At 72.8% G+C, this 55,876-nt stretch carries 55 protein-coding genes, 2 tRNA genes, 2 pseudogenes and 1 riboswitch (1 of these 60 cut by a window edge); of the genes and pseudogenes, 25 read left to right on the top strand and 34 right to left on the bottom strand.

All coding sequences use genetic code 11. The annotated features are described in order from the left end of the window. From JJV70_RS16885 to JJV70_RS16860, 6 genes are all read right to left on the bottom strand, one after another. Positions 1 to 154 carry the 5' portion of a hypothetical protein gene (locus tag JJV70_RS16885; RefSeq protein WP_219048824.1) on the bottom strand. It extends 647 nt beyond the left edge of the window, so only the first 154 of its 801 coding nucleotides appear in the window; it begins with the start codon at positions 152 to 154; its stop codon lies off the left edge, out of view. A gap of 266 nt (positions 155 to 420) precedes the next feature. After that, a complete protein-coding gene (locus JJV70_RS16880) occupies positions 421 to 1,470 on the bottom strand; it encodes a serine hydrolase domain-containing protein (protein WP_308294857.1) in 1,050 nt (349 codons plus the stop codon). Positions 1,471 to 1,487: 17 nt separating this feature from the next. Then, complete coding sequence (locus JJV70_RS16875) at positions 1,488 to 2,408, bottom strand: hypothetical protein (protein ID WP_219048822.1); 921 nt, start codon at positions 2,406 to 2,408, stop codon at positions 1,488 to 1,490. Next, positions 2,405 to 3,418, bottom strand: coding sequence for a hypothetical protein (locus JJV70_RS16870; protein ID WP_219048821.1), 1,014 nt, complete (start codon positions 3,416 to 3,418; stop codon positions 2,405 to 2,407). The genes JJV70_RS16875 and JJV70_RS16870 overlap by 4 nt, the downstream gene beginning before the upstream one ends. After that, on the bottom strand, positions 3,415 to 4,197 hold the full coding sequence (locus JJV70_RS16865; protein ID WP_219048820.1) for a hypothetical protein: 783 nt from the start codon (positions 4,195 to 4,197) through the stop codon (positions 3,415 to 3,417). The genes JJV70_RS16870 and JJV70_RS16865 overlap by 4 nt, the downstream gene beginning before the upstream one ends. A gap of 10 nt (positions 4,198 to 4,207) precedes the next feature. After that, the gene (locus JJV70_RS16860; protein ID WP_219048819.1) at positions 4,208 to 4,396 is read right to left on the bottom strand and encodes a hypothetical protein; all 189 of its coding nucleotides are present in this window, start codon (positions 4,394 to 4,396) and stop codon (positions 4,208 to 4,210) included. 161 nt (positions 4,397 to 4,557) lie between these two features. Between JJV70_RS16860 and JJV70_RS16855 the strand changes: the two genes are divergently transcribed. Genes JJV70_RS16855 through JJV70_RS16845 form a run of 3 tightly spaced genes read left to right on the top strand, consistent with a single transcriptional unit; the run spans position 4,558 to position 6,797 of the window. Continuing rightward, positions 4,558 to 6,201, top strand: coding sequence for a DNA repair helicase XPB (locus tag JJV70_RS16855; RefSeq protein WP_219048818.1), 1,644 nt, complete (start codon positions 4,558 to 4,560; stop codon positions 6,199 to 6,201). Positions 6,202 to 6,246: 45 nt separating this feature from the next. Further along, the gene (locus tag JJV70_RS16850; protein WP_219048817.1) at positions 6,247 to 6,525 is read left to right on the top strand and encodes a type II toxin-antitoxin system Phd/YefM family antitoxin; all 279 of its coding nucleotides are present in this window, start codon (positions 6,247 to 6,249) and stop codon (positions 6,523 to 6,525) included. Beyond that, positions 6,522 to 6,797, top strand: coding sequence for a type II toxin-antitoxin system RelE/ParE family toxin (locus tag JJV70_RS16845; protein ID WP_219048816.1), 276 nt, complete (start codon positions 6,522 to 6,524; stop codon positions 6,795 to 6,797). The genes JJV70_RS16850 and JJV70_RS16845 overlap by 4 nt, the downstream gene beginning before the upstream one ends. Positions 6,798 to 6,863: 66 nt before the next feature. On the opposite strand, the gene JJV70_RS16840 is transcribed toward JJV70_RS16845, so the two are convergent. Continuing rightward, positions 6,864 to 8,927, bottom strand: a complete 2,064-nt coding sequence (locus JJV70_RS16840) for an AAA family ATPase (RefSeq protein WP_308294856.1) — start codon at positions 8,925 to 8,927, stop codon at positions 6,864 to 6,866. Between the two features lie 339 nt (positions 8,928 to 9,266). Here JJV70_RS16840 and JJV70_RS16835 point away from each other — a divergent pair, with 339 nt between their 5' ends. Beyond that, complete coding sequence (locus JJV70_RS16835) at positions 9,267 to 9,497, top strand: hypothetical protein (protein WP_257574080.1); 231 nt, start codon at positions 9,267 to 9,269, stop codon at positions 9,495 to 9,497. A gap of 58 nt (positions 9,498 to 9,555) precedes the next feature. Here JJV70_RS16835 and JJV70_RS16830 read toward each other — a convergent pair whose 3' ends face one another. The 3 genes and pseudogenes from JJV70_RS16830 to JJV70_RS22870 all read right to left on the bottom strand — a co-directional run. Further along, on the bottom strand, positions 9,556 to 10,257 hold the full coding sequence (locus JJV70_RS16830) for a copper homeostasis protein CutC (protein WP_219048814.1): 702 nt from the start codon (positions 10,255 to 10,257) through the stop codon (positions 9,556 to 9,558). A 172-nt stretch (positions 10,258 to 10,429) separates the two neighbouring features. Beyond that, complete coding sequence (locus tag JJV70_RS16825; RefSeq protein ID WP_308294862.1) at positions 10,430 to 11,368, bottom strand: XRE family transcriptional regulator; 939 nt, start codon at positions 11,366 to 11,368, stop codon at positions 10,430 to 10,432. A gap of 237 nt (positions 11,369 to 11,605) precedes the next feature. Continuing rightward, positions 11,606 to 11,812 (bottom strand): annotated as a pseudogene (locus JJV70_RS22870) (helix-turn-helix domain-containing protein); the annotation flags it as partial. Positions 11,813 to 12,016: 204 nt separating this feature from the next. On the opposite strand from JJV70_RS22870, the gene JJV70_RS16820 reads away from it, so the two are divergent. The 5 genes from JJV70_RS16820 (at position 12,017) to JJV70_RS16800 (ending at position 17,997) form a co-directional block, all read left to right on the top strand. Beyond that, positions 12,017 to 14,167, top strand: coding sequence for an aminotransferase class I/II-fold pyridoxal phosphate-dependent enzyme (locus JJV70_RS16820; RefSeq protein ID WP_219048812.1), 2,151 nt, complete (start codon positions 12,017 to 12,019; stop codon positions 14,165 to 14,167). A gap of 97 nt (positions 14,168 to 14,264) precedes the next feature. Continuing rightward, the gene (locus JJV70_RS16815; protein WP_308294855.1) at positions 14,265 to 14,720 is read left to right on the top strand and encodes an NUDIX hydrolase; all 456 of its coding nucleotides are present in this window, start codon (positions 14,265 to 14,267) and stop codon (positions 14,718 to 14,720) included. 270 nt (positions 14,721 to 14,990) lie between these two features. Then, the gene (locus tag JJV70_RS16810) at positions 14,991 to 15,677 is read left to right on the top strand and encodes a hypothetical protein (protein WP_219048811.1); all 687 of its coding nucleotides are present in this window, start codon (positions 14,991 to 14,993) and stop codon (positions 15,675 to 15,677) included. A 139-nt stretch (positions 15,678 to 15,816) separates the two neighbouring features. Beyond that, on the top strand, positions 15,817 to 16,380 hold the full coding sequence (locus JJV70_RS16805; protein ID WP_219048810.1) for a TIGR03086 family metal-binding protein: 564 nt from the start codon (positions 15,817 to 15,819) through the stop codon (positions 16,378 to 16,380). Positions 16,381 to 16,566: 186 nt separating this feature from the next. Next, on the top strand, positions 16,567 to 17,997 hold the full coding sequence (locus JJV70_RS16800; RefSeq protein WP_219048809.1) for an amidase: 1,431 nt from the start codon (positions 16,567 to 16,569) through the stop codon (positions 17,995 to 17,997). Between the two features lie 56 nt (positions 17,998 to 18,053). Here the strand turns inward: JJV70_RS16800 and JJV70_RS16795 are convergent, their stop codons facing one another. Both JJV70_RS16795 and JJV70_RS16790 read right to left on the bottom strand, forming a co-directional pair. After that, on the bottom strand, positions 18,054 to 18,323 hold the full coding sequence (locus JJV70_RS16795) for a DUF4031 domain-containing protein (RefSeq protein ID WP_219048808.1): 270 nt from the start codon (positions 18,321 to 18,323) through the stop codon (positions 18,054 to 18,056). Next, complete coding sequence (locus tag JJV70_RS16790; protein WP_257574079.1) at positions 18,320 to 18,766, bottom strand: hypothetical protein; 447 nt, start codon at positions 18,764 to 18,766, stop codon at positions 18,320 to 18,322. The genes JJV70_RS16795 and JJV70_RS16790 overlap by 4 nt, the downstream gene beginning before the upstream one ends. A gap of 360 nt (positions 18,767 to 19,126) precedes the next feature. Here JJV70_RS16790 and murQ point away from each other — a divergent pair, with 360 nt between their 5' ends. Further along, positions 19,127 to 20,074 (top strand): N-acetylmuramic acid 6-phosphate etherase, encoded by a 948-nt coding sequence (gene murQ / locus JJV70_RS16785; RefSeq protein ID WP_219048807.1) that lies wholly within the window; start codon positions 19,127 to 19,129, stop codon positions 20,072 to 20,074. 59 nt (positions 20,075 to 20,133) lie between these two features. Here murQ and JJV70_RS16780 read toward each other — a convergent pair whose 3' ends face one another. Together JJV70_RS16780 and JJV70_RS16775 are read right to left on the bottom strand one after the other, a co-directional pair. After that, the gene (locus JJV70_RS16780) at positions 20,134 to 20,676 is read right to left on the bottom strand and encodes an NUDIX domain-containing protein (RefSeq protein ID WP_257574078.1); all 543 of its coding nucleotides are present in this window, start codon (positions 20,674 to 20,676) and stop codon (positions 20,134 to 20,136) included. A gap of 178 nt (positions 20,677 to 20,854) precedes the next feature. Beyond that, a complete protein-coding gene (locus tag JJV70_RS16775; protein WP_219048806.1) occupies positions 20,855 to 21,742 on the bottom strand; it encodes a SigB/SigF/SigG family RNA polymerase sigma factor in 888 nt (295 codons plus the stop codon). 163 nt (positions 21,743 to 21,905) lie between these two features. Here JJV70_RS16775 and JJV70_RS16770 point away from each other — a divergent pair, with 163 nt between their 5' ends. After that, positions 21,906 to 22,400, top strand: a complete 495-nt coding sequence (locus JJV70_RS16770) for a hemerythrin domain-containing protein (RefSeq protein WP_308294854.1) — start codon at positions 21,906 to 21,908, stop codon at positions 22,398 to 22,400. A gap of 253 nt (positions 22,401 to 22,653) precedes the next feature. After that, positions 22,654 to 23,163, top strand: a complete 510-nt coding sequence (locus JJV70_RS16765; protein ID WP_219048805.1) for a MarR family winged helix-turn-helix transcriptional regulator — start codon at positions 22,654 to 22,656, stop codon at positions 23,161 to 23,163. 214 nt (positions 23,164 to 23,377) lie between these two features. Here JJV70_RS16765 and JJV70_RS16760 read toward each other — a convergent pair whose 3' ends face one another. From JJV70_RS16760 to JJV70_RS16740, 5 genes are all read right to left on the bottom strand, one after another. Next, complete coding sequence (locus tag JJV70_RS16760) at positions 23,378 to 23,860, bottom strand: MarR family winged helix-turn-helix transcriptional regulator (RefSeq protein WP_219048804.1); 483 nt, start codon at positions 23,858 to 23,860, stop codon at positions 23,378 to 23,380. Positions 23,861 to 23,973: 113 nt separating this feature from the next. Next, positions 23,974 to 25,155 (bottom strand): PP2C family protein-serine/threonine phosphatase, encoded by a 1,182-nt coding sequence (locus tag JJV70_RS16755; protein WP_219048803.1) that lies wholly within the window; start codon positions 25,153 to 25,155, stop codon positions 23,974 to 23,976. 249 nt (positions 25,156 to 25,404) lie between these two features. Further along, positions 25,405 to 25,851, bottom strand: a complete 447-nt coding sequence (locus JJV70_RS16750) for a response regulator (RefSeq protein ID WP_219048802.1) — start codon at positions 25,849 to 25,851, stop codon at positions 25,405 to 25,407. Beyond that, positions 25,848 to 27,416: an ATP-binding protein gene (locus tag JJV70_RS16745; protein ID WP_308294853.1), complete on the bottom strand. Its 1,569-nt coding sequence runs from the start codon at positions 27,414 to 27,416 to the stop codon at positions 25,848 to 25,850. The genes JJV70_RS16750 and JJV70_RS16745 overlap by 4 nt, the downstream gene beginning before the upstream one ends. Beyond that, on the bottom strand, positions 27,413 to 28,654 hold the full coding sequence (locus JJV70_RS16740) for a PP2C family protein-serine/threonine phosphatase (protein WP_374227310.1): 1,242 nt from the start codon (positions 28,652 to 28,654) through the stop codon (positions 27,413 to 27,415). Before JJV70_RS16740 ends, JJV70_RS16745 begins: the two co-directional genes overlap by 4 nt. Before the next feature lie 356 nt (positions 28,655 to 29,010). Between JJV70_RS16740 and JJV70_RS16735 the strand changes: the two genes are divergently transcribed. Together JJV70_RS16735 and JJV70_RS16730 are read left to right on the top strand one after the other, a co-directional pair. Beyond that, entirely contained in the window at positions 29,011 to 29,442 is a 432-nt protein-coding gene (locus JJV70_RS16735) for an ATP-binding protein (RefSeq protein WP_219048800.1), read from the top strand. Between the two features lie 36 nt (positions 29,443 to 29,478). Continuing rightward, positions 29,479 to 29,895, top strand: coding sequence for an STAS domain-containing protein (locus tag JJV70_RS16730; protein WP_219048799.1), 417 nt, complete (start codon positions 29,479 to 29,481; stop codon positions 29,893 to 29,895). A 99-nt stretch (positions 29,896 to 29,994) separates the two neighbouring features. Here JJV70_RS16730 and JJV70_RS16725 read toward each other — a convergent pair whose 3' ends face one another. From JJV70_RS16725 to thrC, 8 genes are all read right to left on the bottom strand, one after another. Then, positions 29,995 to 31,521, bottom strand: a complete 1,527-nt coding sequence (locus JJV70_RS16725) for a hypothetical protein (RefSeq protein WP_257574077.1) — start codon at positions 31,519 to 31,521, stop codon at positions 29,995 to 29,997. Between the two features lie 168 nt (positions 31,522 to 31,689). Continuing rightward, positions 31,690 to 31,956: a type II toxin-antitoxin system RelE/ParE family toxin gene (locus JJV70_RS16720; RefSeq protein WP_219048798.1), complete on the bottom strand. Its 267-nt coding sequence runs from the start codon at positions 31,954 to 31,956 to the stop codon at positions 31,690 to 31,692. After that, on the bottom strand, positions 31,953 to 32,207 hold the full coding sequence (locus JJV70_RS16715) for a type II toxin-antitoxin system Phd/YefM family antitoxin (protein ID WP_219048797.1): 255 nt from the start codon (positions 32,205 to 32,207) through the stop codon (positions 31,953 to 31,955). The genes JJV70_RS16720 and JJV70_RS16715 overlap by 4 nt, the downstream gene beginning before the upstream one ends. 116 nt (positions 32,208 to 32,323) lie before the next feature. Beyond that, positions 32,324 to 33,778 (bottom strand): sodium:alanine symporter family protein, encoded by a 1,455-nt coding sequence (locus tag JJV70_RS16710; RefSeq protein WP_219048796.1) that lies wholly within the window; start codon positions 33,776 to 33,778, stop codon positions 32,324 to 32,326. 447 nt (positions 33,779 to 34,225) lie between these two features. Beyond that, positions 34,226 to 35,851 carry a chaperonin GroEL gene (groL, locus tag JJV70_RS16705; protein ID WP_219048795.1) on the bottom strand — a complete coding sequence of 542 codons (1,626 nt, stop codon included), beginning with the start codon at positions 35,849 to 35,851 and terminating at the stop codon, positions 34,226 to 34,228. Positions 35,852 to 36,250: 399 nt separating this feature from the next. Continuing rightward, complete coding sequence (locus JJV70_RS16700) at positions 36,251 to 36,454, bottom strand: cold-shock protein (RefSeq protein WP_121788175.1); 204 nt, start codon at positions 36,452 to 36,454, stop codon at positions 36,251 to 36,253. A 518-nt stretch (positions 36,455 to 36,972) separates the two neighbouring features. Continuing rightward, complete coding sequence (locus JJV70_RS16695) at positions 36,973 to 37,251, bottom strand: ubiquitin-like small modifier protein 1 (RefSeq protein ID WP_219048794.1); 279 nt, start codon at positions 37,249 to 37,251, stop codon at positions 36,973 to 36,975. A 75-nt stretch (positions 37,252 to 37,326) separates the two neighbouring features. Next, positions 37,327 to 38,676, bottom strand: a complete 1,350-nt coding sequence (gene thrC / locus JJV70_RS16690) for a threonine synthase (RefSeq protein ID WP_257574076.1) — start codon at positions 38,674 to 38,676, stop codon at positions 37,327 to 37,329. 17 nt (positions 38,677 to 38,693) lie between these two features. Further along, positions 38,694 to 38,851, bottom strand: a riboswitch (SAM riboswitch). A gap of 157 nt (positions 38,852 to 39,008) precedes the next feature. Here thrC and JJV70_RS16685 point away from each other — a divergent pair. Both JJV70_RS16685 and JJV70_RS16680 read left to right on the top strand, forming a co-directional pair. Continuing rightward, the gene (locus JJV70_RS16685) at positions 39,009 to 39,968 is read left to right on the top strand and encodes a glucosyl-3-phosphoglycerate synthase (protein ID WP_219048792.1); all 960 of its coding nucleotides are present in this window, start codon (positions 39,009 to 39,011) and stop codon (positions 39,966 to 39,968) included. Between the two features lie 102 nt (positions 39,969 to 40,070). Continuing rightward, entirely contained in the window at positions 40,071 to 41,537 is a 1,467-nt protein-coding gene (locus JJV70_RS16680; RefSeq protein WP_219048791.1) for a trehalose-6-phosphate synthase, read from the top strand. A gap of 127 nt (positions 41,538 to 41,664) precedes the next feature. Here JJV70_RS16680 and JJV70_RS16675 read toward each other — a convergent pair whose 3' ends face one another. After that, a complete protein-coding gene (locus JJV70_RS16675) occupies positions 41,665 to 42,183 on the bottom strand; it encodes a general stress protein (protein ID WP_219048790.1) in 519 nt (172 codons plus the stop codon). 256 nt (positions 42,184 to 42,439) lie between these two features. Here JJV70_RS16675 and JJV70_RS16670 point away from each other — a divergent pair, with 256 nt between their 5' ends. Continuing rightward, positions 42,440 to 42,748 carry a DUF397 domain-containing protein gene (locus tag JJV70_RS16670; protein WP_219048789.1) on the top strand — a complete coding sequence of 103 codons (309 nt, stop codon included), beginning with the start codon at positions 42,440 to 42,442 and terminating at the stop codon, positions 42,746 to 42,748. Here the strand turns inward: JJV70_RS16670 and JJV70_RS16665 are convergent. From JJV70_RS16665 to JJV70_RS16655, 3 genes are all read right to left on the bottom strand, one after another. After that, entirely contained in the window at positions 42,738 to 43,709 is a 972-nt protein-coding gene (locus tag JJV70_RS16665; RefSeq protein ID WP_308294850.1) for a sialidase family protein, read from the bottom strand. The two genes, JJV70_RS16670 and JJV70_RS16665, sit on opposite strands and share 11 nt — an antisense overlap. A gap of 397 nt (positions 43,710 to 44,106) precedes the next feature. Beyond that, positions 44,107 to 44,183, bottom strand: a tRNA-Met gene (locus JJV70_RS16660). Positions 44,184 to 44,372: 189 nt separating this feature from the next. Beyond that, entirely contained in the window at positions 44,373 to 45,266 is an 894-nt protein-coding gene (locus JJV70_RS16655) for a universal stress protein (protein ID WP_219048788.1), read from the bottom strand. A 285-nt stretch (positions 45,267 to 45,551) separates the two neighbouring features. On the opposite strand from JJV70_RS16655, the gene JJV70_RS16650 reads away from it, so the two are divergent. After that, entirely contained in the window at positions 45,552 to 45,923 is a 372-nt protein-coding gene (locus tag JJV70_RS16650) for a hypothetical protein (RefSeq protein WP_257574075.1), read from the top strand. Between the two features lie 673 nt (positions 45,924 to 46,596). Here the strand turns inward: JJV70_RS16650 and JJV70_RS16645 are convergent. Continuing rightward, positions 46,597 to 46,962, bottom strand: a complete 366-nt coding sequence (locus JJV70_RS16645) for an RNHCP domain-containing protein (protein ID WP_219048839.1) — start codon at positions 46,960 to 46,962, stop codon at positions 46,597 to 46,599. Positions 46,963 to 47,641: 679 nt separating this feature from the next. Next, a tRNA-Thr gene (locus JJV70_RS16640) sits at positions 47,642 to 47,719 on the bottom strand. A gap of 197 nt (positions 47,720 to 47,916) precedes the next feature. On the opposite strand from JJV70_RS16640, the gene JJV70_RS16635 reads away from it, so the two are divergent. The 7 genes from JJV70_RS16635 to JJV70_RS16605 all read left to right on the top strand — a co-directional run bounded on the left by JJV70_RS16635 (position 47,917) and on the right by JJV70_RS16605 (position 55,541). Continuing rightward, a complete protein-coding gene (locus tag JJV70_RS16635; RefSeq protein WP_219048786.1) occupies positions 47,917 to 49,038 on the top strand; it encodes an ABC transporter ATP-binding protein in 1,122 nt (373 codons plus the stop codon). Between the two features lie 237 nt (positions 49,039 to 49,275). After that, positions 49,276 to 49,698, top strand: a complete 423-nt coding sequence (locus JJV70_RS16630; protein ID WP_219048785.1) for a hypothetical protein — start codon at positions 49,276 to 49,278, stop codon at positions 49,696 to 49,698. Positions 49,699 to 49,827: 129 nt separating this feature from the next. Then, complete coding sequence (locus JJV70_RS16625) at positions 49,828 to 50,586, top strand: nucleotidyltransferase family protein (protein ID WP_219048784.1); 759 nt, start codon at positions 49,828 to 49,830, stop codon at positions 50,584 to 50,586. 349 nt (positions 50,587 to 50,935) lie between these two features. After that, entirely contained in the window at positions 50,936 to 51,823 is an 888-nt protein-coding gene (locus JJV70_RS16620) for a universal stress protein (protein ID WP_219048783.1), read from the top strand. 273 nt (positions 51,824 to 52,096) lie between these two features. Next, a complete protein-coding gene (locus tag JJV70_RS16615; protein WP_219048782.1) occupies positions 52,097 to 52,534 on the top strand; it encodes a helix-turn-helix domain-containing protein in 438 nt (145 codons plus the stop codon). A 10-nt stretch (positions 52,535 to 52,544) separates the two neighbouring features. Next, complete coding sequence (locus JJV70_RS16610; RefSeq protein WP_219048781.1) at positions 52,545 to 52,961, top strand: VOC family protein; 417 nt, start codon at positions 52,545 to 52,547, stop codon at positions 52,959 to 52,961. 180 nt (positions 52,962 to 53,141) lie between these two features. Next, on the top strand, positions 53,142 to 55,541 hold the full coding sequence (locus JJV70_RS16605; RefSeq protein WP_219048780.1) for an excinuclease ABC subunit UvrA: 2,400 nt from the start codon (positions 53,142 to 53,144) through the stop codon (positions 55,539 to 55,541). Between the two features lie 155 nt (positions 55,542 to 55,696). On the opposite strand, the pseudogene JJV70_RS16600 reads toward JJV70_RS16605, so the two are convergent. Beyond that, positions 55,697 to 55,876 (bottom strand): annotated as a pseudogene (locus tag JJV70_RS16600) (hypothetical protein); the annotation flags it as partial.

Below are 55,876 nucleotides of genomic sequence, written 5' to 3'. Positions count from 1 at the left end.
ACGGGTTCGGCTGCCCGTACGGCTGCGGTGCGGCGTACGGGTGGGGCTCGCCCTGCGGCTGCGCCGGGTATCCGTACTGCGGCCCACCGGGCGGCACCGGCGGCTGGTACGGGCCCTGCGGGGGCTGCGGCGGCTGGCCGGGTGGCTGGTTCATCGGGCGTCACCTCGGGAGCGGGCCCGGTGGCAGCGCGGCCTCTCCCGCTCGTCCCGGTGAACACGTCCCCCCGGAAAGGCCCCCGCTACCGCGGACCCGCCACGTCGTCTTCAGTCCACAGCAAGCGAGCGGGTGCCCCCACATCATCCCCCACCGGCGCCTCCCGCACTCCACCGGCCCACCCCGAGCAGCCGAGCCCCGCGCCCAGGCCCGTCGCACGGCCGCCGGGGCCGCGGCGGCGCGCGGGGCCCAGCGTGTGTCCGGCCCTACTCCAGCAGCCCCCGGGCGACGGAGCCCAGCGTGCTGGAGCGGGTCCAGGCGCGGGTGGTGAGGGCGGCGACGGCGGTACCGGTGGCGGGGCGGAAGCCGAGGAACGCCTCCTGGCCCGGCGTCGCCCCGGGGTGGAAGTACACGGGGTCCGCACCGTCACCGTCGTGGAACCAGGTCAGGGTGTGCGCCTGCCGGTGCCGCACCCCGCGTACGAGCACCGGGGTCCGCACGGTGTGCAGCGCACCGCCCAGTGGGGTGCGCGCGGGCGTGAGGTGGGCTTCCAGGTAGGTGAGGAGGTCGCCCGGGGTGGCGCGGACGGCTCCGGCGGGCGCGAACCCGGTCATGCGCAGCGGGGGCAGGGGCGTGCCGTCGCGGCGGTGGCCGGTGGCGTCGCGCCCGGGCACGCCGGGATGGAGCCCGGTGTCGCACAGGGCGAGCGGGGTGAGGACGCGGTCGGTGAGCAGGTCGGCGTAGGTGGTCCGGCACGTGTGGGCGAGGGTCTGGCCGAGCAGGGCGCCGCCGAAGTTGGAGTAGCGCCAGCGCGTGCCGGGCCGGTGCCGGGGCCGGTGCCGGGCGAACGCGGCGAGCAGGGCGCCGGTGTCGTAGTGGGCGTAGGGGTTGGTGTGCCAGGCGGGAAGGGCCTGCCTCCAGTAGGCGGGGTCGTGGGGCAGCCGGGGCAGGCCGGAGGTGTGGGTGGCGAGGTGGGCGAGGGTGGCGGCGCCGGGGTGGGACCGGTGGGGCAGCGTGTGGGGTGGCCGGCGCGCGCGCAGCGGGTCGCGCGGCCCTGCGCGCCCCGCGTCCGGCCGTACGCCGGGGGGCAGGTGGGCGCGCACCGGGTCGTGCGGGCTGACGCGGCCGGTGTGCGCCAGTGCGGCGAGCAGCAGCACGGTGAACGTCTTGGACGCGGAGCCGATCTCGTAGCGCTGGTGGGTGCGGCCCTCGGGGGGCTCGGGGGCGGTGCCGCCGGTCGCGATCAGCCGCTGGCCCTCCCGGCTGAAGGCGATGACGACGTCCGGTCCGGCCACCTCGCGCGCCGCTTCCCGCACGCGCCTCGCCCAGGCCGTCACCGAGTACCCGCCGCCAGCCCGGACAGGGCGCGGGAGGTGGCCATGGTGGAGGCGAACGCGGCCACCAGCGTGGGGTGGTGGACGAGGTCGAACAGCTCGGCGGGGTCGTCCAGTGCGGGCATCCGGCCCTCGACGGGCATGGCGCCGCTGGGGTGCTGGGCGGCGGCGTAGCGCTCCCACACGCCCGGGTCGAGTGCCGGTTCGGGCAGGCAGGCGTCCACGGCGAGGAGTTCACCGAGGAGGTCCCAGTGGGCGGCGTCGGCCCAGTCCTCCAGCCAGGCGGGCAGCCACTGGGCGAGGTAGGCGGCCAGGTCGGGGGGCAGCCCGTCGGGGCGGGCGCCCCAGCGGGTGAGGTGGAAGACGGTGTGGGTGACGTCGTAGCCGATGTGGAAGCCGAGCGTCCAGGGTTCGGGGGTGCGGCCGAGCCAGGTGCGCGCGGTGGCCTCGGCGAGGTCCGTGGACGGCGGCAGCCCGGCGCGTTCCTCGGTGACGGCGAGTCCGAGCCGCCGTACCGGCAGCATCTCCAGCGCCTGCCAGCTGGTGAGCTGGCGGGAGAGCGCGGCGGCCTGTTCGACGTCGGGATTGCGGTAGCCGAGTTCCCGGAACGGGGTGTGGAACTCCAGCGGCATCGGGCTCAGCGGCTCCTCGCGCTGCATGCGCGCGAGCGCGGTGCCGCCGTCCAGCACCTCGCGCCAGGCGAAGTCGAGCAGCTGCCGGACGAGCGCGGCCTGGCGGCTGCCCGCGACGCCTTCGCGCAGCAGCGCGGCGCCGATGGTGGCCAGCTCGCCGACGGGTTTGAGCCGGGCCCGGTCCTCGGCGTCCTGCGGCCGCTCGCGCAACCGGAACTGGTCGCGGTGCGCGGACAGCCACTCCAGGGCGCCGACGCCGACGTCGTGCAGCAGTTGGGTGCGGATCACCGGGCTCCTCCCACGGTCTGGGGTGGTGCGGGGACGCGGCCGAGGGCGAGCGCGGAGGCGAACGCGGCGACCAGCGTGGGGTGGTAGGCGCGCCGGAAGCCGGACGCGTCGGCGGCCGGTGCGGCGGGGGGCGGGCCGTGCTCCACGAACCGCCCGTCGGGCGCCTGCGCGGCGGCGTAGGCGCGCCACTCCGGCCCGGCGGGCAGCGGCTCGGGCAGGCAGGCGGAGACGGCCAGCAGCTCCCCGGCCAGATCCCACAGCCGCTCCTCCAGGCAGGTGCCGAGCCAGGCGGGCAGCCACGCGGTGAGGTAGTCGGCGGTGTCGGCGGGCAGCGCGCCGGGGTCGGTACCCCAGCCGGTGACGTGGAAGACGTGGTGCGTCGCCGCGTATCCGGCGGCGCGTTCGAACGCCCAGGGTTCGGGCAGCCCGCCGAGCCAGGTCTGGGCGGTGACGGACGCGGGCGGGCGGTGCGGGGGCAGGCCGAGCCGGTGTTCGGCGCCCAGCACCGCGAGCGTGCGGGTCGGCTCGCGCTCTCCGGCGCGCCAGCCCCGGGTGGCGGTGGCGACGCGCGCGAAGTCCTCGAACCCGGGGTGCCGGAACCCGGCGTCGGTGAACCCGGCGTACAGCTCCAGCGGGTAGGTGGCGTGCGGCTCGGCGTGGGCCAGGGCGTGGAAGAGGGCGCCGTCGCCGCTGGCTGACCAGGCGAAGTCCAGCAGGGCGCGGGCGGTGGCGTGGGCCGGGTCGGCGGGCTCGGTGCGGCGCGCGACGGCGGCCATGAGCTGGCCCAGCTCGCCGAGCGGCTTGACGGTGGTGTTCGGGTCGGCGCGCTCGGCGGCGTCCGGTGGTGGCCGGAACCGCTCGCGCTGGTCCGCCAGCCAGCCCAGTGCGCGGTGCAGCACGCCCTTCGCGGGGTGCTCACCTCTCGGGGGCTCGCCCGCGCCGTTCCTCCCCGGCTCGCTCGCGCCGGGGCTTAGCGCCGCGCCCACCCCGGGAAGCCCCGGCTCGCTCACCCCGCGCTCCCCAGCAGCGTCTGGGCGGCGCGTACGTTCAGCGCTACCCGGGCGTCCGCCATGCCGCCGAGGTGGTGCACGAAGGCGAGCCCGCTGGCCAGGCCCAGCGTCGGTGGTACGCCGGGGACGAGCGCGAGCCAGCGGCCGAGCCCGGCGGCCTGCGCCCAGTCGCGGCGGCGCACGGCGCGCACGAAACCACGGCCCAGATCGACGGGGCGCTTGGCGGCGGCGGTGGCCAGCGCGGAGTCCACGCCGGGCAGCGCGAGCGAGGCGAGCTGGGACATGCGGAACGCCAGCCGGGGCCACGGCTCCCCGGCGGTCCACTCGGCGTCGGGCGCGGTGGCGGGCACACCGTCGCCGGTGAGGGCGCGCAGGGCGGCATCCAGGCCCCAGTGGCTCCAGGCGGTGGCGGCGGTGGCGTCGGCGCCGGGCGGGTAGGCGTCGCGGGCGGCGGCGGCGAGGGCGACGTCGTCCGGGTCGGGCGGGGTGCCGTGCAGCAGGGCGGGCGCGAGGGCGTCGGCCCCGAGCACGCGGACGCAGGCGACGAGCACCGGATCGTCCGGCGCCCGCCCGGTGGCGGCGGCCAGCGAGCCGGGCACGGCGGCGGGGCCGACCGGAGCGGCACCCGCACCCGGCGTGGACGGCCCGCCGGCCGGAGCGGCTCCGGCGCCCGGCGTGGACGAGCGGTTGCCCCCACCCGCGAGGGCGGAGGCAACGGCTGAAGCGACGTTCTGGACCGCGTCCGGCAGGCCGGAGGCGGCCCCGGTGGCTTCGTTCACGAGCCTGGGGTCACCCCTTCTTCGGCCGCGGCGGCGGGGGTGCGAGCAGGACCGCGCCGGCGAGGAGCAGCAGGGCCGCGCACTCGCTGGAGTCGCGGTAGACGCCCTCGGCCTCGGCCGGGTTCAGCAGCGCGTCCACGTCCTGGGTCAGCGCCTCACGCGTCGCCGGGGTGGCGGTCGGTTCGTTGAGCGGGAGCATAGGATCAACCTCTTCCCTGTACTTCACTTATGTCCCATAAGAACCTTCTCTCCCATTAAAGGTGTATATGACACATTCGCAACCCGGGGGCGGGATGCGGGACCATGGAGCGCGGCGGGCGCGCGTCAGGCGTCCGCCGTACCGGATGCGTGGAGGCCCGTTTGTCCTGCCTGATCGTCCAGAGCGACAAGACGCTCCTGCTCGAAGTGGACCACGAGCGGGCTGAGGCGTGCCGTCGTGCCATCGCCCCGTTCGCGGAGCTGGAGCGGGCACCCGAGCACATCCACACCTACCGGGTCACTCCCCTCGGCCTGTGGAACGCGCGGGCCGCCGGGCACGACGCCGAGCAGGTCGTGGACGCGCTGGTCACCTACTCGCGCTACCCCGTGCCGCACTCGCTGCTGGTCGATGTCGCGGACACCATGGACCGCTACGGCCGCCTCACCCTCAGCAAGCACCCCGCGCACGGCCTGGTACTCCAGACCACCGACCGCCCGGTGCTGGAAGAGGTGCTGCGCTCCAAGCGGATCACGCCCCTGGTCGGTGCCCGGATCGACGCCGACACCGTCGCCGTCCACCCCTCCGAGCGCGGGCAGATCAAACAGGCGCTGCTCAAGCTGGGCTGGCCCGCCGAAGACCTCGCCGGGTACATCGACGGGGAGGCCCACCCCATCGACCTGCGCGAGGACGGCTGGGCGCTGCGCCCCTACCAGCGCCAGGCCGTGGACGGCTTCTGGCACGGCGGCTCCGGCGTCGTCGTCCTGCCCTGCGGTGCGGGCAAGACGCTGGTCGGCGCGGGCGCGATGGCCGAGGCCAGGGCGACGACGCTGATCCTGGTCACCAACACCGTCTCCGCGCGGCAGTGGAAGCACGAGCTGGTGCGCCGCACCTCGCTGACCGAGGACGAGATCGGCGAGTACAGCGGCACGAAGAAGGAGATCCGCCCCGTCACCATCGCCACCTACCAGGTGCTGACGACTAAGCGGAAGGGCATCTACCCGCACCTGGAGCTGTTCGACTCCCGGGACTGGGGCCTGATCGTCTACGACGAGGTGCACCTGCTGCCCGCGCCCGTCTTCAAGTTCACCGCCGACCTCCAGGCCCGCCGCCGCCTGGGTCTGACGGCGACGCTGGTGCGCGAGGACGGCCGCGAGTCCGACGTCTTCTCCCTCATCGGCCCCAAGCGGTTCGACGCCCCGTGGAAGGAGATCGAGGCGCAGGGCTACATCGCCCCGGCGGACTGCGTCGAGGTCCGCGTCACCCTCGGTGAGTCCGAGCGGCTGGCGTACGCGACGGCCGAGACGGAGGAGAAGTACCGCTTCTGCGCCACCACCCCCTCGAAGCTGGCCGTGGCCGAATCCCTGGTCCGCCGCCACCGGGGCGACCAGACCCTCGTCATCGGCCAGTACATCGACCAGCTCGACGAGCTCGGCGAACGCCTCGGCGCACCCGTCATCAAGGGCGAGACGTCCAACGCCCAGCGCGAGAAGCTGTTCGACGCCTTCCGCGCCGGGGAGCTGTCGGTGCTGGTCGTCTCCAAGGTCGCCAACTTCTCCATCGACCTGCCCGAGGCGACCGTCGCCATCCAGGTGTCCGGCACGTTCGGCTCGCGCCAGGAGGAGGCCCAGCGGCTCGGCCGCGTCCTGCGCCCCAAAGCCGACGGCCACGAGGCCCGCTTCTACTCCGTCGTCGCCCGCGACACCGTGGACCAGGACTTCGCCGCCCACCGTCAGCGCTTCCTGGCCGAACAGGGCTACGCGTACCGCATCATCGACGCCACCGACCTCCCCGAAGAGGCCACGTAACGCCACGCCAGTGTGCGTGTACACGTTCACGTGTACACTAACGTCATGGATCCCAACGTTTCCGTTCGTGAGGCCCGAGCGCGTCTGGCGGACATTCTGGATGCCGCCGCGGCCGGAGAGCCGACAGTCATCACCCGCGGCGGTGAACCAGTTGCGGCAGTCGTGTCCATGGACGACTACAACGCACTGGAAAACGCGGCTGACGAGCTGCTGGCTCGGGAAGCCGACAAGATCCTGGAGGAGGAGAGGGGTCAGCCAACCCATAGCATGGCGGAGGTGTTGGCCGATATCTTCGACGAGCCAACGCACGGACACGCCGCGTGAAGTACGCGTTCCGCTTCACCACTGCCGCTCGCAGGCAGCTGCGAGCGCTGGACAGTGATGTCGCCATGCGCATCCTGCATGCGCTCACGCCCCTCGGGGATGACCCCTATCGTTCCGATGCGAGCGTGACCAAGCTGGCGGGGCGAGACCACACTTACCGCCTCCGCGTGGGCAGACACCGAGTGGTCTACACGATCGACAACGGCGAACTCGTCATCATCGTCGTCGCCGTGGGAAACCGGCGCGACGTGTACCGCAATCTGACCGACTAGCTTCTGCCGTAGCTCAACGGCTGGACGGCGCCACGCTGCGGCACCGCCGTCCAGTCCGCAGCGCCGCTACGCCGACAGCTCACCCGGCAGCGGGGCGGTGTGGACGATGGTGAGGGCGGACACCGCGCGAGTGAGGCAGACGTACAGGCGGCGCAGGCCGGTGCGTTCGTCGGGTTCGCCGTCCACGATCGCGGCGGGCTCGTCCAGCACCACCGAGTCGTACTCCAGGCCCTTGGCGAGCGAGGCGGGGACGAGGGTGAGGCGGGCCTCGGCGGTGGTTTCATCGCCCGGGGCCAGGTACGGCAGCCCGGCGCGGGCGAGGGCCGCCGTCAGCTCCGGCAGGCGGGCGTCGGCGGCGATGAGACCGACGGAGCCCTCCCGGCCGAGCGCGGCCCGGCAGGCGTCCAGCACCCCGGCCGCCAGCTCGGGCACCCGGAGCACGGCGAAGTCGCCCGGTGAGGTGCGCACGGACGTGGCGGGGGCCAGCGTGGGCGCGATGGCGGGCAGGAGGCGCGAGGCGTAGGCGATGACCTCGCGCGGCACCCGGAACCCGCGCGTCAGCTCCTCCACCGCCGCGTCCGGCTTGCCCAGGTGGCGCAGCGCCTCGCTCCAGCTCGCGGTGGCCCACGGTGTGGTGCCCTGCGCGAGGTCGCCGAGCACGGTGGCGGAGCCGGTGGTGCAGCGGCGGCCGACGGCGCGGTACTGCATCGGGGAGAGGTCCTGCGCCTCGTCCAGCACGACGTGGCCGAGCGAGGGCGTGCGCGCGACCAGGTCCATGGCCTCGTCCACCAGCACCGTGTCGGCCACCGTCCACGGTGCCGTCCGCACGCCGCGCGCGGGTTTCGCCCACAGCACGGCCTTCTGCTCCTCGGCGCTCAGCAGCCCCTCGGCGTGGGTGGCGAGGAAGTCGGCGTCGGAGAGCAGGCGCAGCACGAGCCTGGCCGGGTCAACAGGCGGCCAGCACGCTTTCACCGTGGCCTTGACGGCGGTGCTGCGGGCGACGGTGTCCTGTACCCGGTCGTCGGGCGCCTCCCCGGACTGCTCCATCCGCACCAGCACCGCGTGCGCGATCCGCTGCGGCAGCGCCTCGCGGGCGGCGCCGTACCGGATGTCGCGTCCCAGCAACTCCTCTACTATCTCTGCCAGTTCGTAGGCGGGGACGCGCCAGCGCCGGGAGCCGCGCACCACGACGCAGGGTTCGGCCGGCGGCCTCACGTGGGAGCGCAGGGCGCGCCGCAGCACCTCGGCCATGCGGGCGTCACCCTTGACCGTCGCGGCCCGGGCGTCGTCACCGCCGCGCACCGGGACGTGCGCGGTGAGCGCGTCCACCGTGGACTGCCTGACCCGCAACTCGCCCAGCGCGGGCAGCACTTGTTCGATGTAGCGCAGGAAGGAGGCGTTCGGCCCGAGCACCAGCGTGCCGGTGCGCGCGAGCCGCTGCCGGTGCGCGTACAGCAGGTAGGCGACGCGGTGCAGGCCGACCGCCGTCTTGCCGGTGCCGGGCGCGCCCTGCACACACACCGTGCCCTCGACGCCGGTGCGGACGATCGCGTCCTGCTCGGGCTGGATGGTGGCGACGATGTCGCGCATCGGACCCACGCGCGGGCGCTCGATCTCGCGCTGGAGCAGCGCGCTGCCTGCGGCACCCTCGGTGGTGTCCGGTGCCGCCCCGGACAGACGCTCGTCCTCGTACGCGGTCAGCTCGCCGCCGGTGTAGCCGAAGCGGCGGCGCAGGTCCACGCCCTGCGGGTCGCGGCGGGAGGCGCGGTAGAACGGCTGCGAGACGGGCGCGCGCCAGTCGATCACCATCGGCTCCCCGGCGGCGTCGTGCACGTGCCGCCGGCCGATGTAGTAACGCTGCCCGGCGTGATCGGCGGTCTGGCCGGTGTGGCCGCCGGTGTCCTCGCGGTAGTCGAGGCGGCCGAAGAACAGCGGCGTGTCGGCGAGGTCGGCGAGCGCGGCGATGCGCGCGTCCACCTCGGCCTGGAGCACGGCGGCGTTGACCCAGTTGGCGGCGACGTCGGTGAGGTCGAGGGCGGCGACCTCCGCGCGCATCGCGCGGAGCGCGGCACGGGACGCGGCAAGGTGAGCCCGCTCGCGGTCGAGCGGGCCGTGGGCAGGGGCGGGCACGGCGGGGCCTTTCGGATGCGGTCTGCGGCTGCGGGGCGCCGCGCGCACGGTGGGTGCACGGCGGGCGCGGCGCGGAAACGACGACCGGTTCCGACCGGCCGGAATCCTCCCCTGAGCGGACGCCCGGGAGGCGGCAAGACGCGTGAGTGTACCCCCACCTCCCACCCCGGGCGACCGGATTTTCTTGCCGCGACAGTGACACTCGTCCGCGCGAACCAGGCGCAGACGGCCCCACGCCCTGTCGCCCGACGCCGTATACCCCCGGCGGCGTACCGGCGCCAGCCGAGAATGGGTCCTTCGGCCCATGCGCGCGGCGCGTGCGGCTCGCATGCTGGAGGTATGGATACCGCACCCGTCACCCCCACACCGGGCGGGTCGGGTGGCGACCGGTCGCCGCCCGGCGCGGGCCACACCTCGGGCGCCACCGCCGTCAGCCCGGGCCACGCCCACCCCCGGCACCGCCTCGGCAACGCGCTGCGCGCCGTCCGCGTCTACGCCGAGGCGGCCTTCGACGTGGCCGTGCTCGGCGACACCTCCGAGAAGCCCGCCCCCGAGCGCCGCGAACGCTGACGCCGTACCGGTACCGGCTGGCCCGGGGCCGCACGGCGTACGGTCCGTCGCAGCGGCCCTACGCGTCCAGGCTGGCGCGCCAGCGGGCGACCGCGTCCGCCGACACCCGTGCCGTCCAGCCGCCGGGGCGGGCCGCGCCGCCGATGTGGAAGGCGTCGGCGCCCGCCTCCCGCAGGACCGGCACGTGGCCCAGGTGGAGGCCGCCGCCGACCAGGATGCGCGGCTCGTAGCCCACGTCGCCGGACGCCGCCCGGGCGACCTCCGCGCGCAGCACGCCCAGGCCCGCGCCCACTCCTTCCGCCGCGCCCGCCGTCAGCACCGTGTCCAGCCCCGGCAGCTCCGCGATGCCCTTGCGCAGGGCCGCGCGGTCCGTGGCGTGGTCCAGTGCCCGGTGAAACGTCCACGGGCACCCGTCCAGCTCCTCCAGCACCGCGCGCAGAGCGGGCAGGTCGGGGCCGCCGCTCGCGTCGAGGAAGCCGAACACGAACTCCGTGGCGCCCGCCGCCCGCAGCTCCCGCGTCCGGGCGCACAGCGCGGCCCGGGCGCCGGCGTCACCGGCCGCGAAGCCGTCGGAGTTCCGCAGCATCACCCGCACCGGCAGGTGCACGGCGGCACGCACCGCGCGGAAGGTGGCCACCGTCGGGGTGAGGCCGTCCGCCGCCATGTCGGTGACCAGTTCGAGGCGATCGGCCCCGCCCGCCTGCGCCGCCCGTGCGTCGTCCGCGTCGAGCGCGATCACCTCAAGCATTGGTCTAGACATATAGCTTAGCGTGCCACACCCGCTCATGGCTGGCCATCCCCACGAACCTGCCGACCCTGGTCATCCGGCCTCCTTCACTACCCAGCGGGAACGCGCTGCGTAGCACCTGGCCCCGTACGCGTGACCCAGGCGCCGTGCCGAAGGCGCGGGACCGTGTGGAGGGACTGTGCGGCTACAGGAGAGCATGGGCGCGCGCGGCGAGGGCGCGGAGCTCCGGCGTGGTGCGGCCGGACAGCAGCAGCCCGGAGATAAGCGATCGCACCGCAGGGCGGGAGTGAGTCTCCTGGGGTGCTTGGTGTTCGGCGGCAAGTAGCGCGCGTAGGCATTCGTCGCGGCGTCCGCGCTGGGCCAGAGCGGCTGCTACGTCTGTGTAGTAGCGTGCTCGGCGCTCCACACTGGGCAGGCTCTGCGGGGGCAGTGCACGGGCGGCGGTCAGGGCAGCCACCGGGTCGCCCGTGGAGAACTCCGCGGAGATGCGGTGAAGCTGGACTGTGGCGGGGCTGAAGCCTCCACCGTGGTCCCGCAGGACAGTGGTGCCGCCCAGGCTGGTGGCAATGGCGGCAGCCTCCTCCGTCAGCCCCCGCATTCCCTGTCGGTCGCCGCCCCTGGCGGCGCTGTAGGCGGCTGACTGGATCAGCAGGCCGCGTTCGGCGCCACCGCTGCGGGATGCGCGAAGGGCTGGGTGCTCGGCGGCGTTGAGTGCGATCGACAGCGCCTGCTCTTCCCAACCGGCACGCCGCGCGAGCACAGCCAGGCTCCGGGCGGCTTCGGCCACCGTGAGGGGTTGCCCAGCGGCTTCGGCCACCTGGCGTGCACGGTCGGCTGCCATCCAGCCGAGCTGCTGTTCGTCGAGCTTGACGAACATGCGGGTCGCCAGCAGGTAGCTCTGTCCGAGCAAGTCGAGATGACGGCCCTCGGTGTCGGTCCCAAGCGCGTGTCCGGCACGGATCAGGCGGGGCAGCCGGAGGGCAAGGTCAGCGTAGTGGCAGGTGTGGAAGTCGGCATGCGCGCGGGCAAGTTCGGCGGGCAAGTGCTCGGCCCCCGGAAAATCGTGGTCCTGGCCGATGCCGAGCATCGCGTCCCGCAGGCGGCCGAGGAGCAGTTGTCCCACCGGTACGTCCTGGCCCGTGGAGGTTCCCCTCGCGGGGAGCGAGACACCGGCGGTTGTCGCAGCCGAGAGAGCAAGGAACTTCCGTCGCCGCACTGGATCTTCGCCTTCCTCCGCCGAGGTTCGCTCCACCCTAGGCCCGGGAACGCGCGGGTACGCGAGGGCTGGAGCCATCGGGAATCCGTGTCGGGTAGGCGCAGGGGGCGAAGACGCTACGAGTCCGAACACCTTCGGCGGAATGTCGAGCACCTCAGCGAAGCGTCTGAGGACATCGACGTCGGACAGTGGCGAGACGCCTCGCTCGTACCGGGAGACCTGGGAGGCGGAGTAGCCGGTTCGGTCACCGAGGTCAGCGAGTGTCCAGCCTCGGGCCTGGCGCCTTCTGCGAATCAACTCGCCCGGTTTCCCTGCCGGTTCTGCTCGACCTTGCGCTGTGCTGACGTGCATCCACGCCCCCATCGATAGCCGAGGTAGCCCCCATCAACCGTAGACCGGTCCGGTGAGTGGCAGCAGCGGTTTTGCACCACATGCAAGCGGTGTTGCAGACCACGGCAGCGCCCCTGCCGCAGCCTGACCCGGACCTGTGTCCTAGAGCATGCCGAGGCCCGCAGCGGGCGGGCCGACGGGCTTTCACCAAGGAGCGTGAACGCGATGAGCGTACGCAAGAAGGCAGCCGTCATCGGGCTCGGCCACCAGGCCCTTCAGGACCACCTGCCGGGCCTGGCCGACTCCCAGTTCGCCCACCTTGTCGCGGTCTGCGACACGGACGCCGACAAGGTCGCCGCCCTGGCCCGGCAGCACGACGTACCCGGCTTCACCGACACCCGCACCCTGCTGGATGAGGTGCGCCCGGACTTCGCCATCGTCGCGGTACCCCACCACGCCGGACGTGAAGTCATCGCGGCCTGCGCGGCGGGCGGGGTGCACGTGATGAAGGAGAAGCCGTTCGCCACTGGCCCGGCCGAGGCCGCCGCGCTGGTGGCGCTGTGCGACAAGGCAGGCATCGAGCTGATGGTCACGGTGCAGCGCCGCTTCCACCCGGTTTACACCGCCGCGGTGCAGCTGCTGGAACAGGTCGGACAGCCGTACCTGATCGAGGGCCGCTACACCTTCCACTGCTCCGACCCGGCCGCCGGCTGGCGCGGCGATGCATCCCTGGCCGGTGGTGGCGCCTTGATGGACATGGGCTATCACCTGATCGACCTGCTCATCTGGTATGTCGGCCTGTCCGACCGAGTCCTGGCTGGCACCTCCACCGCCGCCCAGCCCGACGCGGACTACGACGCCGAGGACACCGCGCTCGTCCACCTCGTCTACGACCGCGGCCTGTACGGCTCCCTGCTCATCTCCCGCTCCGCAGGGCCGAAGACCGAACAGCTGACGATCACCGGCCCCCGCGGCGCAGTCGTGATCGAGCGGGGACGGGTGCGGCGCCTCGCCCCCGACGGGCAGCTGATCGAGTCCCTGACCCGTGAACCGGCCTGGCCCTCCGCCGCGACCGCGCAGATCGACTGCCTGCCGCGTACTCGACGGCCAGCGGCCCAACCCCTCCGGCCCCGGCACCCACGTGGCGCACGCCGCGTTCCTCGCCGCCGCGTACACCTCCAAGGCTTCCCGCACGCCGACCGACCCGAAGGAGTACCTGCTGTGACCACCTCGCCCCTTGCCCTCTTCGGCGGCCCGCCCGTCATCGACACCCCTGGCCCCCATTTCTGCTGGCCCCCGATCGAGGCCAACGACGTCGCGGCGGTCACTGGCCAGCTGAACTCCGCGGTATCCATCCCCGACCGCTCCGGCGTCGTCGCTGAGCTGGAAGACGCGCTGGCGTCCTTCCTCGGCGTCCGACACGTCGTCACGACGTGCACGGGCACCGCTGCCCTGCACTCGATGTACGCCGCAGTCGGCGTCGGCCCCGGTGACGAGGTGATCGTGCCGACGCTGACGTTCCATGCCACCGCCACCCCGCTCTTCCACCTCGGCGCCCGACCCGTCCTCGCCGAGGTAGACGAGCACGGCCAGCTCGCCCTCGACGATGCCGCTCGCCGCATCACCGCACGCACCAAGGCCATCGTCGCTGTCCACCTATGGGGCCTCCCCGAGAGCATGGAGGCCCTGACCAACTTCAGCGCCCGACACGGCCTGATGCTGCTAGAGGACGGCTCCCACGCCCACGGCGCCACCTGGCGCGGACAGCCGGTCGGGTCCTTCGGCCGCGCCGCGGCCTTCAGCATGAACGGACCCAAGCCGCTGTCCGCCGGGGAGGGCGGATTCGTCGCCACCGACGACACCGAGCTGTACTACCGCGTACTACTGCACGGCCAGTACAACAAGCGGTGCCGCCGCGAGATCCCCACCGACCACGCCCTGGCCCCGTACGCCGTGACCGGCATGGGCCTCAAGCTGCGTATCCACCCGCTAGCGGCCGCGCTGGCGCACGCCCAGCTTCCGCGTCTGAAGGGCTATCTGGCCGGACGAGAAGCCGTTGCCACCCGGATGCGGCGGGCTCTGCGCGGCGTGCCGGGTATCGACGTACCGCACCCGGCGTCCCACGCCGGTCCGGCCTGGTACGCGCTGCCGCTACGCTATGACCCGCCACGGCTCGCCGGACTGCCCGTCGAACGGTTCATCGAGGCCGTCCACGCCGAGGGCGCCAGCGAGATCGAGCTGCCCGGCTCCACCCGCCCCCTCAGCGACCACCAGCTGTTCCGCGCGCCCGGAGCCCTCCTCCCTGGCTACGCTGACCACCGAGCCCCGCCGCCGAAAACTTCGCCACCGCCCGACGCGTGCACGACAGCACGGTGAAACTTCCGGTCTGGCACCGCGGCCACAACCTCCCCCTCGCCGAGGCGTACACCACGGCCATCATCAAAGTCACCGAACACCACAAGGACCTGTTGAAGTGAACACACCCGTTGACGCCGACCTCATGGGCGGCCTCATTCACGCCGCCGACATCCACGGCATCACCAAGCACGTCGTCGGCGCCGTCATCCCCAACGCCAAAGGCAGGGTCCTGCTGCTGCACCGCAGCGCCGACGACTACCTCGGCGGACTGTGGGAACTCCCTTCCGGTGGCGTCGAAGCAGGCGAGAGCCTGACCGAGGCCCTGCGCCGGGAAGTCACCGAGGAGACCGGACTTACGGTGGCCACAATCGGCGCCTACCTCGGACACTTCGACTATCTCTCCAGGAACGGCAATCAGACCCGCCAGTTCAACTTCATGGCAACGACGCACGAGAACGACACGGTCAAGGTCACCGAACACGACGCACACCTATGGGCCGACCTTGCGGGACAGCAGCAGGTCTCCAGCGCCGTGCGGTCCGTCCTCGCGAGCTGGCGCGACACGCATTGACGCCTGCACGCTGAAGGAGGCTGAAGGAGGAGGCCGGCCCGGGCAGCACCGTACCGGACATCGCCGTCACCGGCCCCAACCTGCGTCTTCTCAGCGGCGGCCACCGTGTCCGGGGCATTGGTGCCGACCGTGAGGCCGTGGCGTAGCTGGTGCGCGGCTTCGCGGAGCTGCCGGGCCTGGTTCAGACAGCGATCATCGTAATGCTCCTGGCCGGGGTGGGGTGGGGCACCCCGGCCCCGCCCCCCCCAAGCCCGCGTCCACAATGGCCCCATGGCCGCCACCCCCTGCCCCGACCCCGCGCTCCTCGCCCGCTGGCACGCCCTGCTCACCCGCGCCCGCGACGCCACGCCCAGCCCCGGTCCCGGTCCCAGCCCCGCCCCTGACCCCGAGCCCTACGGCCGCGACCTGCTGGCCCGCTGGGCCGAACCGCAGCGCCGCTACCACACCACCGAGCACCTCGCCGCCGTCCTCGACCGCGTGGACGAACTCGCCGGTCACGCCACCGACCCCGACGCCGTGCGCCTCGCCGCCTGGTTCCACGACGCCGTCTACCGCCCGGACCGCAGCGAGAACGAGGAACGCAGCGCCGCACTGGCCGAGCGCGCCCTGCCCGAAGCGGGCGTGCGCGCGGACCGCACGGCGGAGGTCTCCCGCCTCGTCCGCCTCACCGTCACCCACGACCCGGCCCGGGGCGACACCAACGGCGAGGTGCTGTGCGACGCCGACCTCGCGGTGCTGGCGGGCTCCCCGGACGCCTACGCGGCCTACGCCGCCGCCGTCCGCGCCGAGTACGCCTTCGTCCCCGACGCCACCTTCGCCGCAGGCCGCGCCGACGTCCTGCGCCACCTCCTCGCCCTCCCCCGCCTCTTCCGCACCCCCCACGGCACCACCCACTGGGAAGCCCCGGCCCGCCACAACCTCACCACCGAACTCCGCCTGCTGGGCCACCCCGCCTGACGCCTGCCGACGCCACCGATCAGCGACGTACGCGCGGCGGCGCCTGCCTCCCCCAGTTCGGGAGAGAAGGGGCGGGAGTCGCGCCGGAGGGGTGTTTCGGCCACGGTGGGCCGGCCCCCCAAGTGCCAACCTCATGGGTATGGAACTGCTTGAGGCGTTTGACCGGGCCCTGCGGGCGTTCGACGAGCGGGTGCACCAGGTGGGGGAAGACCAGTGGACGGCCGCGACACCGGCCACCGAGTGGAGTGTGCGGGACGTCGTGGGCCACCTGACGAGCGAGCACCTGTGGGCGCCGTGGCTGCTGCGCGGGGCGACGCTCGCGGAGGTCGGCGACCGGTACGACGGGGACGTGCTCGGGAGCGACCCGGTAGGCGCGTGGGCGCGGGCGGCGTCCGCGTCCCGGCCCGCGTTCCACCGGCCCGGAGCGCTGACGGGCACGGTGCACACCTCGGGCGGCCCCGCCCCGGCCGACGAGTACGCCTGGCAGATGACACTCGACCTGGCCGTGCACGGCTGGGACGTCGCCCGGGGCATCGGGTCCGGGGACCGGATCGACCCGGAGCTGGCCGCCGCGCTCCACGAGCGGTTCGCCGCGCGCATCCCGGAGTGGCAGGACTCCGGCCTGTTCGCCGCGCCTATCGACGTCCCCGGCGACGCCTCCGCCCAGGACCGCCTCATCGCCCTCACCGGCCGCCGCCCCTGACCCCGCCGTCCGCTCACGGCCACACCGCGCCCGACCGGCCCCCACCCCGGCCCGTGTCCACAGCGTGCCCGAGCCCGAAGGCCCCCGCGCCAGGTGGCATTGCCGAACCGCTCCCGCTGTACCGGCCGGTAGGCCATGATGACCGGGCGGGGACCGGAAGCAGGAGCGAGTGCGGAGGTACAGCGGATGGCCAGCCCCACCAGGCCCACGACGGTGCACGTGTTCGGGGACGACGCGCTCGGGGAGCGGGACGCCGTCGGGGTAGCCGAGGCGATACGCCGGGGTGAGGTGAGCGCCGCCGACGTCGCGCGGGCGGCGGCGGAGCGGATACGGGCGGCCGACGAGCACCTGAACGCGGTGCGGGTGTGGACGGACGGACCCGCCCTGGCCCCGGACGGCGCGGGCGGCGTGTTCGCGGGCGTGCCGAGCCTCGTCAAGGACAACACCGACTACCTGGGCCTGCCCACCGGGCACGGCAGCGCCGCCTTCACGCCCCGCCCGGCCAAGCGGCACGCGGCGTTCACGCGGCAGCTGCTCAGCACCGGAGTGACGGTGCTGGGCAAGACGCGGCTGCCGGAGTTCGGGTTCAACGCCACCACCGAGTACGAGCGCGCCGCGCCCGTGCGCAACCCGTGGAACACGGCGTTCTCGGCGGGCGGTTCGACCGGGGGCAGCGCGGCGCTGGTGGCGGCGGGCGCGGTGCCCCTCGCCCACGCCAACGACGGCGGCGGGTCGATCCGCATCCCGGCCGCCTGCTGCGGGCTGGTGGGGCTGAAGCCGACGCGGGGGCGGGTGGTGCCGAACGCGCTGGGCCGCAGGCTGCCGATCGACATCGTCACCGACGGCGTCGTCAGCCGCACGGTGCGGGACACCGCCGCGTTCTTCGCCGCCGCCGAGGCGTACTGGCGTAACCCGCGCCTGCCGCCGCTGGGGCGGGTGGCGGGTCCGGACGAGCGCCGCCGTCTGCGGGTCGGCCTGCTGCTGGACTCACCGGCGGGGGTGACGACGGACGCCGCCACCCGGGCCGCTGTCGCGGACACCGCGGCGACGCTGGAGAAGCTGGGCCACACCGTGGAGCCGGTGACGATCGCGCTGGATGAGCGGTTCGCCGGGGACTTCCTCCTCTACTGGGGCCTGCTGGCCTACCTCGCCGGGGCGACCGGCCGGACGCTGGGCCGCGACTTCGACCGGCGCCGCATGGACGGGCTGAGCCGGGGCCTGCGCGCCCACTACCTGCGGCACGTGGCCAGCACACCGGGGGCGCTGCGCAGGCTGCGCCGCTCGCGGTTCGCGCTGGCCGCCGCCTTCCGCGGGCTGGACGTCATGCTCTCCCCCGTGCTGGCCACCACGACGCCGGTGCTGGGCCACCTGAGCCCGGCCGTGCCGTACGGGACGCTGATGGAACGCACGCTGCGGTACGTGGCGTTCACGCCGCTGAACAACGTCGTCGGCACCCCGGCGATCTCCGTCCCGGCACAGGCGACGACCGACGACGGGCTGCCCATCGGCGTCATGGTCTCCGCCCGCCCCGGTGACGAACGCACGCTGCTGGAGGTGGCGTTCGCGCTGGAGGCCGAGCAGACGTGGCCGCGCGTGCAGCAGGCGGGGGCGTGCTGAGCGGACGCGTGCTGAGCGGACGCGTGCTGAGGCGGGTGTGGCCCGGCGGACGGGCGCTACCGGGCCGGGCGGCCCTTGGGGCGGCGCAGGCCGGCGGCGTTGAGCAGGCGGACGAGTTCGCGGCTGGTGGTCTCCACCGCACCCAGGGTCACGGCGTCGGCGTAGCGGCTGGACAGAATGTCGTAGTGGTCCCGGTCGAACGCGCGCGGCGGGGCACCGAGTTCGGCGGCGAAGGCGTGCAATTCGGCGAAGGAGACGTCGCTGATCAGGTGCGACCACAGGCGGCCGTGCCCGGGCCAGGTGGGCGGGTCGATGTAGAGCGTCACGCGCGCGTCCCCAGGCCGCCGACGGGGGCGACGACGGTGCCGCTGCGCGAGCACACCCAGTGCGGGTCCGCGCCGAGTTCGGGCTCGACGTCCAGGGCGTGCGGTTCGGCGTCCGGGCACAGCGGGCACAGCGGCCAGCGTCCGTAGCGCTCCAGCAGGGCGTCCTGCACGTCCTGCGCGACGAGCCCGGGCACGAACGCGGTGCCTTCGGGCCACTGCGCGACCCACCAGCGGCGGTGCGCGACGGCTTCCTCGACGAGCGAGACGGTGTCGGCTCCGGCCGCGTCGCGGGCGGTGAGGTCGGCGAGGATCAGCGCCCGCGCGGTGTGCAGGGCGGCCTCCAGCGCGTCCTCGGGGCCGGGCACGCCCTCGGGGCCGGGCACGCCGCCGGGTTCAGGGGCGCCGGGTTGGTTCGGGTCGTTCGGGGAGTCGTGCGCGTCCATGCCCCCATTGCACCGCATCCCGCGTGCCCCGGAGCGCGCGGACCCTTGGCGTGCCCCGGAGCGCGGACCATTCACGTGCCCGGGGCGGTGGCCGCCGTCGCGGCCCGGGGCAGGCGGAGGCTTCCGGCACCGCGCGGGCCGCCGCACGCCGCGTCGATGGCGGCACCGCCTCCGCCCGCGTCGGCCCGAACCCGGCCGCGCGCACCAGCGCGGCTGCGGACCGGTACCCCGGCGACATGCCGTGGCGATCACCCCCTCCGGGCGTACCGTGGACGTGATCGACCCGCCGCGCACCGCCGTCGAGCGCGGGGCGACGACGGTGGCCGCACCCCGTACGACGACACGGAGAGCCCACCCCGCATGACCGCACCCCGCGAGCCGCGCCCCGACCTCGACGCGCTGGCCACCGAGGCGTACCGGCCGGAGCTGGCCGGGATCGACCGGCTGCCGACGCTGGAGCTGGCCACGCTGATGAACGCCGAGGACGCCACCGTCCCGGCCGCCGTGGCCGCGTGCCTGCCGCAACTGGCCGCCGCGATCGACGCCGCCGCGCCGCGCATGGCCGACGGCGGACGCCTGGTCTACGCGGGCGCGGGCACCGCCGGGCGGCTGGGCGTGCTGGACGCCAGCGAGTGCCCGCCGACGTTCAACACCGCCCCGGGCACGGTGGTGGGCCTGGTCGCGGGCGGCCCGTCGGCGCTGGTCACGGCCGTCGAGGGGGCCGAGGACGACGCCGGGCTGGCCGCCGCCGACCTGGACGAGCTGGGCCTGACGCCCGCCGACACCGTCGTCGGCGTCTCCGCCTCCGGGCGCACGCCCTACGCCATCGGCGCCGTCGAGCACGCCCGGCGGCTGGGCGCGCTGACCATCGGCCTCGCCGGCAACGCGGGGTCGCCGCTGGGGGCTGCGGCCGAGCACCGGATCGAGGTCGTCACCGGCCCTGAGGTGATCACGGGCTCGACCCGGCTGAAGGCGGGCACGGCCCAGAAGCTGGTGCTCAACATGATCTCGACGATCACCATGATCCGGCTCGGCAAGACCTACGGGAACCTGATGGTCGATGTCCGCGCCTCCAACGCCAAGCTGCACGCCCGCGCACGCCGCATCGTCGCGCTGGCCACGGGCGCGGCGCAGGCGGACGTGGAGGCAGCCCTCACGGCCACCGGCGGCGAGGTCAAGCCCGCGATCCTCACCCTCCTCACCCCGGTGGACGCCAACGAGGCCGCCCGCCTGCTGACCGACGCAGGCGGCCACCTGCGCACCGCCCTGGCCCGCACGGCTAGCGCGGGCCCCCAACCGGCCCCCTGAAGTTCGGTGACCGTGGGCACGCCGCCGTCACCGGCGTCCCGTGTCACCGCCGTGCCGCGTCATCGGCCTCCGCCCGCGCCGGGTTCGGTGACCAGCAGGCCGGTGCGGCCGGTGCGGCGTGCCTCGGCCATCGCCGCCAGGCGCCGGTAGTTCTCCGGTTCCAGCAGGCGCTCCCAGACCGGCCAGTCCTCGACGGCCCAGTGGTCGTGCTCCCCGGGGTCGAGGCGGATGGCGGCGAGCTGGTCGTCCCTCAGCGTGCCGCCGTCGAAGCAGAAGCCCACCTTGGCGAGGGGTGCCCGCGCGGTGTCGCCCCGGACGTAGTGGAGGAGCAGCAGGGGGCGCGGTCCGGTGACGCGCAGGCCCGTCTCCTCGTACGTCTCGCGCACGGCGGTCTGGAACGGGTCCTCGCCCGCGTCCAGGTTGCCGCCCGGTAGCTGCCACGCCCGTTCGGTGAACACCGAGCGCAGCCCGAGTGCCCGGCCGCGCACGTCGGTGAAGAAGCAGCAGGCGTAGACGGTGGCCTTGGGCAGGCCCGCCAGGTACTCCGCCTCCGGCAGCGGCAGCGGCAGTCCCGCGCCGGACGTTTCCCGCATGGTCGTCATGCCCCAGTGGTACCCCGAAACCACCCCGGGAGTGATCCCCCTACCGGTGGCGCCGCCCCGCTTTGGCCCACGGGGCAGCGTTGCGCCGGGAGCCCGGCGGCTCAGCGCCGCCGGACGGAAGGTGCTGGGGGACGGTGTTCCCCGCCAGCGCGGGCGGCTGGCGGGGAGCACCCCGTGTTCAGGCCAGCATCTCGCGGCGGAGGCGGCTGAGCAGGCGGGACAGCAGCCGGGAGACGTGCATCTGGGAGATGCCCAGCTCGGCGCCGATCTCAGCCTGCGTCATCTCCGCGCCGAAGCGCATGTTGATGATGGCGCGTTCACGCTCGTCGAGCTGTTCCAGCAGCGGGGCGAGGGTGTGCAGGTTCTCGACGGCCTCCAGCGCCGGGTCCTCGTCGCCGATGCGTTCGGCGTACGACTGCTGTGCGCCGGTGTCGCTGTCGGTCGCCGGGGTGTCGAGGGAACCGGCGGAGTAGCCGTTGCTGGCGACGATGCCCTCGATCACCTCGTCCACGCTCAGGCCCATGTGCTCGGCGAGTTCCTGCGGTGTGGGCGCGCGGTGCAGGCGGGTGGAGAGCTGGTCGTTGGCGCGCGCGAGGTCGATGCGCAGCTCCTGGAGCCGCCTCGGGACGTGCACGGACCAGCTGGTGTCGCGGAAGAACCGTTTGATCTCGCCGACGATGTAGGGCACGGCGAAGGTGGGGAACTCCACCTCGCGGCCGAGGTCGAAGCGGTCGATCGCCTTGATCAGGCCGATGGTGCCGACCTGGACGACGTCTTCCATGGAATCCGTGCTGTTGCGGAACCGGCGGGCCGCGAAGCGGACCAGGGCCAGGTTCAGCTCTATCAGCGTGTTGCGGACGTACTGGTACTCGTGGGTGCCCTCCTCCAGGACGCGGAGGCGGGCGAAGAAGTGCCTGGACATCTCCCGGGCGTCCGCGGGGCTCACCGCGGACGGATCGTCCACGTGCGGCAGCGGCGGGGCGGCGGGGACGACGGCGGGGGTGATCGCGGTGGTGGCGTGGGCCGCGGTGACCGTGGTGGCGCCGCTGGTGGTCGCCGTGCTCATGGGGCCTCCTTCCCGTTGGGCTGACGTGACATGATCCTTCCTACCCGCAATTGTTGTCACGGCGCAAGCTTCACTTCCCCCTTTCCGCCACGTCTGACGACGGCGGTACGGGGTATTCGTCGCAGCACGAGACCGTGGAACGACCGACCGAGGAGGCACCCGCGTGTCACCCACCAGCACCGATGTCGTCGATCTGATCCTGCGCGACCACCGCAGGATGGAGGAGCTGTTCCGCCGGATGCGCAGCGTGGACGCGGACCGGGGGGCGGCACTGAAGGAACTCTCCGCGCTGCTCGTCGCGCACGCGGAGGCCGAGGAACAGAAGGTCTACCCGGCGCTGCGCCGGTACAAGAAGGTGGACGACGACGAAGTCGAGCACGGCGTCGAGGAGCACGAGGAGGGCAACGAGGCCCTGCTGGCGCTGCTGGAGGTCGGGGAGATCGGCTCCGCCGAGTGGGACGAGAAGCTGGAGGAGCTCGTCACCGCCGTGAACCACCACCTCGACGAGGAGGAGCGCACGCTGCTCAACGACGCCCGCGAGCAGGTCGCCGACGACCGCAGAGCGCAGCTCGGCGAGGCGTTCGCCGCCGCACGCGAGGAGCAGCTGGCAGCGGACTGCGGCCGGGTGGAGAACGTGCGCAAGATCGTCTCTTCGTAGACCGTCCCGCCCGGAGCCCCGTCCCGCCCGGAGCCCGTCCCGCTCGGAGCCCCGTCCCCCTCGGAGCCGACCGACCCCGCCTGCGGACCGCCCGGGCAGGGCCCGTGCCCCGCGCCCCGGGCGCCCCGAAAGGGTCGGCTGCCGCACCACCCCATCGGCACTCGCCGCCCGCGCGGTTAGGGTGGTGCGGGAGGCCGAGCGGCAGGGTGAGGGACAGGTCGGCTCGGGTAACGCTGATCGGAGTGTCGCAGTCATGACCGTGAATTCCGTTCCCCCCCATCGCGAGGCGGGCGAGGCCGCCGAGGCCGCGTGCGAGGTCATCGAGCTGCTCGAACTGCTGTGGGAGCGGGGCCGGGATGCCGTCTCCTCCGCCCCGGTGTCCGCGTCGCAGCTGCGGGTGCTCTACATCCTGGAGCGCGACGAGGGCATCAACCTGCGCACACTGGCCTCGCTGCTGGGCTCGGCGCCGTCGTCGGTGAGCCGCCTGTGCGACCGGCTGGAGGCTGTCGGCTTCGTCGAGCGTGCCCCCAGCCCGGTGAGCCGGCGCGAGCTGGAGCTGCTGCTGACGCCGCCGGGCCGGGACTATCTGCGGGACCTGCGGGCACAGCGTGAGGAGGTGCTGGTGCAGGTGATATCGGCGATGCCCCCCTCCGCGCGCAAGGCCCTCGTCACGGGCCTCACCGGCTTCCAGGCCGCCGCCGGCTTCGGCCCCACGGCGGCTCAGGGCGGCCAGTCCGGCGGCCCGGCCATACGCTCGGCGTAGGCGCCGAGGCCCAGCCCGCCTCGTTTTGCCTCACCAGCCCTGGCCAGCCGCGACGCAGCGCCCCGGGCGATGCCGCGCTCACCCGCACCCCCGTCCGGCGCGGTGGTGCCCGGCCCCGGGCGGGGGCGCACCATCCCGCCCCCGCACACCCCGCCCCGCACACCCCGACCCGCCCGGCGCTGCCTGCGGGCTGCGCGCCCGCCCGGAGGCGTCCTCACTCCTGGCGCAGGTGCTGCTCACAGCGGCCACGGGTCAGGAGGGCGGTCAGGGACCGGTGCACGTGGCGGAAGGCGGACGTCAGCTCGCGGCTGGTGGTGGCGTCGCCCGCGTGCAGGGCCGTGGTCAGTACGGTCAGCCGCCGGGCCCTCACCTCCGCCAGCGCACGGCGTCCCGCCGCCGTCAGCGAGTAGGCGGTCCGCCGCTGGTCGCCGGAGGGCTGGGAGCGCACCAGCAGACCGGCGCTCTCCAGCCGGGTGCACAGGCGGCTCACCGAGGAGGCCGCCGCGTTCAGCCGTTCGCCCAGCACGCGGGGCGAGATCCGCTCGGCCGCGCCGACGACCGCCAGCGCGCGCCGCTGGGCCCGGGGCAGCGCCTCTCCCTCGGCCGTCTCGGCGCACTCCCATAGCCTGACGAGTGCCGCGGCGGCGCGGCGCACGTCCCCGTCGGGTGTGGTCTGGTGTTGCTGCTGCCTCTCCACCCAGAGGCCCCCTTGTGGTCGCCTGCACGCTCACTTCTCGCGCTTGCCCAGCGAAGCGGGAGGAATGCGGGGCCATTGTGGTGACCAGGGCCAGGGGCCAAGTGGGCGGGGGGTCAGGCGGGGGTGGCGCCCGGGCGGCCGTGCCAGTCGAGGCAGAGGACGAGGGCGTCGTCGTCCAGCGGTGTCTCGCCACGGTAGGCCGCCAGTTCGCGCAGGACCGCACTGGGGACCTGGGTGGGCGGCAGCAGGCGGGACGCGGCCAGCGCGCGGGCCAGCGCCCGTTCGCCGTACAGCTCGCCGCTCGCCGACTTGGTGTTGTAGACGCCGTCACTGCTGATCAGCAGGCGGTCACCCGGCTCGACGCGGAACCGCTCGGCGGTGTAGACGGTGTCCTCGAACATGCCGAGCGGGAGCTGCGCGTCGAACCCGACGTGCTCGACGACCGCGTCCCGCTGCCGCCACAGGCGCGGAGAGCCCGCGTCCACGGCCTCCACCTCGCCCGTGGCCAGGTCGAAGCGCAGCAGCAGCACGGAGACGTAGGCGCTGCCCCGGTACTGGGCGTAGACGGCCTGGTCGGCGAGGGCAGCCTGGTCGGCCAGGCTGGTCCCGGCGCGGCGGGCGTTGCGCAGGGCGTTGATGGTGAGGTTGGTGAGCAGCGCGGCCTCTATGCCCGAGCCCATGCCGTTGGTGACGGTGAGGGTGAGGTGGTCGGACGAGCAGGACCAGTCGTAGTTGTCGCCGAAGATGGCGTACGCCGGTTCCAGGTGGGCGCCGAGGGCGAATTCCGGGCGGGAGAGGGCGCCTCCGGGCAGCAGCTGCCACTGCATCTCGGCGGCCAGGGTGAGCCGTGAGGCGCGCCGGGCCAGCTTGTACAGGTCGGTGTCGCGGTCGGCGACGAGGATCTCGTGCCCCAGCGCCGCGCACACGTGCGCCATCTCCGGCAGCACCGACTGGTCGAACCGTTCGCGCGGCATGGTGACGGACAGTACGCCCATCCGGTCGCCGCGCGCGGTGACCGGCAGGTGCACGATGACGGTGGGGCTGTTCGGGAGACTGACGACGTGCGGCGCCTGCGCGCCGAACGCGCGTCCCTGCGGACTGCCGTGGATGCTGACCCCTTCCGCGTCCAGCGGCAGGGTGGACACGGACTGGAGCGAGATCAGGCCGTAGTCGGCGAGGCGCAGATCGACGCGGTCGGCGCCGTACTGCTCGCGCAGGGCGGCGGTGACGACGTCGAGCAGCAGATGCGGTTCGGCGGCACGCAGGGCTCGCTCCACGACGCTGGTTCTCTCCACGGTTGCTCCCGTCCAAGCCGACCGGCAAGCCGGGGGCTGTCCGGAAGGGGCGGTCAAGACGCCGACGATCTTACATCGGGCGACAACATTTGCTGTCCAGCAACGAACGGCGGGTGAAGCCCACCCGACGATACGAGTGCCCCACTTCGCACCTCCCTGAAACGGGTGACCGACCCGAACGAGTGACCAGCCCCCGGTCCTGGAGCCAGGAAGCGCCGCCGAAACGTCCGGGGGGGGAGCGCCCGCCACTCACCCGCGCGGGAGGCGCACCACCGTGACGAAGAACTCGTCGATCTTGCGGATCGCGGCGATGAACTGCTCCAGGTCCACCGGCTTGGTGACGTACGCGCTCGCGTGCAGCCGGTAGCTGCGCAGGATGTCCTCCTCCGCCGAGGACGTGGTGAGCACCACCACCGGGATGTGCCCCAGGTCCTCGTCGGCCTTGATCCGCTCCAGCACCTGCCGCCCGTCGTACTTGGGCAGGTTTAGGTCGAGCAGGATCAGGTCAGGGCGCGGCGCGTCGGCGTACGGGCCGCGCCGGTAGAGGAAGTCCAGTGCCTCCTCCCCGTCCCGCACCACGTGCAGGATGTTGCCGATCTTGTTGTCCTCGAACGCCTCGCGGGTCATCAGCTCGTCGCCGGGATCGTCCTCGACGAGCAGCACCTCGATGGGCTCATGGCCGGGTTCGGTGGTCATACGGTGGTCCCTTCGGACGGAAGCGCGAAACACACCCGGGTGCCGCCGGTGTGCACGGTCTCAAGCCAGATCGTCCCACCGTGGTGCTCGACGATCTTCTTGCACAGCGCGAGCCCGATCCCGGTGCCCGCGTAAGCGTCACGGCCGTGGAGCCGCTGGAAGATGACGAACACCTTCTCAGCGAACTCCTCCGGCACCCCGATGCCGTTGTCAGCGACGCACAGCTGCCAGCCGGAGCCGTCGTCCTTCTCCTCCACCGTGACGCGGATCTCCGGCGCCAGCTCAGGGCGCCGGAACTTCACCGCGTTGCCGACGAGGTTCTGCCACAGCATGGTGAGCAGGGTCGGGTCCCCAGTGATCCGCGGAAGCCGCTCGGGCCGCTCCACCACGGCGCCGCTCTCCTCGATGGCGGAGCCGAGGTTGGCCAGCGCGCGGTCCAGCACGGCGTCCAGCGGCACGGGTTCGCGCGCGTCGTGCAGGCGGCCGACGCGGGAGAACGTCAGCAGGTCGTTGATCAGCACCTGCATGCGCTTGGCACCGTCCACGGCGAAGTCGATGTACTGCTTGCCGCGCTCGTCCAGCTGCTGCCCGTACCGCTTGTCCAGCAGCTGGCAGAACGAGGCCACCTTGCGCAGCGGCTCCTGAAGATCATGCGAGGCGACGTAGGCGAACTGCTCCAGCTCCGCGTTGGACCGCTCCAGCTCGGTGGTGTGCCGGTCCAGCTCCTCGGCCTGCCGCTCCAGCAGCGTCTCACGCGCCCGGGCGGCGTCCAGCTCGGCGACGATGTGCTCGCGCATCGCCTCCACCGCCCCGCCCACCGCGCGCAGGTCCGCGGGGCCGGTGGCCGGAATGTGGTACGTCACCTCGCCGTCAGCCACCCGCTGCACGGCGGTGCGCAGGGCCCGCAGCGGGCGCAGTACGGCCAGGCGCAGCAGGAACGCCAGCCCCACGGCGATCGCGAGGAACGCCGCCAGCATGCCGGCGAACAGCCAGGCGTGCGTGGTGTCGGTGGCCTCCATCTCGGTGACCGCCTCCTCGCGCGTGGCGAGCAGATGCTCCTCCTGGAGACTGAACACGTCCCGCAGCCGGTCGAACGCCTGCTTGCTGGCGCTCAGTTCCTCGTCCGTCTCGGTGTAGACGGCGCCCGCCTCCACCTGCGCAATCAGCGGCTCGGCGTGGTCCTCGCGCCAGGTGGCGGCCTGGCGCTCGATCTCGGCCAGGTCCTCCCGCAGCGTGGGGTAGTCCGCCAGCACCGGGCGCAGCCGCTCCAGGGCAGCGTCCTCGTCTTCCGCGCCCGCCGTGTAGGGCTCCAGCCAGGCTTCGTCGCGGCTGATGACGTAGCCGCGCAACCCCCTCTCCTGGTCCAGCAGCGCCTTCTGGAGCCGGTAGGTCTCGGTCTGGGCAGGCTGGGCACGATGCACCAGGTCCTCGGCCTGATCGTTGCCGCGCTCCAGCAGCAGCGCGCCGGCGACGGCACACGCGACGACGAGCACCACGATGGTGGTGACGAACAGATACAGCCAGCCCTGGACCGTCAGTCTCGGGCCGGTGCGGGGATCGCTCACGCGCTGGGCTTCCATTCCAGGTGGACGACGGCTATGTCATCGCTGTGCCCGCCGTGCTCCTCGGACAGTGAGCGGGTGCGGTGGATCAGGGCGGGCACGAACTCGGCGCCGGGCAGCCCCGCCAGGTCGCGGGCCAGCTCCAGCAGACCGAGCTCGCCCAGCCGCTCGCCGCGCGGCCCGCACCGGCCCTCGAACAGGCCGTCGGTGAACAGCACCAGCGCCCCGGCGGACGGCAGCGGTCGCTCCCGCACGGGCCAGACCGCCAGCTCCTCGGGCAGCAGGCCGAGCGCGGGACCGGTGTCCGGGTCCAGCAGCTCCACGGCGCCCCGGTCCGCGTCCCGCAGGAACAGCGGCGGGTGCCCGGCCCGGATCACCCGCGCCGTGCCCCGGGCGGGCGCCAGCTCGACGGTGGTGACGGTGGCGAAGATCTCCGGCCGCGTCCGCTCGGCGACCAACAGCTCCTGCATCAGCCGCAGCACCTCAGGCCCGCTCGCCCCGGCCAGCGTGAACGAGCGCCACGCCACCCGCAGGCACACTCCGAGCGCCGCCTCGTCCGGCCCGTGCCCGGAGACGTCGCCGATCACCGCGTGCACGGTGCCGTCGGCGGTGGCGACCACGTCGTAGAAGTCGCCGCCCAGCAGCGCCTGCTCACGGCCCGGCTCGTAGCGGGCCACCACGTCCACCGCGCGGCTGCGCAGCAGCGGAGACGGGAGCAGACCGCGCTCCAGCCGCCGGTTCTCCTGCGCCCGCAGCTGGCTGGCCTGGAGGGCGGCCGTCGCCTGTTCTATTTGCCGGCGCTGGATGGCGTAGCGGATCGCGCGGCCCAGCAGCGCGGGCTCGAACAGGCCCTTGACCAGGTAGTCCTGGGCGCCCGCGGTGACCGCGGCCAGCCCGGCGTCCTCCTCGGCCAGGCCGGTCAGCACCACCACCGCCGCGCGCGGCGCGAGCCCGAGCATCTGCTGCACGACGTCCACGCCCTGCCCGTCCGGCAGGTGCAGGTCCAGCAGCACACAGTGCGGCTCGGGGACGTCAACGAGCACGGCCTTGGCGTCGGCGAGCGAGCGGGCCCGGCTGAGCCGCACGGTGACGCCGCTGTCCAGCAGCAGCTCCTCGACCAGCAGCGCGTCGCCGTCGTCGTCCTCGACCAGCAGCACTTCGGGCACAGGTGCCTCGGGCACGGGCAGCTCGGGCACGGGCACCTCGGACAGCCGCTCCGTGGCGTCACCGGGCGCGGTCACCTCCGCGTCCAGGCCCGGCATCCGGCTCGCGGCGACCCGCACCGCGAGCTCGTCCGGATCGGGCACGCCGACGGTCTCCGTCACAGCCCCCACCTCCGATATCCCTGGACGCCGACGCCTGCCGACGCGCTTGCGGCAAGGAGGATACTTGCCGCAAGCGAATAATTGCAGCGGCCGTCCACGCCGCACACCCGACCCCCTGCTTCGCGCCCCAACCCCGGCCCCCGTCCCCTCTTCCTCCCGCGCGCCGCTCCCACCCTCCGCACACCGCTCCCGCCCTCCTCCCCCGGTTTGCCGCCCCCAGCGCCGGGAAGCCGCAACCACAAGCACACTCCACGCGGAAGGGGGGCTGCGGAATGAAACCCGCGTCCGAAGCGCCCGTCCTCACCTGGGACGTTCCCCGGGCACCCGGTGCCTTCGCCCGGGCCCGGGACCTGGTGCGGGCAACACTGCGCCGGTGGGGCTGCGACACCGAGGGGGTGGACGTCGTGGTGCTCCTGGTCACGGAAATGGTCACCAACGCCCACCGGCACGCCGACAGCGATGCCTGCCTGCGCCTGCGCCCGTCCGGCCATGGCGTGGAGGTCGCCGTGGCCGACGCCAGCCCGCTGCCCCCGGTGCGCCGCACACCCGACGTCACCTCCGGCACCGGCGGGCTGGGCCTGCAGATACTCGAACGCCTCGCCAGCCGCTGGGGCGTCGAACCCCACGGCCCGGGCAAACGCGTGTGGGCCGACGTCCCCTGTCACACCGGGCTGGCGTCGGCGGCCGTCGCGCCCGCGGGTTAGCTTGGGGGTGCGAACACGTATCCAGTAACGGAGCCGATGGTGCTGAGCGACACCGACCGACTGACCCTCACGGACGTCGTCCGCACCGAGGGCTGTGCGATGCTGCGCGTCGCGGGCAAGCTCGACGTCTCCACCGAGCAGCAGCTCCTGCGCCGCGCCGGCGATCTGGTGGACGACGGCCGCCACCACCTGCTCCTGGACCTCACCGCGCTGTCCTTCTGCGACTCCCGCGGCCTGAACTGCCTGCTCTCGGTGAACTGGCTGTGCCGCCGTCTGAACGGCTCACTGCTGCTCGCCGGGGTGGGCAGCCGCATCATGGAGCTGTTCGCCCTCACCGGCACCCGGCACCTGTTCCGCTGCTTCCCCACCCCCGGCGAAGCCATCACCGCCGTCCCCGCGGACCTGCGCCCGCCCTGGCCCCCCGCCCCGCACTCCAGCCCCTCCGGAGCCTGAGCACCACAGCCGGAGGCGACGCCCCCGCCCAGCGGGAAACCCGGAGTCCCGGGGGTCACCGCTACGGGGTTTCGCCGAGGGGGAGGGCCACAGGCAACCTCACCGCGCCGAAGGCGACACGTACGCCCCATACGACGGCGACGACGCCCACGACGGCAGCCGCACCGCACGCCACCCCCGCGCATACCCCGGCGCCCGCTCACCGCCCGCCACCAGCACCGCCACCGGCATCCGCTCCGCGAGCCCCCGCAGCCCGGCCACCGTGATCGACTCGTCGTGCCCCGATGCCTGCCGCGACGCGCACCCCGCCCGGTACGCCACCCGTACCGCGTCGTGCCCGGAGACGACGCACGGCGTCCGCACCCCGGCCCGGTTCAGCTCTGCCGCCACCGCGGCGACCGCCTCCCCCGCCGCACCGCTGCGCGCCGCCGCACCCCGCGCCACGCCCACCTGCACCGCCACGTGGGCCGCGAGCGCGAGCACCAGCACGCCAGCGACCACGGGGCGCAGCCCGCGCCGTCCGCCCGTGACCAGCCGCACCAGGCCGAAGGCGACGGGCAGGGCCAGCAGCGCGTACGTGGGCAGCAGGAAGCGCGGCGCGGCGTAGTCGATCAGCAACAGGTACGGCACCGCCAGCGTCCCGCCGACGGCGGTGGCCAGCACCACCGGCGCCCGCCACCGGCGCCGCACCCCCCGGGCCCGCAGCGCCACGACGAGCCCGTAGCCGACGGCCAGCGGCAGCAGCAGCCACCACAGGCCGGTGACCGGCTGCTCCCAGCCGATGGTGCACGGCCGACACAGCGACCGCCCCGCCTGCGCGTACAGCTGGTCCGCGAACGCCAGGTTCCAGCCCAGGCCGCCCTGGATCTCGCTGGCCCGCTCCAGCCGGGCCAGCAGCCCGCCGTAGTCCGCGTACGCGTCGGCGACCCACGGCGCGGCACCGGCCAGCGGCCCGAGCACGAGCGCCGCCAGCAGCCGCGCCCGCCGCCAGCCGGGCACGACCAGGGCGGCGACACCCAGCGGCAGCGCGAGCCACGCGGCGTCCGGCGGGCGCAGCAGCGCGACGGCGGCGAGGGTCAGCCCCAGCCCCACCAGCGCGCCCCTGTCACCGGCGTCGGCACCGGCACGCAGGAAGCAGCCGACGGCGGCGAGCGCCGCGAGGGCCACCCACAGGTTGGGCATGACCTGGGGTCCGTAGAACAGGCTGATCCACAAGGTGGCGAACAGCCCGCCGGCGAGGGCCAGCACCGGCGGCGGCAGCAGGTGGCGCCACACCCACAGGGCGAGGAACAGCGCCAGCCCGGACAGGGCGGCCAGGTAGAGCCGCAGCGCCGTCTCGGAGCCCGTCACCGCGAGAAGGGGCGCCACCAGGTAACTGATGCCCCGCGCCCGGGGGGCGCTGAGGTAGGCGGCGGGGTGGCGGGGGTCCACCTGGCTGACGTAGACGGTCTCGTCCCATCCGAGCCCGAGCCCCGGGACGACGAGCACGAGCTGGAGCAGCACGTATCCCACGGCGGTGCCGCCCAGCCACAGCACCGGCCGGTCCCCCCGGGCGTCGAGCTGCCGCAGCGCGACGCGAAAACGTTCCTGCTGCTGACCGGAGAGCAGCGGGCTCAGAGACTGCATGCGGACCTCGTACCTCGAACCAGCCGTGGGCGTGCACCCCGCCCACCCGCAACCCTCCCCCCACCCCACCCGCCCCACCACACGGACTACGTCACCCGGCGGACACCCACGCCTGCCATGCGGCCCACTTGCCGGAGCCGTCTCAACCCACCCGGCCCCACGACCCGGCTACCGCCCCCGGTACACCTCGCTGCGATGGCCGACCCGCACCACCTGGACGACGAGCCGACCGTCATCCACGGTGTACACCACGCGGTAGTCACCCACACGCAAGCGGCGTTCATCGGCCTCAGAACCGACCAGGGCAGTGGTGTCCAGGCCATACGGGTCATCGAGCAGTTCGGTCAGCTTCCGCAGAATGCGCATCGCGACCGTCTTGCTGATCCCTCGCAACTGATTTCGGGCTCGCTGGGTGAAACGGATCTGGTACTTCACTCAGGGCGTTCCAGCGTCTCGCGTAGAACTTCCTCGAAGCTATAGGTCGGCTCGTCCACGGAGTCGGCGATAGCCCGTCGGTCGGCTTCGTCTTCCAGTAGCCGGAACTTGCGGAAGGAATCCATCGAGACGACAGCCGCCACCTCCTTGCCGTTGCGCGTGATCACCGTGGTCTCGTCCCGCAGGGCTCGGTCGATGACATCACCGAAGTGGGCACGCGCTTCGCGCACCGGTTCCCTCAACTCTTCCATAGGCAAAGTGTAGCTAGTAGACACTGTGTACACAATGCCCTGGAGAGCGGAGGCAACACATACCTGAGGGGCACCCCCGGCGGGGGTACCCCTCAGGCAGGGTCATTTCGCGGCCGTCAGCGGTCGGCCGCCGGGGTGGTCTGGTGTGCGGGGGCGGCCGGGGTGGGGGTTTCCGCCGGGTCCCAGCACTCGACGCCGGTCAGGCCCGGGATGCGGTCGCGGGTGAACACCGGGTCGAGGCCCGCGCGGCGCTGGGCCTGGTAGTCGGCCAGGAGCTTGAAGGCGATCACCGACAGCGGCAGGATCGACAGCAGGTTCACCATGGCCATGGCGCCCATCGTGATGTCACCCAGGCTCCACACCAGCTTCACCGAGCCCATGGCGCCCAGGGCCACGCACAGCAGGACGGCGCCACGGTAGGCGGTCATGACGCGGTCGGAGCCGGTGAGGAACCGGACGTTCGACTCGCCGTAGTAGTAGTTGCCGATCATCGAGCTGAACGCGAGCAGGAAGACGATGACCGTCAGCGCGTGCCCGCCCCACGCCCCGAGCGTCTCGGCGAACGCGGTCTGTGTGACGTCCGCGCTGCCGCGCTGGCCCAGGGTCGGGTTGGCGCTGAGCACGACGAACGCCGTGATGGTGCACACGATCAGGGTGTCGAAGTAGACGCCGAAGGTCTGCACGAGGCCCTGCTTGACCGGGTGCGAGGTCTCCGCGGCCGCCGCGGCGTTGGGCGAGGAGCCCATGCCCGCCTCGTTGGAGAACATGCCGCGCCGCACACCCTGGAGAATCGCCGTACCGATGGCACCGCCCGCGACCTCGCGGAAGCCGAAGGCGCCGCCGACGATGTCGGCCAGCATCCCGGGCACCATGTCGGCGTTCAGCGCGACGATCACGGCACCGAGCACCAGGTACAGGCCCGCCATGACGGGCACCAGCGCACTCGTCACGGCCGCCAGCCGCTTGACGCCGAAGAAGACGGTCAGCGCGAGCAGCGCGGCCAGGCTGATGCCCAGCACCGGGGAGAACCAGCCCGCCCCGACGTCCAGCGAGCCGTCCACCGCGACGGCGATGGTGTTGGACTGCACGGCCGTCAGCACGAAGCCGAACGTCAGCGTGATGAGCACGGCGAACAGCACACCGAGCCAGCGCTTCCCGAGTGCCCGCTCCATGTAGTACGCCGGACCGCCCCGGTAGGTGCCCGGCTGCCTGCCGCGCGCCTTGTACAGCTGCGCGAGCACCGACTCGACGAACGCCGACGCGCCGCCGATGAGCGCCATCATCCACATCCAGAAGACGGCCCCGGGCCCACCGAGCGTGATGGCCGTGGCCACCCCCGCGACGTTGCCGGTACCGATGCGAGCGGCGGCGGAGATGGTGAACGCGCCGAAGGGGGACACCCCACCGGTCGTCTTGGCCTTGAAGACCCGGAGCATGTCCGGGAAGAGCCGCAGCTGCGCCCCGCGCGAGCGGAACGTGAAGTACAGGCCCGCGACAGCGACGAGCGGGATCAGCAGATACGTCCAGAAGACGTCGTTCAGATCAACGACGAAGGCTTCGAGCGTGCTCATGACGGTGGGGGTGGTCCGTCCTGTGGGGGCGTGGATCTCGGGTTCCGTCCCCAGTGGCACAGCGAGCGGATCACGCACCCGGACGCCACCGGTTTTCGGGCTTCCGGGAATCTACCGTCCACCCCGCACACCTGAACACCCGTTAACATTGTGCGACTTGTCACACAATGAGCCGCCCTGAGGGGGGCCTTGCCGCGCTCGGACCCGAGCACGAGTCGGCCTGCCAGCGGGGGTGCGCACCGTCACGGCATCCGGCCGCTCAACGAGGACGTGATGGGCTTCGTCAACGCCGTGGGCATGCAGAGCCGTCGCCATGTACACGCTGGTCCCCCAGCTGCCCCGCCTGGTGGAGCAACGGGGCTGCGGGGCCTGGGCGGAAACGCGAGAGGGCGGCTCCCGGAAGGGAGCCGCCCCGCGGGCGAACCGCTGATCCAGGCCGGGGCCGGATCAGAAGTCCATGCCGCCCATGCCGCCGGTCGGGTCGGCGGCGGCGGGCGCGGCCTTCTCCGGCTTGTCGGCGATGACGGCCTCGGTCGTCAGGAACAGCGCGGCGATCGACGCGGCGTTCTGCAGCGCGGAGCGCGTGACCTTGGCCGGGTCGATGATGCCCTCGGCGATCATGTCCACGTACTCGCCGGTGGCGGCGTTCAGGCCGTGACCGACCTGCACGTTGCGCACCTTCTCGACCACGACGCCGCCCTCAAGACCGGCGTTGACCGCGATCTGCTTGAGCGGGGCCTCCAGGGCCAGCTTGACGGCGGCGGCACCGGTGGCCTCGTCGCCCTCCAGCTCCAGCTTGTCGAACACGGCTGACGCCTGGAGCAGGGCCACGCCACCACCGGCGACGATGCCCTCCTCGACGGCGGCCTTCGCGTTGCGCACCGCGTCCTCGATGCGGTGCTTGCGCTCCTTGAGCTCCACCTCGGTGGCGGCACCGGCCTTGATGACGGCCACGCCGCCGGCCAGCTTCGCCAGCCGCTCCTGGAGCTTCTCGCGGTCGTAGTCCGAGTCGGAGTTCTCGATCTCGGCACGGATCTGGTTGACGCGGCCCTGGACCTGCTCGCTGTCGCCAGCGCCGTCCACGATCGTGGTCTCGTCCTTGGTGACGACGACCTTGCGGGCGCGGCCCAGCAGCTCCAGACCGGCGTTCTCCAGCTTGAGGCCGACCTCCTCGGAGATGACCTGGCCGCCGGTGAGGATGGCGATGTCACCGAGCATGGCCTTGCGGCGGTCGCCGAAGCCCGGGGCCTTGACGGCGACGGACTTGAAGGTGCCGCGGATCTTGTTGACGACGAGCGTGGACAGCGCCTCGCCCTCGACATCCTCGGCGATGATCAGCAGCGGCTTGCCCGACTGCATGACCTTCTCCAGCAGCGGCAGCAGGTCCTTGACGTTGCCGATCTTGGAGTTGGCGATGAGGATGTACGGGTCGTCGTAGACCGTCTCCATGCGCTCCATGTCGGTCGCGAAGTACGCCGAGATGTAGCCCTTGTCGAAGCGCATGCCCTCGGTGAGCTCCAGCTCAAGACCGAAGGTCTGCGACTCCTCGACGGTGATGACGCCTTCCTTGCCGACCTTGTCCATGGCCTCGGCGATCAGCTCGCCGATCTGGGTGTCAGCGGCGGAGATGGAGGCGGTGGAGGCGATTTGCTCCTTGGTCTCCACGTCCTTGGCCTGCTCCAGCAGGGCGGCGGACACGGCCTCGGTGGCCCGCTCGATGCCGCGCTTGAGCGCCATCGGGTTGGCACCGGCGGCCACGTTGCGCAGGCCCTCGCGGACCAGGGCCTGGGCCAGGACGGTCGCGGTCGTCGTGCCGTCACCGGCGACGTCGTCCGTCTTCTTCGCGACCTCCTTGACGAGCTCGGCGCCGATCTTCTCGTAGGCGTCTTCCAGCTCGATTTCCTTGGCGATGGAGACACCGTCGTTGGTGATCGTGGGGGCGCCCCACTTCTTCTCCAGCACGACGTTGCGGCCCTTGGGGCCCAGCGTGACCTTGACAGCGTCGGCGAGCTGGTTCATGCCGCGTTCGAGGCCGCGCCGCGCCTCCTCGTCGAACGCGATGATCTTGGCCATGTGAAGTGGTCCTCCCGGACTGGGGTGGATTGCTCCGGACCGCGCTGGCGCCCGCGACGGACGGCCTGCGACACCCGGCGTTCCTTCCGCCGAGCCCCGCGGGCCTCACCGACCCGGTCCTCGTTTTGTCACTCTCACCTTCAGAGTGCTAAGCCCCATGATTAGCACTCGCCCCCTTCGAGTGCAAGCGCGTCGCGGACTACGGTCGCGTCGAGCGCCGGGCCGGGCCAGCGTCAGACCCGTGCACGGGACCAGCCCCTTGCACGGGACCAGCCCCTTGCCCAGGGCGGCGGCCCGGACCGAACGCCGCACCGGGCGGCACCCGCGCCCCTGGGACGCGGAAGGACCCCGCCGGTAACCGGCGGGGTCCTTCGGACGCGTGGTGGTGATGGTCGCCGCTCAGGCGCCCAGGCGAACCATGTCCGCCTGCGGGCCCTTCTGTCCCTGCGAGATCTCGAACTCGACCCGCTGCCCTTCCTCAAGGGTGCGGTATCCGTCCATCTGGATCGCGCTGTAGTGGACGAACACGTCCGCACCACCGTCGACCGCGATGAAGCCGTAGCCCTTCTCCGCGTTGAACCACTTGACGGTGCCCTGAGCCATTCCTTACTCCCCTATTACTGGCCCTTTGCGCGAGTCCGCACTCCGCGGACCCGGGTCAGAGTTCACCCCCTGGGTCGGGGGGGTGTGCGCCGGAACGCGTCGACCGCCGCTGAATGTATCTGTCCGAACGCCCTGTGCAACAGGTCAATCAGACGAGAAATCCGCGCAGAACCGATCGGGAATAGGCACCTAGAGGTCTGCAAACCGGGACACTCCCGGCCGGACATACCGGGCGCAAACCGGTCAAAGGTTTTCGCGTTTTCCGGCACAACTTGTCGCGCCACACCGTGCTTCCGGAAGATGCCGGTACGGATGTGACGGGCGGGACGCGGAGAGGGCCCCACCCTACCGTCTTCCGGCAGGCGGAATAGCCACCTCGCACACCCCCCAGAAGCCACCCGGGGCGCCCGCGCCGGAGCCACGCGCCCCCACCACGGCGAAGCTCCCCCACCACGGCGAAGCGGCCCCACCCGGTCCGGCGGGGCCGCTTGAGGACCACGGGTGCGACGGACGCCGGATTACGCGCCGCCCGCGACCGCCGGGATGATGGAGACGCCCGCGCCGTCCGGCGTCGGCGTCGCCAGGCCCTCCGCGAAGCGGACGTCGTCGTCGTTGACGTAGACGTTGACGAAGCGGCGCAGCTTGCCCTGGTCGTCCAGGACGCGGGCGCTGATGCCGTTGTGGCTCTGCTCCAGGTGGGCCAACACCTCGCCCAGGGTCGCGCCCTCGGCGGTGACCTCGGCCTGACCGCCGGTGTAGGTGCGCAGGATCGTCGGGATGCGGACGTTGACGCTCATGGGTGGTTCCTTCGTCGGGTGCGGGGATGCGGGACGCGTGCGGGGAATGCGGGATACGCCGTGGGAGCCGGACCGTCAGGCCAGGCCCGCGTCGCGGAAGGCGTCCAGCGAGGGGCGGATGACGGCCGTGGGGCGGGACGTGGGGGCCACCGCGTCCAGCGTCTTCAGGCCGTCACCGGTGTTGAGGACGACCGTGGTCAGCGCCGGGTCCAGCTGGCCGCTGTCGATCAGTTTGCGGGTGACGCCGACGGTCACGCCGCCCGCCGTCTCCGCGAAGATGCCCTCGGTGCGGGCGAGCAGCTTGATCGCGTCCACCACCTGCTCGTCGGTGACGTCCTCCACCGCGCCGCCGGTGCGCCGGGCGATGTCCAGCACGTACGGGCCGTCCGCCGGGTTGCCGATGGCCAGCGACTTGGCGATCGTGTCCGGCCGCACCGGGCGCACCACGTCGTGGCCGCCCTTGAACGCCTGCGCGACCGGCGAGCAGCCCTCGGCCTGGGCGCCGAAGATCTTGTACGGCTTGTCCTCGACCAGGCCCAGCTCGATCAGCTCGCGCAGCCCCTTGTCGATCTTCGTCAGCTGCGAGCCGGACGCGATCGGGATGACCAGCTGGTCCGGCAGCCGCCAGCCGAGCTGCTCGCAGATCTCGTACGCCAGCGTCTTGGAGCCCTCGGCGTAGTAAGGCCGCAGGTTGACGTTGACGAAGCCCCAGCCCTCGCCCGCCGGGTCCCCGATCAGCTCGCTGCAAAAACGGTTCACATCGTCGTAGGTGCCCTCGATGCCCACCAGGTCACCGCCGTAGACGGCGGCCATGACGACCTTGCCCTGCTCCAGGTCGTGCGGGATGAACACGCAGCTGCGCAGGCCCGCGCGGGCGGCGGCGGCGCCCACCGCGCCGGCCAGGTTGCCGGTGGAGGAACAGGACAGGGTGGTGAAACCGAAGGCGCGGGCGGCCTCGACGGCGATGGCGACGACGCGGTCCTTGAAGGAGTGCGTCGGGTTGCCGGAGTCGTCCTTGACGTGCAGCTCACCGGTGACGCCCAGCTCGCGGGCCAGGTTGTCGGCGCGCACCAGCCGGGTGAACCCGGGGTTCACGTTCGGCTTGTCCGCCACGTCCGCCGGAACGGGCAGCAGCGGCGCGTACCGCCAGATGCTGTTCGGGCCCGCCTCGATGCGCTGGCGCAGCGCTTCGGCGTCCCCGGTCGGCAGCTCGTAGGCGATCTCCAGCGGGCCGAAACAGGCCACGCAGGCGAAGTGGGGGCCGAGCGGGACGCGCTCGCCGCACTCCCGGCAGGACAGCGCGACGGCCGGGCCGAGCGCTACCCCGGAGGTGGGTGTGGCGGCGGTGGCGCCAGGGGTGGTGGGTGCGGTGCTGTCGGCAGAGCCAGTGGCGTCTGTGGTGCTTGCAACCGTGTTCACGGCCATGGAGGCGAGGCCCTTTCTCCTCATCTTCCCCAAACGGCGACCTTCGCCGTGGGACGGAATTGGCACCTTCCCCACGGCGGCTGCGCCTCCGGAGAAGAACCGGAATGGCGGCATGACGCGCGGGAGGGTTGCCGGGGCTTCAACGGGCCGTTCCCTCTGCCCCTCTGGATGAGCTCTATGGCGCCTTACCAGCGCGTTTGTGGCGAACGCCGGGCCCCGACATGCGGAGTTCCCGTGCGCTGTTCAAGACTGTAACCGACACCCCTGACGCTGGACGGGGTCGTCCGAACCGCGAGACGGGGCGTCCGCGGATGATCCCCAGGAGGCGATTCGTGCTGGACGAGGTCAACAGCTGGCTGCACCGGCGCTCCTGGAGCGCCGCAGACCGTCCGCTGGCGCGCCTGCTGGACGCCAAGCGGGCGGCGGGCGCGCGCGGCAGCGTGAGCGTCGTCCTGCCCGCGCTGAACGAGGAGGCCACCGTCGGCGACATCGTCGCCTGTATCAAGGCCGAGCTGATGACGTCGGAGGTGCCCCTGGTGGACGAGCTGGTCGTCGTTGACTCCGGTTCCACCGACCGCACCGGCGACGTGGCCGCCGCGGCCGGGGCCAAGGTGGTGCACCGCGACTCCCTGTTGCCACGGATACCGCCGGTGCCGGGCAAGGGCGAGGTGCTCTGGCGCTCCCTGCTGGCCACCAGCGGCGAAATCGTCTGCTTCATCGACGCCGACCTGCGCGACTTCCGTTCCGCCTTCGTCTCCGGCATCGTCGGCCCGCTGCTGACCGAGCCCTCGGTGCAGCTGGTCAAGGGCATGTACGACCGGCCGCTCGGGGACAGCCCGGCGGGCGGCGGCCGGGTGACGGAGCTGGTCGCGCGCCCGCTGCTGAACCTGCACTGGCCGCGCCTGGCCGGTTTCGTCCAGCCACTGGGCGGGGAGTACGCGGCCCGGCGCTCGCTGCTGGAGCGCATGCCGTTCCCCGTCGGCTACGGCGTCGAACTGGCGCTGCTGGTGGACTCGCTGCACACCGTCGGCCTGGACGCCCTGGCCCAGGTGGACGTCGGCGTCCGCAAACACCGCAACCAGGACGGGCAGGCGCTGGGCCGCATGGCCGCCGCGATCTACCGCACCGCACAGCTCCGGCTCGCCGGCGCCCCCCTGACCCGGCCCGAGCTGACCCAGTTCGACCGCGTCCCCGAGGGCGGCTTCGCCCCCCGCACCCACCGCGTGGACACGGTCGAACGGCCTCCCATGGGCACGGTCCCGGAGTACGCCTCGGCCCACGCGGTGGCGTAACCACCCGGCGGCGGGCGGCGCCAGCCAGCTGCAAACCCTCCCGCCCGCTGGCCAAAACCGCACGGTCGTTTGAACAACCCCGGTTCCGGATACGCTCGCCGCATGGTCTCCCAGGTTCTCGTCGCCTCCAATCGGGGCCCGGTGTCCTACTCCGTCGCCGAGGACGGCACGCTGACCGCCAGACGCGGCGGTGGCGGCCTGGTGTCGGGCTTGTCGGCGATCGGTCCGGACGCGGACGCCGTGTGGGTGTGCGCCGCGCTCGGTGACGGCGACCGCGCGGCGGCCCGCCGCGCGGAGGGGATGCTGCCCGCCGAGGACACCGGCGGCCAGCGCGTCCGCATGCTCGACATCGACGCCGACACGTTCGCCGACGCCTACAACGGTGTCGCCAACTCGGTGCTGTGGTTCGTCCACCACCTGCTCTACCAGACGCCGCTGGAACCCGCGTTCGACACCGCGTTCGAACAGCAGTGGGGGTCCTACGAGGCGTACAACGCGGCGTTCGCGGACGCGCTCGCCCGGGACGCCGAGCAGGGCGCGGCCGTCCTCGTGCAGGACTACCACCTCACCCTCGTCCCCGCGCTGCTCCGTGAGCGCCGCCCTGACCTGCGCATCGGCCACTTCTCGCACACCCCGTGGGCGCCGCCGGACTACTACCGGCTGCTGCCCGACGCCGTCGCCGCCGCCGTGCTGCGCGGCATCCTCGGCGCCGACCGGGCCGCGTTCCTCACCCGCCGCTGGGCCGAGGCGTTCGCCGCGTGCTGTGCCGACGTGCTGGGCGCCCGCGTCGAAGGCACCGACTGGGCCGACGGCGAGCTGCGCGTCACCTGCGAGGGGCGCACCACGCGGATCGGCGTGCACGGTCTCGGCGCCGACGCCGAGTTCCTGCGCGAGCGCGCCCACCGGGACGACGTCGCCGAGCGCATGGCCGCGCTGCGGGAGCAGATCGGCGCGGACGACACCGGCACGCCGCGGCGCACGATCGTGCGCGTGGACCGCACGGAGCTGTCGAAGAACATCGTGCGCGGCCTGCACGCCTACCGGCGCCTGCTGGCGGAGCACCCCCAGTGGCGCGGCCGCGTCGTCCACGTGGCGTTCGCCTACCCCTCGCGCCAGGACCTCACCGTCTACCGCCGGTACACCGAGGAGGTCTCCCGCGTCGCCGAGCAGATCAACGCGGAGTTCGGCACGGAGTCGTGGCGGCCGGTCGTCCTGCACGTCAAGGACGACTTCGCCCGCTCGCTGGCCGCGTACCGGCTGGCCGACGTCGCCCTGGTCAACCCGATCCGGGACGGCATGAACCTGGTGGCCAAGGAGGTCCCGGTCGTCTCCGACGCGGGCTGCGCGCTGGTCCTCTCCCGCGAGGCCGGGGCCGCCGCCGAGCTGGCCGAAGACGCCATTCTGGTCAACCCCTACGACATCGCCGACACCGCCGCCGCCCTGCACACCGCGCTGTCCCTGCCGCCGGAGGAACGCGCCGCCCGCACCAAGCGCCTGGCCACCGCCGCCACAGCCCTCCCACCCCAGACCTGGTTCCTCACCCAACTCGACGCCCTGCGCCACGCGTAGCCCCCAGCACGCACCCCGGCTGGGCGGCGACGGGGGCTGCGCGCGGCAGCGGACCCAGGCGGGTCACCGGGGCGCGGCAGGGGACGCACGCCCCTGCCGCACGGCGGGTTGAGATACCCGGGGCGCCTCAGTACGCGGTGTTGCCGGTGTCCGTCCCGGCCTGGGCACGGGCGCGGGCCAGCGCGGTGCGGGCCTCCTCCGCGTGGCCGCCCCGGGCGACGACGTCGTAGCGGGCGGCGACGAGGCTGCGCTGGGAGGAGAAGTCCCGGCGTCCTCCCGTCACGGCGTGCGAGACGAAGCCGAAGATCGCGCCCCACACGGCACCGATGAGGACGCCGCCCAGGATGAGCCCCAGCCACGCCGGTCCCGTCGTGAACAGGCCCACCAGCAGGCCGATGAACAGGCCGAACCAGGCGCCGCTCGCCGCACCGGCCGCTGCCGCGCTGCCCTGGGTGAGGCGCCCGGTGACATGCTCCACCAGCCGCAGGTCGGAGCCGATGATGTCCAGGTGCTCGACCGGGAACTTCGCGTCCGAGAGCTGATCGACGGCGGCCTGGGCCTCCTCGTACGCCTCGAAGCTCGCGACGGTGTTCCACGCCATGCTGATCTCGCTCGGCGCGCCGATCGGGATGTCGGGCTCGGCCATCGTTCTCTCTCCTTGACGATCGCAGGTTTCGTGACGCTCGGAAGTGTCTCCCTCGCCCGGGTGCCCACTCGACGCGGGGTAACGCATCGAACGGGCACCCGCCCCCCGCACGCCGCTACGCCGCTACGCCGCCACGACGAAGTCCGCCCGCGCCCGGGACAGCTCCACCCACACCACCTTCCCGCGCAGCCCGAACACGTCATCTCCCACCAGATGCGCGCCCCAGCCCGCAACCGAGCGGTGAAGGAGTTCATCTGTGCACCCCTCCTGGCAACGGTCTTCCTACTGCGGCGAAGGCAGTTCCTGCGTCGAGCTGGCCATGACTGGCGAAGAGGCGTCCGCCTGGCAGCGGTCTTCCCGCTGCGCGGAAGGAAACGCGTGCGTCGAGCTGGGGCAGACGGCCGGTCCCTCCCTCGTCCTCCGCGAGAGCGCCGATCCGGCCACCGTGCTCATCACCGACGCCGCCCGCATGCGCGGCTTCCTCCGTGCGATCAAGAGCCGCCACGCTGGGCGTACACCTACGGCGGTAGGGGCGGGCGTCACCGGAGCCGCCGTCACCCGGTGAGCTGGGAGACCGGGACGCGGGTGAGGGTGAGGGATTCGTACGGCGACCTGGTACCCGCCTCGTGCAGCACGCCGAGCGTGTCCGGGGCGAGCAGGACGAGGTCGGAGTAGGCGGACGGGCCGGAGGTCAGGCGTGGCCCGGGATGCCAGGTGTGGCCGTGGTCAGTGCTGACGCGGAGGGTGAGGTCGCGGCGGGCGCCCGGGTCGGCCGGGCCGGAGTAGACGAGGCGGTCACCGGCCCACAGGGTGCTGCCCTGCACGACGGGGCCGGTCAGGCCGGGTTCGGGGCGGTAGGGGCTGAGCAGGCGCCCGCCGCCGGGGGCGAGGTAGGCGTCGGCACGGGTGGCGGGCGCGGTACCACCGTCGTCGCGGACGTTGGTGTAGATCCGGCCGTCGGGCAGCTCGGTCAGCGTGTTCTCACTCAACCGAAGGGCGTCCCCGGAGGGTTGGGCGACGTAACCGAGGTGCCAGGTGGTGCCCGCGTCGTCGCTGTAGAGCGCGTGCGCCCCGGAGCGGTACGCCGAGGAGCCGGGCGGCAGGTAGCTGTGGTTGCCCGGGACGAGCAGGCGTCCAGCGTGCGGCCCGTGCCGCAGGGCGATGGCGTGGCCTGGCCCGGTGCCGTACCAGTTCCAGTGGTCGGGCTTAACCTGCCCGGTGATCTCGCGCGGCGTGCTGAACGTGCGCCCGGCGTCGTCGCTGTGCTGGACGTAGACCCGGCGGTGCGCCATGACGCCGTGCTCGTTGCGGCTGGTCAGCAGCGTCAGCCGCCCGGTGCCGGGGTGCACGACGGGCGCGGGGTTGCCGATGGTGTCCCGGCCCATGTCGGCCACCACCCGCAGCGGCCCCCACGTGCAGCCGCCGTCCAGCGAGCGCCGGGCGACGACGTCGATGTCACCGTCGTCCGCGAGGCTGTCCTTGCGTCCCTCGGCGAACGCCACCACCGCGCCCCCGGCCCGCACCACAGCCGGAATCCGAAACCCCCGGTACCCTTCCGTACGCTGCGCGAACGGCACGGATTCCGTACACGACGGCGCGGGCTGGCCGGACCCGGAGGAAGGGGACGCCGCAGCCCCGGCCCCGGGCACCGCAGACCCAGGCAACGCGGCAGCGGGCGGCGCGGGCGCGGACCACCCGGCAGCAGGCGGTGCCGGGGGCTCAGGCGGCGCGGGCGGACCGAGCAGGGCGAGGACGGCGGTCACGGCGGCGGGCACGAAGATCACGGCGTCAGTGTCACCGCCGGGCGGCCCTCGCCCGGGCCACCACGCCCGCGCGGGCCGCGAGGTGCCCCCTGGCGCACGCACCGATGTGGGCACGGCTGGGCCAAAAGGTGCGGCCCGGCGCTGGTGCGCCGGGCCGCCTTGGTAGCGGGGACAGGATTTGAACCTGCGACCTCTGGGTTATGAGCCCAGCGAGCTACCGAGCTGCTCCACCCCGCGTCGGTGAAGAGAACTCTACTCCACCCCGCGCGGCCCGACCGCCACGGGGTGCCCGCCGGACGATTCCGCCGGTGCGGTGACGCGTCGGCGCGTTCCTTCCCGGCGGCGGAAGCGGCAGGCCACGCCGCGCTGGCCGCGTGCGGTGAGGCACCGACACCGGCCAGGCGGCTCCTCCCTGGCGGCAGCCCGTCAGTGGTGCGGTACCACCGCGACCGGTGACGGGGCGTGGTGCAGGACGGCGTGGGCGACGTGGCCCGTGTGGGGGCCGACGACGGAGTCACGGATCTTCCGGCCCACCACCAGGAGTCCGGCTTCCCGCGCCGCCTCGACGAGCAGGTGTCCCGCCGTACCCGTTTGCGCCGTCACCGCTGCCTCCACCCCGGGATACCGTGCCCGCAACGGTTCAAGAGCCTCGTTGAGGAGACGTGCCGCCTCCTCTCGCTCCTCCCGCTCCAGATCTTCGATTTCCATCATCATGGACGGGATACCGGAGGCGTACGGGTAGACGGGGGCGCTTGGCGACGCGTGGACGATGCTGAGCTTCGCACCGTGGCGCGCGGCGAACTGGAAGGCGAACTCCGCCAGTTCCTCACCCGGGGCGGGGAGATCCAGAGCGAGCACGACGGGCCGGCCCCGGGTGACGGCTGACGGCGCTCCTGACGGGTCTGGCTCCTGCGCCTCGTGGTCCGCGTGCCCGGATCGCACGAGGACCACGGGGCAGGGTGCCTTGCCGATCGTGCGCAGGGAGACGGAGCCGGTCAGAAAGCCGACGAGCGTTCCGATCCCCCGGGAACCGAGTACCAGCAAGGCCGCTTCCCGGGCCTCCTCCAGCAGCGCGTCCGTGGCGGAACCCTCCGCCATCCGGGTCGTGATGTCCAGCGAGGGATGGGTTTCGAGCAACTGGGTCTGAACGTGCACCAGCATCTCTTTGGCCAGGTGCCGCTTGGTGCCGCCCACCGGACCGCGCGAGGCGTGGACCAGTCTCAGCGGAACGTTTTCGCTGACCGCCTCCCGAGCGGCCCATGCCGCCGCGGCAGTGCTTTCCGGGGACCCGTCCACTCCAGCGACGATCTGGCGCACCATGCGATTCTCCCTCTGCAAGCCAATGAGCGCATGCCCTGGGGCACTTCCAGGATACGTCGGCCTCCTCCGCTCGGCAGGGCCACAGAAAGGGGTGGCGCAGGAGCTGCGGGGATCGTCGTCGCGGATGGCCCGCTCGCTCAACGCGGTGAGCTCTTCGCCCGTAGCCTCCGCCGCACGCAGCCGCCCACTGGCCTGCCGCCGCACGTCTTTCTTCCCCGAAAGGGAAACCCCCACCAGGCTGGAAGACCACTGGGAAGGATTGAGCTAATGTCAGAATCGGCTGTGATGGCAGACCGCCTGCTGAAGCAGGACGAGATCGAAATGCTACGGCGAGCACTGCTGGAATGGGGTGGCCCGGCACGGTGCAGCGACCAGCTCGCCGTCGGCATGGGGTTCGCGGGCTGGGAAGACCTGCTCGGCCGATGCGGAGAGCTGCGCCGCGCACTCGAAGAAGGCGTTCCTCTCCCTCCTGCGGACTGGGCGCGCGTTCTGCTGGCCACGGAGATCGTCTTCATCAGTGACCTCGCGGGGTCGGGCCTGGAATGGTCAACGACCACAGGGCTTGAGGACGAGTCCACCCTCCAGACTCTCCGGTCGATTCAGCGGAAGCTAGCCGACACTGTTGGCAGCTTCCACGGAAGGACGCCGGACGCATGACCCCATGCTGATGCCTTCTGCTCTCCAGCCCAGCAGAAGGCAGAGAGGTGACCGTGTGAAGCGGGGTCCCCCGGCTCAAGCAGTGGCGCGGCATCGCGACCGGCTACGACAAAACCGCCGAGTCCTACCAGGCAGCCGTCACCCTCGTCTCGCTCCTGATGTGGGCGTGAAATTTGAAGACAACTCCTAGCAACCGCCGTCAGTCATAGCACGCGGGTCACACCGCGGCGGGAGTACTTCTTCATCTGCAAAGTCTGCTGTCCGATTCCGGGACGGCAGCCGGTCACGATTTCACGGGGCAGCCCCGTCCCTCGACGTCGTGTCGGGGAACCGGCCCATCCCGATCCCGGGTGGACGTCCGCGCTGGGGCCTCCGCGGTGAGCAGGCTGCCAGGACCCGGGAGCGAGCCTGAGCAGGCCATGGAGATCACCCTACTGCCGCCAAGACCACACCCCGAAAACACAAGCCATGCCGGGCCTCCACCGGTGCCGCGCGGAGGTTTCTGGACTGGGAGCGTTGCCAGCCCGGAGGAATCGCGGTCGCACACCGCGAGAGCCACTGCGGCGAGCCGAGGACCAGGCACCGAGACGGTCCGGCCGAGGAACCGCGGTGGCCAGGCGGATACGGGAGACGGCAGGGCGCGGCTCCCGCCGTGGGCGGGAGCCGCAGGGCGTCAGACGCGTGTCCGGCGCCGGTTGGTATGTCCGGCTTCGTGGCGGCTGACGGCCTGGCGCATGAGCGCGAGGACGGCATCGAGGTCGTCGCCCTGATACAGGTCATCGGCCATGCGGTTGCGGCCACGGGTCCCGCAGCCGGTGCACTGGTGGACGATCATGTAGCCCTTGGCGGAGTGGTGCTCGACGGCAACCGGGCGCATGAGCGCGCGGCAGTCGTTGAGACGGTCCCCGGGCACGATGTCCACGTGCAGCGAGTGCAGGCAGTGCGGGCAGTGGTTGCGGTAGCTTCCGTTGACCAGCGCCGCGACCTCCCTGCCGCAGTGTCCGCAGGTGAAGCCGGTGTTTTCGGTTGTTCTGCTGATGGTCGCTGCTCCTTGGCGAGTCGAAAAGGATCTTCAACTCGAAGGCGCAGGGTTCCGTTCGCTCTCCCCTCGCCACGGCGGGCGGGGGTCGCAGGCTTGACTGGGGAGTGACGCGGTTCACCGCCTGTAGGGCGATTACTTCCGGCTCCAGCTTCACCAGAGCGCATGGGCGCTCCGGATCCGGACCACGACCGGGTTTGTGTGTTGTCCCGGCCACTGTCACGCGGGCATCCCCCACGTGCCGCCGGTAGGTGTCCGTCCGGTCTCACTGCCGTCGGCGCCGTCCCCCGTCAGGCAGGACCGGCAGCAGCATGCCTCATCGTCGTGATCACGCCACCTCCTTCATCCTCGTCCCACGGCCGACCCAGCGAACCGCAGGATCCTTCCCCATCGTACGGGCGCACTCCCGGGACCCAGGCACACGCAATGTGGTGCCTTCCTCCGAGCATGGCTGACCACGGACGGCTGCTCGGACCACCACTGACCGCGCAGTCACCGAAGGCTCTCGCACCCGCGGCCTATCTACTCAGTGCCCAGTAGCGGCGGAAACTGCCTGATCAGTCCCCGACCCCCCTCAGCGTCCCGACAGCGCGCTGTCCCCCTTTGTCCCCCACGCAGGAAAACGGCCCCCTGGAGCGATGTTCCAAGGGGCCGTTCGGTGCGTTCTGCCTGGTCAGGATGGAGCCGCCTGTCGGATTCGAACCGACGACCTACGCATTACAAGTGCGGTGCTCTGGCCGGACTGAGCTAAGGCGGCGTGGGGCGCGTCCACTCTACATCCGTGCGCCAGGCGGGGGACGCGTGGCCGGGGAGGCCGGTCCGTTACCCACCGTGTACTGACAAACCGCTGATGGCCGGGTTAACGTCGCCCAAACGTCCACGGTCGCGTGGGCGGCCACCTCCCTTTACTCGGATCGTCCGGCACGTTCCTGCCGGTGAAGGAGACACCACAGCATGGCTACGGTCACGTATGACAAGGCTTCCCGGGTCTACCCGGGAAGTGAGAAGCCCGCCGTCGATCAGCTCGACATCGAGATCGAGGACGGCGAGTTCCTCGTCCTCGTCGGCCCCTCCGGATGCGGCAAGTCCACCTCCCTGCGGATGCTCGCGGGGCTGGAGGACGTCGATGGGGGCGCCATCCGCATCGGTGACCGGGACGTCACCCACCTGCCGCCCAAGGACCGGGACATCGCCATGGTGTTCCAGAACTACGCGCTCTACCCGCACATGTCCGTCGCCCAGAACATGGGCTTCGCGCTGAAGATCGCGGGCGTGCCGAAGGCGGAGATCCGGCAGAAGGTGGAGGACGCGGCGAAGATCCTCGACCTCACCGACTACCTGGAGCGCAAGCCGAAGGCGCTGTCGGGTGGTCAGCGGCAGCGGGTGGCGATGGGCCGCGCGATCGTGCGCGAGCCGCAGGTGTTCCTCATGGACGAGCCGCTGTCGAACCTGGACGCGAAGCTGCGCGTGCAGACCCGCACCCAGATCGCGGGCCTCCAGCGCCGGCTGGGCATCACCACGGTGTACGTGACGCACGACCAGGTGGAGGCCATGACCATGGGCGACCGCGTGGCGGTGCTCAAGGACGGTCTCCTCCAGCAGGTGGACTCACCCCGGCGCATGTACGACAAGCCCGCCAACCTGTTCGTGGCCGGGTTCATCGGCTCGCCCGCGATGAACCTGGTCGAGGTGCCCATCACCGACGGCGGGGTGAAGTTCGGCAACAGCGTGGTGCCGGTGGACCGCGAGGCCGTCGCGGGCGCCGCGGACAAGGGCGACAAGACGGTGACCGTGGGGGTGCGGCCCGAGCACTTCGATCTGGTGGACGGGGACCCGGCCCGCGCGCTGTCCAAGGACGAGCCCGCTGGCCTGGCGGTGACGGTGAACGTGGTCGAGGAGCTGGGCGCGGACGCCTTCGTCTACGGCACCGCGCACGTGGGCGGCACGGACAAGGACCTGGTGGTCCGCGTGGGCGGGCGCGGCGCGCCGGAGAAGGGCGCGGAGATCCACGTCGTCCCGCGCCCGGGTGAGGCGCACGTGTTCGCCACCTCCTCGGGCGAGCGCCTGAGCGACTGAGCGGGCCACGGGAGCAAGGACCTGCGGTGAGGGGCCGGGCACGCGTCCGGCCCCTTGCGCTGCTCGGGGCACGTTGCGTCAACGTTCGTCCGGCTAAACCTGGAAAGTCTTCACTCATCAGGGTGACTTAATGTTGTCGCGGCACTACGACTCGCTACCATCGTGGCGGTTGCCCTCCCTAGGGGGCCTGTTCCGCCCTGGCACCGCCGGGGACGTTCCGTTGCGAGGAAGACACCAGTGAATCAGGCAGTACGCCGTATCGGCAGATCTCTCGCCCTCGTCCTTCCGGTCGTCCTGGTCCTGTCCGGGACGCTCGCAGTGGCCAGCGTGCCGTGGTCAGGGGCCATGCCGGAGTCCCAGGTCCTGACGGCCTCCACCGAGCGCTCAAAGACGCCGCTCAAGGCCCCCGAGCCCGCCCCGCACCAGGTGCTGGAGGAGGAGCTGGTGGCCGAGCTGGAGGCGAAGGACCCGGACGCGGCGCTCACCAGTCTCCAGCGCGCGATGCGGGAGAAGCCGGAGCTGGCCGAGCACTGCGAGGACCTGGCACGGGCACTCGGACACGCGGCCGTGGTGAAGTACGGCTCCCCCGAGCGGGCGCAGCAGTTCTCCCGCCCGGTGTGCGACACCGCGTTCGCCGCGGGCGTGGCCGACTTCCGCTGACGCCGGGGCCGCGCCGGGGTGACGCCGGGGTGACGCCGAGATGGCCAGCCCGGGCCAGCCCCCGCGCGGCAGTGGCTCACGGCCGTCGTGACGGGGCGCTCCCGCGCCGGGGCGGCTACCGTGCGGGCCATGGCAGACGATCCCCGCGTCCACCCCACGCAGGCGGTGATCCTGGCCGGAGGTCAGGGCACCCGCCTGCGGCCGTACACCGACGACCGGCCGAAGCCGATGATCGAGATCCCCGGCACGGGGACCCCGATCATCGGCTTCCAGCTGTCCTGGCTCGCGCACGAGGGCGTCACGGACGTCGTCGTCTCCTGCGGCCACCTCGCGGAGGTGCTGCAGGCGTGGCTGGAGTCGGCGGAGCTGCCGGTGGTCGGCGAAGAACCCGGGGCGGGACCGCTGCGGGTGACGACGGTGGTGGAGAAGGAACCACTGGGCCGGGGCGGCGGGCTGCGGTTCGCCGCCCGTGCCCTCCCGCGCACCGGTGAACCCTGGTACGCGACCAACGGCGACATCTGGACGCGCTTCCCGCTGCGCGACATGGCCGCCTTCCACGCCGAGCGCGCGGCCGTGGCTACCCTCGCGCTCGCCCGCCCCCGCCTGCCCTGGGGCGCCGTCCGCACCGACGGTTTCGGCCACGTCGTGGACTTCATCGAGTCCCCGCCGACGACGTACGAGGTCAACGCGGGTGTCTACGTCTGCGGCCCGGAGTTCACCGAGCTCCTCCCCGAACGCGGCGACCACGAGCGCACCACCTTCCCCCACCTCGCCCGCGACGGCCGCCTCGCCGGGTACCCACTCCCCCAGGGCGCCTACTGGCGCGCTATCGACACCGCGAAGGATCTCTCCGAGGCCGCGAGGGAACTCGCCACGTCCACGAAGTGACCCGTGTGATGGTGGCCGGGTGGTCTTCTCGCCCGTCGGTGTGGGGCACGGGCGACGCGATGGGCCGCGAAGCCACCCGGGCGCGGCCTCACGTCACCCGGCCGCTTCCCGCACGGCCGCCGCGCCGCCACCGGCGAGACGCCGCCCGGCTGCCTCACGGCAGAACACCACCCGAATGGCTCAGTGGCAACGAGCGATCACTAGAGTCGGCAGGACAGCTGGGAGGAGTGCGCATGATGAGTGTCGCAAGTACGGGGCAATGGACCGCCAGGCACAGGGATTCGGGGCGCCACGCGCGTGACGTGGCCGGCCCCGGGCCGCTGGCGTCGATGCGGCTGGGGGGCGCGCGATGAGCGGGCCGGTCGTGGTCGGCGTGGACGGCTCGCAGTCCAGCCTGGACGCGGTGTCGGTGGCGGCCCGGGAAGCGCGGCTGCGTCAGTGCGAGCTGAAGGTGGTGCACGCGTTCATCTGGCCGGCGATGCATGTGCCGCTCGGTCCCTCCTCGCTCGGGCCCGCTGACGGCGGGTTGCGGAACATGGCGGAACAGCTGGTCGCGGAGGCGGTGGAACGGGCGCGTTCCGTGGCTCCCGAGGTGGAGGTCAGCAGCGCCGTCGTGTCAGGTGAGGCGCTGACGGTGATGGAGGCCCAGTCGCGCACGGCGTCGCTGGTCGTGGTCGGCAGCCGGGGCATGGGCGGGTTCGTGGGCCTGCTGGTGGGCTCCACGGCGGTGCACCTGGCCGCGCATGGCCGCTGCCCGGTCCTGGTGGTCCGGGGCGAGTCCGACCGGACCGGCCCCGTCCTGCTGGGGACGGACGGTTCTCCAGCGGGCGAGAGTGCGGTGGAGTTCGCCTTCGAAGAAGCCAGCCTGCGCGGCACGGGGGTCACGGCCCTGCACGCGTGGACGCCGTGGAAGGTGGCGGCCCCGCAGCCGCAGGACCCGGCGGCCCCCTACGCGCTGGAGCCGGGCATGCTCGCGGCCGGGGAGGAACGTCTGCTGGCCGAGGCCGTAGCGGGCCAGCGGGAGCGGTACCCGGAGGTCACGGTGGAGCACTCCGTGGTCCGTGGGGGCGCCCGGGAGGCGCTGATCGAGGCGAGCGAGAACGCGGGGCTGGTCGTTCTCGGTGCCCGGGGCCGCGGCGGGTTCACCGGTCTCGTCCTCGGGTCGGTCAGCCAGGCGCTGCTGCACCACGCGCACTGCCCGGTTGCCGTCGTGCGCGGGTCCGACGCCTCAGGGTGAAAGACCCGCAGCGCTGGGACGAGCCACGCCCCCAGCGGCGCGCGTGACGGGCTGAGCGCCCGCGCGCCGCGCCGCGTGGGGGTGCGGTGCCGAGCGCGCGGCCTCCGCGGGAAGAGCGGCCGCGCGGCGGCTCGCGCGGTTCGGCACCCCAGCGCTGCCCGCCGCAGCGGTAGGGCGGGGCGGGCGGCAGGTCCATGATCCGCTGACCAGCGTTCTGCGGGCCGCCGCTATGCGCCCCCGGCGGCCCCAAAGTAGCCGTGGGATGCTGGCCCGGTGACGCTTGCCGACCTGGTCCGGCTCCGCCGGGCCCGCGACACGATGGACCGCGACTACGCGGAGCCGCTGGACGTCCCGGCGCTGGCGCGGGCGGCCCACATGTCACCCGGCCACTTCTCGCGCAGCTTCCGCGCCGCCTTCGGCGAGACGCCGTACAGCTACCTGATGACGCGCCGGATCGAGCGGGCCAAGGCGCTGCTGCGGCGCGGTGACCTGTCGGTGACAGAGGTCTGCTGCGCGGTCGGGTGTACGTCGCTGGGGTCGTTCAGTTCGCGGTTCACCGAGCTGGTGGGGGAGAGCCCGAGCGCGTACCGGGCGCGTCGGTACGAGGAGGGCGCGGCCATCCCGGCGTGCGTCGCCAAGGTGTTCACCCGGCCGGTCAGAACACCGAGCCGGTCAGGAATGGAGAAGCCAAGCGGACCGGCCCGCCCGTAGCGTGAGCGCCATGGACATCAAGCTGTCACAGTGCTTCATCGCCGTAGACGACCACGACCAGGCGCTCGCCTTCTACCGCGACGCGCTCGGGCTCCAGGTACGCAACGACGTCGGGTTCGAGGGGATGCGCTGGGTGACCCTCGGCTCCCCCGCGCAGCCCGACGTCGAGATCGTGCTGGAGCCGCCGCTGGCCGACCCGAACGCCTCCCCGGCGGACCGGCAGGCCATGGCCGAGCTGCTGGCCAAGGGCATGCTGCGCGGGGTGATCTTCTCCACCGAGGACTGCGACGCCACCTTCGAACGCGTCCGGGCCTCGGGCGCCGAGGTGCTCCAGGAGCCGACGGACCAGCCCTACGGCGTCCGCGACTGTGCCTTCCGCGACCCGGCGGGCAACATGCTGCGGATCGCCCAGCGCCGGAACGCCTGACCGCCGCTCGGAGCGCCCGCGAAGGGCCGTGCCGCTGGCCCCTGTGGCCCCGGCCCGCCTTCCGGCCTCCCCGGGGCCGACCCCCAGACGGGCCGACCCCCAGGCAGGCGACGGCACAGGCAGGCGACAACACAGGCGGGCGCCGGGGGAACGCGGCCTTCGGCCCCCAAAGGGAGAGAGATGAGCAGGTCTTCGAAGCCGGACACGCGGGCCTCGGTGCCGCACGCGGCCGACAGCCACGAGATGATCCGCGTGCACGGGGCGCGGGAGAACAACCTCAAGGACGTCCACATCGAGATCCCCAAGCGCCGCCTGACGGTGTTCACCGGGGTCTCCGGCTCGGGCAAGAGCTCGCTGGTGTTCCACACGATCGCCGCCGAGTCACAGCGGCTGATCAACGAGACCTACAGCGCGTTCGTGCAGGGGTTCATGCCGACGCTGTCGCGGCCGGAGGTGGACGTCCTGGACGGGCTGACGACGGCGATCATCGTGGACCAGCAGCGGATGGGTGCCGACCCGCGCTCCACGGTCGGCACCGCCACCGACGCCAACGCGCTGCTGCGCATCCTCTTCAGCCGCCTCGGCCAGCCGCACGTCGGCCCGCCCAGCGCGTTCGCCTTCAACGTGCCCTCGGTACGGGCCAGCGGCGCGATCACCGTCGAACGCGGCAACAAGAAAGCGGTGAAGGCGACGTACACGCGCACCGGCGGCATGTGTACGCGCTGCGAGGGCCGGGGCAAGGTCTCCGACATCGACCTCACCCAGCTCTACGACGACTCCAAGTCGCTGGCCGAGGGCGCGTTCACCATTCCCGGCTGGAAGTCCGACAGCTGGTGGACGGTGCGGACCTACGCCGAGTCGGGCTTCCTCGACCCGGACAAGCCAATCCGTGAGTTCACCAAGAAGGAGATGCACGACTTCCTCCACCGGGAGCCCACCAAGGTCAAGGTGGAGGGCGTGAACCTCACCTACGAGGGACTGATCCCCAAGATCCGCAAGTCGTTCCTCGCCAAGGACCGGGAGGCGATGCAGCCGCACATCCGGGAGTTCGTGGACCGGGCGGTCACCTTCGCCACCTGCCCCGAGTGCGACGGCACCCGGCTCAGCGAAGCGGCCCGGTCGGCGCGGATCGGCGGGGTCAGCATCGCCGACGCCTGCGCGATGCAGCTCAGCGACCTGGCCGAGTGGGTCCGCGAACTGGACGAACCCTCGGTGGCGCCGCTGCTGGCCACGCTCGGGCACACCCTCGACTCGTTCGTCGAGATCGGCCTCGGCTACCTCTCGCTCGACCGCCCCTCGGGCACACTGTCGGGCGGCGAGGCGCAGCGCACCAAGATGATCCGCCAGCTCGGCTCCGCGCTGACCGACGTCACCTACGTCTTCGACGAGCCCTCCATCGGCCTGCACCCGCATGACGTCCAGCGGATGAACGACCTGCTGTTGCGGCTGCGGGACAAGGGCAACACGGTGCTGGTCGTGGAGCACAAGCCGGAGCTGATCGCGATCGCCGACCACGTGGTGGACCTCGGCCCCGGCGCCGGTACGGCGGGCGGCACCGTCTGCTTCGAGGGCACCGTCGAGGGGCTGCGCTCCGCCGGCACCCTCACTGGGCGGCACCTCGACGACCGGGCGAGCCTGAAGGAGACCGTGCGGGGGCGCACCGGGGCGCTGGAGATCCGTGGCGCGCGGACGCACAACCTGCGCGAGGTGGACGTCGATATCCCGCTCGGCGTGCTCACCGTCGTCACCGGAGTCGCCGGTTCCGGCAAGAGCTCGCTGGTGCACGGCTCGCTTCCGGCCGGCGCGGGGGTGGTGTCGGTGGACCAGGCCCCCATCCGGGGCTCGCGGCGCAGCAACCCGGCCACCTACACCGGGCTGCTCGACCCGGTCCGCAAGGCGTTCGCCAAGGCGTGCGGCGTCAAACCCGGCCTGTTCAGCGCCAACTCCGAAGGCGCCTGCCCTGCCTGCAACGGTGCGGGCGTCATCTACACGGACCTGGCGATGATGAGCGGCGTCGCCAGCACCTGCGAGGAGTGCGAGGGCAAGCGGTTCCAGGCGTCGGTGCTGGAGTACCGCCTCGGGGGCCGGGACATCAGCGAGGTGCTGGCGATGTCGGTGGCCGAGGCCGGGGAGTTCTTCGGCTCGGGTGCGGCGCGCACACCGGCCGCGCACCGCGTCCTGGTCCGCCTCGCCGACGTCGGGCTCGGCTACCTCCGCCTCGGGCAGCCGCTCACCACGCTGTCCGGCGGGGAGCGGCAGCGGCTGAAGCTGGCCACCCACCTGGGTGACCAGGGCGGGGGCCGGTCCGTCTACGTGCTGGACGAGCCCACCACCGGCCTCCACCTCGCCGACGTCGAGCAGTTGCTCGGGCTGCTGGACCGGCTGGTGGACTCCGGTACGTCGGTCATCGTCGTCGAGCACCACCAGGCGGTCATGGCGCACGCGGACTGGATCATCGACCTCGGGCCCGGCGCGGGCCACGACGGGGGCCGGGTCGTCTTCGAGGGCACGCCCGCCGACCTCGTGGCCGCCCGTTCCACCCTCACCGGCGAGCACCTGGCGGCCTACGTCGGCGCCTGACCCGGCCGGTGGGTCCGGCGGCGACCCGGCCGGTGGGAACCGGCGGCGCGCTGCCACCGGTCCCACCGGGCCGCCAGCCACCGGCCGCCGCCGCGCGAGGGGACGCGGCGGCGGGCGGTGACCCGGCCGGGCCGAACGCCTGCCGCCCGGCGGGTTCAGCCCAGGAGGCCGCCCAGGGCGCCGCCGCCGGAGCCGCCGGACCCCGGCTCCGGTTCGGCGGGGGCCGAGTCTCCGCCGGTGGAGCCGCCGGTGGAGCCGCCCGTGCTGCCGCCCGCGGTGGGCTGCGGCGCGGCCGGGGGCTCCGGGGCGGGCGGGGGCTCGGGAGCGGCCGGGGG

Source organism: Streptomyces sp. JJ66 (genome assembly GCF_019303495.1).
Lineage (GTDB): Bacteria > Actinomycetota > Actinomycetes > Streptomycetales > Streptomycetaceae > Streptomyces.
The sequence above is the reverse complement of the archived record's forward strand: the minus strand, read 5'-3'. Positions and strand labels throughout refer to the sequence as shown.

Coding starts and splice junctions, on each gene's coding strand:
- JJV70_RS16860 (WP_219048819.1), bottom strand. CDS start 4,396: ATGCTCCCGCTCAACGAACCGACCGCCACCCCGGCGACGCGTGAGGCG.
- JJV70_RS16850 (WP_219048817.1), top strand. CDS start 6,247: ATGGATCCCAACGTTTCCGTTCGTGAGGCCCGAGCGCGTCTGGCGGAC.
- JJV70_RS16835 (WP_257574080.1), top strand. CDS start 9,267: ATGGATACCGCACCCGTCACCCCCACACCGGGCGGGTCGGGTGGCGAC.
- JJV70_RS16830 (WP_219048814.1), bottom strand. CDS start 10,257: ATGTCTAGACCAATGCTTGAGGTGATCGCGCTCGACGCGGACGACGCA.
- JJV70_RS16820 (WP_219048812.1), top strand. CDS start 12,017: ATGAGCGTACGCAAGAAGGCAGCCGTCATCGGGCTCGGCCACCAGGCC.
- JJV70_RS16810 (WP_219048811.1), top strand. CDS start 14,991: ATGGCCGCCACCCCCTGCCCCGACCCCGCGCTCCTCGCCCGCTGGCAC.
- JJV70_RS16805 (WP_219048810.1), top strand. CDS start 15,817: ATGGAACTGCTTGAGGCGTTTGACCGGGCCCTGCGGGCGTTCGACGAG.
- JJV70_RS16800 (WP_219048809.1), top strand. CDS start 16,567: ATGGCCAGCCCCACCAGGCCCACGACGGTGCACGTGTTCGGGGACGAC.
- JJV70_RS16790 (WP_257574079.1), bottom strand. CDS start 18,766: ATGGACGCGCACGACTCCCCGAACGACCCGAACCAACCCGGCGCCCCT.
- murQ (WP_219048807.1), top strand. CDS start 19,127: ATGACCGCACCCCGCGAGCCGCGCCCCGACCTCGACGCGCTGGCCACC.
- JJV70_RS16780 (WP_257574078.1), bottom strand. CDS start 20,676: ATGACGACCATGCGGGAAACGTCCGGCGCGGGACTGCCGCTGCCGCTG.
- JJV70_RS16775 (WP_219048806.1), bottom strand. CDS start 21,742: ATGAGCACGGCGACCACCAGCGGCGCCACCACGGTCACCGCGGCCCAC.
- JJV70_RS16765 (WP_219048805.1), top strand. CDS start 22,654: ATGACCGTGAATTCCGTTCCCCCCCATCGCGAGGCGGGCGAGGCCGCC.
- JJV70_RS16750 (WP_219048802.1), bottom strand. CDS start 25,851: ATGACCACCGAACCCGGCCATGAGCCCATCGAGGTGCTGCTCGTCGAG.
- JJV70_RS16735 (WP_219048800.1), top strand. CDS start 29,011: ATGAAACCCGCGTCCGAAGCGCCCGTCCTCACCTGGGACGTTCCCCGG.
- JJV70_RS16730 (WP_219048799.1), top strand. CDS start 29,479: ATGGTGCTGAGCGACACCGACCGACTGACCCTCACGGACGTCGTCCGC.
- JJV70_RS16725 (WP_257574077.1), bottom strand. CDS start 31,521: ATGCAGTCTCTGAGCCCGCTGCTCTCCGGTCAGCAGCAGGAACGTTTT.
- JJV70_RS16715 (WP_219048797.1), bottom strand. CDS start 32,207: ATGGAAGAGTTGAGGGAACCGGTGCGCGAAGCGCGTGCCCACTTCGGT.
- JJV70_RS16710 (WP_219048796.1), bottom strand. CDS start 33,778: ATGAGCACGCTCGAAGCCTTCGTCGTTGATCTGAACGACGTCTTCTGG.
- groL (WP_219048795.1), bottom strand. CDS start 35,851: ATGGCCAAGATCATCGCGTTCGACGAGGAGGCGCGGCGCGGCCTCGAA.
- JJV70_RS16700 (WP_121788175.1), bottom strand. CDS start 36,454: ATGGCTCAGGGCACCGTCAAGTGGTTCAACGCGGAGAAGGGCTACGGC.
- JJV70_RS16695 (WP_219048794.1), bottom strand. CDS start 37,251: ATGAGCGTCAACGTCCGCATCCCGACGATCCTGCGCACCTACACCGGC.
- thrC (WP_257574076.1), bottom strand. CDS start 38,676: ATGGCCGTGAACACGGTTGCAAGCACCACAGACGCCACTGGCTCTGCC.
- JJV70_RS16680 (WP_219048791.1), top strand. CDS start 40,071: ATGGTCTCCCAGGTTCTCGTCGCCTCCAATCGGGGCCCGGTGTCCTAC.
- JJV70_RS16675 (WP_219048790.1), bottom strand. CDS start 42,183: ATGGCCGAGCCCGACATCCCGATCGGCGCGCCGAGCGAGATCAGCATG.
- JJV70_RS16655 (WP_219048788.1), bottom strand. CDS start 45,266: ATGGTGCGCCAGATCGTCGCTGGAGTGGACGGGTCCCCGGAAAGCACT.
- JJV70_RS16650 (WP_257574075.1), top strand. CDS start 45,552: ATGGCAGACCGCCTGCTGAAGCAGGACGAGATCGAAATGCTACGGCGA.
- JJV70_RS16635 (WP_219048786.1), top strand. CDS start 47,917: ATGGCTACGGTCACGTATGACAAGGCTTCCCGGGTCTACCCGGGAAGT.
- JJV70_RS16625 (WP_219048784.1), top strand. CDS start 49,828: ATGGCAGACGATCCCCGCGTCCACCCCACGCAGGCGGTGATCCTGGCC.
- JJV70_RS16620 (WP_219048783.1), top strand. CDS start 50,936: ATGAGCGGGCCGGTCGTGGTCGGCGTGGACGGCTCGCAGTCCAGCCTG.
- JJV70_RS16610 (WP_219048781.1), top strand. CDS start 52,545: ATGGACATCAAGCTGTCACAGTGCTTCATCGCCGTAGACGACCACGAC.
- JJV70_RS16605 (WP_219048780.1), top strand. CDS start 53,142: ATGAGCAGGTCTTCGAAGCCGGACACGCGGGCCTCGGTGCCGCACGCG.